Origin of the sequence: Microbacterium sp. MRS-1 (assembly GCF_000585455.1) — a bacterium.
Lineage (GTDB): Bacteria > Actinomycetota > Actinomycetes > Actinomycetales > Microbacteriaceae > Microbacterium > Microbacterium laevaniformans.
In genome coordinates, this window is sequence record NZ_JAUF01000010.1 from 1 (window position 1) to 56,952 (window position 56,952).

Annotated in this window: 51 protein-coding genes, 2 tRNA genes and 1 pseudogene (1 of these 54 only partly in view); 34 read left to right on the forward strand and 20 right to left on the reverse strand. The window is 70.0% G+C overall.

The features are described from left to right. Positions 1-52: 52 nt before the first annotated feature. Positions 53-595, reverse strand: a complete 543-nt coding sequence (locus AS96_RS02155) for a TetR/AcrR family transcriptional regulator (protein ID WP_036285198.1) — start codon at positions 593-595, stop codon at positions 53-55. A gap of 64 nt (positions 596-659) precedes the next feature. On the opposite strand from AS96_RS02155, the gene AS96_RS02160 reads away from it, so the two are divergent. The 5 genes from AS96_RS02160 to AS96_RS02180 all read left to right on the forward strand — a co-directional run bounded on the left by AS96_RS02160 (position 660) and on the right by AS96_RS02180 (position 6,507). Further along, positions 660-2,210 carry an MFS transporter gene (locus AS96_RS02160; RefSeq protein WP_081767949.1) on the forward strand — a complete coding sequence of 517 codons (1,551 nt, stop codon included), beginning with the start codon at positions 660-662 and terminating at the stop codon, positions 2,208-2,210. A 68-nt stretch (positions 2,211-2,278) separates the two neighbouring features. Continuing rightward, positions 2,279-3,331: a 3-isopropylmalate dehydrogenase gene (locus AS96_RS02165; RefSeq protein ID WP_005050131.1), complete on the forward strand. Its 1,053-nt coding sequence runs from the start codon at positions 2,279-2,281 to the stop codon at positions 3,329-3,331. Between the two features lie 49 nt (positions 3,332-3,380). Then, the gene (locus tag AS96_RS02170) at positions 3,381-4,511 is read left to right on the forward strand and encodes a branched-chain amino acid aminotransferase (RefSeq protein WP_016465001.1); all 1,131 of its coding nucleotides are present in this window, start codon (positions 3,381-3,383) and stop codon (positions 4,509-4,511) included. Beyond that, a complete protein-coding gene (locus tag AS96_RS02175; RefSeq protein ID WP_036285202.1) occupies positions 4,508-5,275 on the forward strand; it encodes a fumarylacetoacetate hydrolase family protein in 768 nt (255 codons plus the stop codon). The genes AS96_RS02170 and AS96_RS02175 overlap by 4 nt, the downstream gene beginning before the upstream one ends. A gap of 17 nt (positions 5,276-5,292) precedes the next feature. Then, on the forward strand, positions 5,293-6,507 hold the full coding sequence (locus tag AS96_RS02180) for an MFS transporter (protein ID WP_036285526.1): 1,215 nt from the start codon (positions 5,293-5,295) through the stop codon (positions 6,505-6,507). 361 nt (positions 6,508-6,868) lie between these two features. Here AS96_RS02180 and AS96_RS02185 read toward each other — a convergent pair whose 3' ends face one another. Further along, positions 6,869-7,930: an aminotransferase class V-fold PLP-dependent enzyme gene (locus AS96_RS02185; protein WP_005050140.1), complete on the reverse strand. Its 1,062-nt coding sequence runs from the start codon at positions 7,928-7,930 to the stop codon at positions 6,869-6,871. A gap of 48 nt (positions 7,931-7,978) precedes the next feature. Here AS96_RS02185 and AS96_RS02190 point away from each other — a divergent pair, with 48 nt between their 5' ends. Further along, positions 7,979-8,941: a LysR family transcriptional regulator gene (locus tag AS96_RS02190; RefSeq protein ID WP_005050142.1), complete on the forward strand. Its 963-nt coding sequence runs from the start codon at positions 7,979-7,981 to the stop codon at positions 8,939-8,941. A gap of 96 nt (positions 8,942-9,037) precedes the next feature. Then, complete coding sequence (gene gltX, locus AS96_RS02195; protein WP_005050143.1) at positions 9,038-10,552, forward strand: glutamate--tRNA ligase; 1,515 nt, start codon at positions 9,038-9,040, stop codon at positions 10,550-10,552. 18 nt (positions 10,553-10,570) lie between these two features. On the opposite strand, the gene AS96_RS02200 is transcribed toward gltX, so the two are convergent. Continuing rightward, complete coding sequence (locus AS96_RS02200; RefSeq protein WP_036285207.1) at positions 10,571-12,670, reverse strand: ArnT family glycosyltransferase; 2,100 nt, start codon at positions 12,668-12,670, stop codon at positions 10,571-10,573. Between the two features lie 125 nt (positions 12,671-12,795). On the opposite strand from AS96_RS02200, the gene AS96_RS02205 reads away from it, so the two are divergent. From AS96_RS02205 to AS96_RS02215, 3 genes are all read left to right on the forward strand, one after another. After that, positions 12,796-12,867, forward strand: a tRNA-Gln gene (locus AS96_RS02205). 245 nt (positions 12,868-13,112) lie between these two features. Next, positions 13,113-14,126 carry an aldo/keto reductase gene (locus AS96_RS02210; RefSeq protein WP_005050149.1) on the forward strand — a complete coding sequence of 338 codons (1,014 nt, stop codon included), beginning with the start codon at positions 13,113-13,115 and terminating at the stop codon, positions 14,124-14,126. Positions 14,127-14,200: 74 nt separating this feature from the next. Continuing rightward, complete coding sequence (locus AS96_RS02215; RefSeq protein ID WP_036285210.1) at positions 14,201-16,129, forward strand: ArnT family glycosyltransferase; 1,929 nt, start codon at positions 14,201-14,203, stop codon at positions 16,127-16,129. Here the strand turns inward: AS96_RS02215 and AS96_RS02220 are convergent. Together AS96_RS02220 and AS96_RS02225 are read right to left on the reverse strand one after the other, a co-directional pair. After that, positions 16,114-16,827 (reverse strand): HEAT repeat domain-containing protein, encoded by a 714-nt coding sequence (locus AS96_RS02220; protein ID WP_005050152.1) that lies wholly within the window; start codon positions 16,825-16,827, stop codon positions 16,114-16,116. The genes AS96_RS02215 and AS96_RS02220 overlap by 16 nt on opposite strands. A 74-nt stretch (positions 16,828-16,901) precedes the next feature. Continuing rightward, complete coding sequence (locus tag AS96_RS02225) at positions 16,902-18,437, reverse strand: serine hydrolase (protein ID WP_231477048.1); 1,536 nt, start codon at positions 18,435-18,437, stop codon at positions 16,902-16,904. Positions 18,438-18,698: 261 nt separating this feature from the next. On the opposite strand from AS96_RS02225, the gene AS96_RS02230 reads away from it, so the two are divergent. Both AS96_RS02230 and AS96_RS02235 read left to right on the forward strand, forming a co-directional pair. Further along, positions 18,699-20,426: a sensor histidine kinase gene (locus AS96_RS02230; protein ID WP_036285216.1), complete on the forward strand. Its 1,728-nt coding sequence runs from the start codon at positions 18,699-18,701 to the stop codon at positions 20,424-20,426. Further along, positions 20,417-21,097 (forward strand): response regulator transcription factor, encoded by a 681-nt coding sequence (locus AS96_RS02235; protein WP_036285218.1) that lies wholly within the window; start codon positions 20,417-20,419, stop codon positions 21,095-21,097. Before AS96_RS02230 ends, AS96_RS02235 begins: the two co-directional genes overlap by 10 nt. A gap of 1 nt (position 21,098) precedes the next feature. Here the strand turns inward: AS96_RS02235 and AS96_RS02240 are convergent, their stop codons facing one another. Beyond that, the gene (locus tag AS96_RS02240) at positions 21,099-22,634 is read right to left on the reverse strand and encodes a bifunctional phosphatase PAP2/diacylglycerol kinase family protein (protein WP_036285528.1); all 1,536 of its coding nucleotides are present in this window, start codon (positions 22,632-22,634) and stop codon (positions 21,099-21,101) included. A gap of 11 nt (positions 22,635-22,645) precedes the next feature. Then, positions 22,646-24,685, reverse strand: a complete 2,040-nt coding sequence (locus AS96_RS02245) for a DUF262 domain-containing protein (RefSeq protein ID WP_036285221.1) — start codon at positions 24,683-24,685, stop codon at positions 22,646-22,648. A 135-nt stretch (positions 24,686-24,820) separates the two neighbouring features. Between AS96_RS02245 and AS96_RS02250 the strand changes: the two genes are divergently transcribed. The 5 genes from AS96_RS02250 (at position 24,821) to AS96_RS02270 (ending at position 29,853) form a co-directional block, all read left to right on the forward strand. After that, positions 24,821-25,594, forward strand: coding sequence for a hypothetical protein (locus AS96_RS02250; RefSeq protein ID WP_005050163.1), 774 nt, complete (start codon positions 24,821-24,823; stop codon positions 25,592-25,594). Between the two features lie 146 nt (positions 25,595-25,740). Next, positions 25,741-26,523, forward strand: a complete 783-nt coding sequence (locus AS96_RS02255; protein ID WP_005050165.1) for a DeoR/GlpR family DNA-binding transcription regulator — start codon at positions 25,741-25,743, stop codon at positions 26,521-26,523. Next, entirely contained in the window at positions 26,520-27,467 is a 948-nt protein-coding gene (locus AS96_RS02260) for a 1-phosphofructokinase family hexose kinase (protein WP_005050166.1), read from the forward strand. Before AS96_RS02255 ends, AS96_RS02260 begins: the two co-directional genes overlap by 4 nt. Before the next feature lie 38 nt (positions 27,468-27,505). Then, entirely contained in the window at positions 27,506-29,539 is a 2,034-nt protein-coding gene (locus tag AS96_RS02265) for a PTS fructose transporter subunit IIABC (RefSeq protein ID WP_016465021.1), read from the forward strand. A 41-nt stretch (positions 29,540-29,580) separates the two neighbouring features. Next, positions 29,581-29,853, forward strand: coding sequence for an HPr family phosphocarrier protein (locus tag AS96_RS02270; protein ID WP_016465022.1), 273 nt, complete (start codon positions 29,581-29,583; stop codon positions 29,851-29,853). 71 nt (positions 29,854-29,924) lie between these two features. Here the strand turns inward: AS96_RS02270 and AS96_RS02275 are convergent, their stop codons facing one another. After that, complete coding sequence (locus tag AS96_RS02275) at positions 29,925-30,563, reverse strand: MBL fold metallo-hydrolase (protein ID WP_036285223.1); 639 nt, start codon at positions 30,561-30,563, stop codon at positions 29,925-29,927. 122 nt (positions 30,564-30,685) lie between these two features. Between AS96_RS02275 and AS96_RS02280 the strand changes: the two genes are divergently transcribed. After that, positions 30,686-30,761 (forward strand) — tRNA-Glu (locus tag AS96_RS02280). Between the two features lie 62 nt (positions 30,762-30,823). Here the strand turns inward: AS96_RS02280 and AS96_RS02285 are convergent. Then, positions 30,824-31,951: a site-specific integrase gene (locus AS96_RS02285; protein WP_036285226.1), complete on the reverse strand. Its 1,128-nt coding sequence runs from the start codon at positions 31,949-31,951 to the stop codon at positions 30,824-30,826. Positions 31,952-31,963: 12 nt separating this feature from the next. After that, entirely contained in the window at positions 31,964-32,176 is a 213-nt protein-coding gene (locus AS96_RS02290; RefSeq protein WP_036285229.1) for a helix-turn-helix transcriptional regulator, read from the reverse strand. Positions 32,177-32,294: 118 nt separating this feature from the next. Here AS96_RS02290 and AS96_RS02295 point away from each other — a divergent pair, with 118 nt between their 5' ends. Then, on the forward strand, positions 32,295-33,005 hold the full coding sequence (locus AS96_RS02295) for a hypothetical protein (protein ID WP_036285232.1): 711 nt from the start codon (positions 32,295-32,297) through the stop codon (positions 33,003-33,005). A gap of 39 nt (positions 33,006-33,044) precedes the next feature. On the opposite strand, the pseudogene AS96_RS02300 reads toward AS96_RS02295, so the two are convergent. Then, positions 33,045-33,251 (reverse strand): annotated as a pseudogene (locus AS96_RS02300) (transcriptional regulator); the annotation flags it as partial. A gap of 243 nt (positions 33,252-33,494) precedes the next feature. Here AS96_RS02300 and AS96_RS02305 point away from each other — a divergent pair. After that, positions 33,495-33,809 carry a hypothetical protein gene (locus tag AS96_RS02305; protein ID WP_036285235.1) on the forward strand — a complete coding sequence of 105 codons (315 nt, stop codon included), beginning with the start codon at positions 33,495-33,497 and terminating at the stop codon, positions 33,807-33,809. Beyond that, positions 33,806-34,498: a zeta toxin family protein gene (locus tag AS96_RS02310; protein WP_051498722.1), complete on the forward strand. Its 693-nt coding sequence runs from the start codon at positions 33,806-33,808 to the stop codon at positions 34,496-34,498. Before AS96_RS02305 ends, AS96_RS02310 begins: the two co-directional genes overlap by 4 nt. Here AS96_RS02310 and AS96_RS02315 read toward each other — a convergent pair. Together AS96_RS02315 and AS96_RS02320 are read right to left on the reverse strand one after the other, a co-directional pair. Next, entirely contained in the window at positions 34,465-35,763 is a 1,299-nt protein-coding gene (locus AS96_RS02315) for a glycosyltransferase (protein ID WP_036285237.1), read from the reverse strand. The genes AS96_RS02310 and AS96_RS02315 overlap by 34 nt on opposite strands. 14 nt (positions 35,764-35,777) lie before the next feature. Further along, positions 35,778-37,055, reverse strand: a complete 1,278-nt coding sequence (locus AS96_RS02320; protein WP_081767951.1) for a glycosyltransferase — start codon at positions 37,053-37,055, stop codon at positions 35,778-35,780. Positions 37,056-37,189: 134 nt separating this feature from the next. On the opposite strand from AS96_RS02320, the gene AS96_RS14855 reads away from it, so the two are divergent. After that, positions 37,190-37,498 carry a helix-turn-helix domain-containing protein gene (locus tag AS96_RS14855; protein ID WP_231477049.1) on the forward strand — a complete coding sequence of 103 codons (309 nt, stop codon included), beginning with the start codon at positions 37,190-37,192 and terminating at the stop codon, positions 37,496-37,498. 35 nt (positions 37,499-37,533) lie between these two features. Here AS96_RS14855 and AS96_RS02330 read toward each other — a convergent pair whose 3' ends face one another. Then, positions 37,534-38,703, reverse strand: coding sequence for an MFS transporter (locus AS96_RS02330; protein ID WP_231477050.1), 1,170 nt, complete (start codon positions 38,701-38,703; stop codon positions 37,534-37,536). Positions 38,704-39,135: 432 nt separating this feature from the next. Here AS96_RS02330 and AS96_RS02335 point away from each other — a divergent pair, with 432 nt between their 5' ends. From AS96_RS02335 to mobF, 10 genes are all read left to right on the forward strand, one after another. Continuing rightward, entirely contained in the window at positions 39,136-39,765 is a 630-nt protein-coding gene (locus tag AS96_RS02335) for an ABC transporter ATP-binding protein (protein WP_036285240.1), read from the forward strand. After that, positions 39,762-41,255: a hypothetical protein gene (locus AS96_RS02340; RefSeq protein WP_036285243.1), complete on the forward strand. Its 1,494-nt coding sequence runs from the start codon at positions 39,762-39,764 to the stop codon at positions 41,253-41,255. The genes AS96_RS02335 and AS96_RS02340 overlap by 4 nt, the downstream gene beginning before the upstream one ends. 227 nt (positions 41,256-41,482) lie before the next feature. Next, positions 41,483-42,388 carry an ATP-binding cassette domain-containing protein gene (locus AS96_RS02345; RefSeq protein WP_231477051.1) on the forward strand — a complete coding sequence of 302 codons (906 nt, stop codon included), beginning with the start codon at positions 41,483-41,485 and terminating at the stop codon, positions 42,386-42,388. Then, positions 42,369-42,848: a hypothetical protein gene (locus tag AS96_RS02350; RefSeq protein WP_155947510.1), complete on the forward strand. Its 480-nt coding sequence runs from the start codon at positions 42,369-42,371 to the stop codon at positions 42,846-42,848. Before AS96_RS02345 ends, AS96_RS02350 begins: the two co-directional genes overlap by 20 nt. 30 nt (positions 42,849-42,878) lie before the next feature. After that, positions 42,879-43,145: a hypothetical protein gene (locus tag AS96_RS02355; RefSeq protein ID WP_036285249.1), complete on the forward strand. Its 267-nt coding sequence runs from the start codon at positions 42,879-42,881 to the stop codon at positions 43,143-43,145. Between the two features lie 15 nt (positions 43,146-43,160). Further along, positions 43,161-43,979 carry an ABC transporter permease subunit gene (locus AS96_RS02360; RefSeq protein ID WP_036285261.1) on the forward strand — a complete coding sequence of 273 codons (819 nt, stop codon included), beginning with the start codon at positions 43,161-43,163 and terminating at the stop codon, positions 43,977-43,979. 21 nt (positions 43,980-44,000) lie between these two features. Then, positions 44,001-44,375: an SdpI family protein gene (locus AS96_RS02365; RefSeq protein ID WP_036285263.1), complete on the forward strand. Its 375-nt coding sequence runs from the start codon at positions 44,001-44,003 to the stop codon at positions 44,373-44,375. A gap of 56 nt (positions 44,376-44,431) precedes the next feature. Next, positions 44,432-45,619, forward strand: coding sequence for a sensor histidine kinase (locus AS96_RS14635; protein WP_051498724.1), 1,188 nt, complete (start codon positions 44,432-44,434; stop codon positions 45,617-45,619). After that, positions 45,612-46,289, forward strand: coding sequence for a response regulator (locus AS96_RS02375; RefSeq protein ID WP_036285264.1), 678 nt, complete (start codon positions 45,612-45,614; stop codon positions 46,287-46,289). Before AS96_RS14635 ends, AS96_RS02375 begins: the two co-directional genes overlap by 8 nt. A 120-nt stretch (positions 46,290-46,409) precedes the next feature. Beyond that, positions 46,410-49,856: a MobF family relaxase gene (gene mobF, locus AS96_RS02380; RefSeq protein ID WP_036285266.1), complete on the forward strand. Its 3,447-nt coding sequence runs from the start codon at positions 46,410-46,412 to the stop codon at positions 49,854-49,856. Positions 49,857-49,873: 17 nt separating this feature from the next. On the opposite strand, the gene AS96_RS02385 is transcribed toward mobF, so the two are convergent. From AS96_RS02385 to AS96_RS02410, 6 genes are all read right to left on the reverse strand, one after another. After that, positions 49,874-50,317 carry a hypothetical protein gene (locus AS96_RS02385; protein ID WP_231477053.1) on the reverse strand — a complete coding sequence of 148 codons (444 nt, stop codon included), beginning with the start codon at positions 50,315-50,317 and terminating at the stop codon, positions 49,874-49,876. 238 nt (positions 50,318-50,555) lie between these two features. Next, positions 50,556-50,930 (reverse strand): hypothetical protein, encoded by a 375-nt coding sequence (locus AS96_RS02390; protein ID WP_155947511.1) that lies wholly within the window; start codon positions 50,928-50,930, stop codon positions 50,556-50,558. 64 nt (positions 50,931-50,994) lie between these two features. Further along, positions 50,995-52,389, reverse strand: coding sequence for a hypothetical protein (locus tag AS96_RS02395; protein ID WP_036285270.1), 1,395 nt, complete (start codon positions 52,387-52,389; stop codon positions 50,995-50,997). After that, positions 52,386-52,742 carry a PadR family transcriptional regulator gene (locus AS96_RS02400; RefSeq protein WP_036285272.1) on the reverse strand — a complete coding sequence of 119 codons (357 nt, stop codon included), beginning with the start codon at positions 52,740-52,742 and terminating at the stop codon, positions 52,386-52,388. The genes AS96_RS02395 and AS96_RS02400 overlap by 4 nt, the downstream gene beginning before the upstream one ends. A 388-nt stretch (positions 52,743-53,130) precedes the next feature. Further along, entirely contained in the window at positions 53,131-54,243 is a 1,113-nt protein-coding gene (locus tag AS96_RS02405; protein ID WP_036285275.1) for a DUF4349 domain-containing protein, read from the reverse strand. Beyond that, entirely contained in the window at positions 54,240-54,803 is a 564-nt protein-coding gene (locus AS96_RS02410) for an RNA polymerase sigma factor (RefSeq protein WP_036285277.1), read from the reverse strand. The genes AS96_RS02405 and AS96_RS02410 overlap by 4 nt, the downstream gene beginning before the upstream one ends. A 221-nt stretch (positions 54,804-55,024) precedes the next feature. Here AS96_RS02410 and AS96_RS02415 point away from each other — a divergent pair, with 221 nt between their 5' ends. Beyond that, entirely contained in the window at positions 55,025-56,023 is a 999-nt protein-coding gene (locus tag AS96_RS02415; protein ID WP_036285280.1) for a TerC family protein, read from the forward strand. A 150-nt stretch (positions 56,024-56,173) separates the two neighbouring features. Continuing rightward, positions 56,174-56,952: the 5' portion of a 3-isopropylmalate dehydratase large subunit gene (gene leuC / locus AS96_RS02420; RefSeq protein ID WP_036285283.1), read on the forward strand. It continues 667 nt past the right edge of the window; 779 of the gene's 1,446 nt are visible here — the first part of the coding sequence; the start codon lies at positions 56,174-56,176; its stop codon lies off the right edge, out of view.

Here is a 56,952-nt window from a genome sequence, read left to right on the forward strand (position 1 = left end):
CCTCCACCCCCGGTCGTTGAGCGAGGAGCGCGGCGACGAGTCGAAACGGGGGTCAGCGGACGGCGCGCTCGACCAGGGCGACCAGCGCCTTCAGCGCGTCGCCGCGGGGGACCGGTCCGGGGATCGATCCGCCCGACAGGGCGTTGTTGAAGTACAGGCCGTCGCCGACGAGCATCACGAGATCGAGCGCCGCGCCCTCGGGGGCGTAGGGACGCAGCGCGTCAGCCCACTTCTCCCGCACCTCCCGCAATGCCTCGGCGGCGTGGCCGTTGCCGCCCTGCGCGAGGCGCGAGGTGGCGAGGATGACGCGGTCGATCGGGTCGTTCGACATGACGGATGAATGCAGATAGTGGGCGATGGGGCCGCCCGGGTAGCTCGACATCGCCGCGACGTCCTCGTCGACGAGGGCCTGGAGGCGTTCGATCAGGCCCGCCTCGAGCATCTCCTTCGAGGCGAAGTGGTAGAGCAGGCCACCTTTGGAGACCCCGGCTGCGCGCGCCGTGGCATCCATCGTCGCCGCGCGTTCACCCTCGTCCACGAGGATCGCCTCGAAGGCGTCGAGCACCTTCTCGCGGGCCAGGGGAGGGCGACTCATGGTGTCGATCGTATCGAGCGCTCGGTGTCCATGTCTGTTACTATACCGGCTGGACGGTTTATAAATGATGACACTGACTGAAGAGATCACCCTGGCCGAGTCGAACGGCAAGCGGGTCGGATGGCGCGGCTGGCTCGCACTGATCGTGCTGATGCTGCCGGTTCTGCTCGTTTCCGTGGACAACACGGTGCTGAGCTTCGCCCTGCCCGATATCGCTCTGAGCCTGAACCCCTCCAGCGCCCAGCAGCTGTGGATCATCGACGCCTACCCGCTTGTGCTGGCGGGGCTGCTGGTGACGATGGGCACGCTCGGCGACCGGTTCGGACGTCGACGGATGCTGCTGATCGGTGCGACGGGCTTCGCCGCCGTGTCCGTGCTGGCCGCCTTCGCTCCCAGCGCAGCCTGGCTGATCGCGGCTCGCGCGGGAATGGGCGTGTTCGGCGCGATGCTCATGCCGTCCACGCTGTCTCTGCTGCGCAGCATCTTCACCGACCGCGACCAACGCCGCATGGCGATCGCGGTGTGGGCGTCGATGTTCTCCGCCGGAGCGGCCCTCGGTCCGATCGTCGGCGGCATCCTGCTCGAGCACTTCGCCTGGGGCTCGGTGTTCCTCATGTCGGTTCCGGTGCTCGTCCCGCTGCTGATCCTTGCGCCGCTGCTGGTTCCCGAGAGTCGCGATCCGCGCCCGGGCCGCATCGACCCGGTCAGCATCGCCCTGTCGATGCTGACGATGGTGCCGATCGTCTACGCGATCAAGGAGGTCGCGGTGCACGGCTTCGGGGTGCTGCCGGTGGTGCTGACGGCAGCCGGACTCGGCTTCGGGGTCGCGTTCGTACGCCGCCAGCTCGCCTCGGAGCAGCCCATGCTCGACATGCGGCTGTTCGCGCGCGGCACCTTCAGCGGCGCGCTGCTGGTGAACCTCCTCAGCGTTGTGTCCCTCGTCGGCTTCCTGTACTTCGTCGCGCAGCATCTGCAGCTGATCGTCGGCCTGTCGCCGATGGACGCAGGATTCGCTTTGGTGCCCGGCATGGCTGCGATGATCGTCGCCGGTCTTCTCGTCGTCCCGATCGCGCGGCGCGTCTCGGCGCGCGTGGTCGTGCCGGTCGCGCTGACGTTCTCGGTCGTGGCCTACCTGCTCGTCCCCGGCGCGGTCGGCGACGGCGCCCTGGCCCTGCTGATCGCCGCCTTCGTCCTGCTCGGCATCGGCATCGGTGCCGCCGAGACGGTGTCGAACGAGCTCATTCTCGCCAGTGCACCTCCCGCCAAGGCCGGAGCGGCCAGCGCCGTGTCGGAGACGGCCTACGAGCTGGGCGCCGTCCTGGGCACGGCGGTGCTCGGCGGCATCCTGACGGCGGCCTATCGAACCGGCATGGTGCTTCCGGCGGGGGTCGAAGGGGCGGCAGCGGATGCCGCGCGCGAGACTCTGGCGGGGGCGATGACGGTCGCGGGCTCGCTCGACGGCGCCACCGCCGATGCGCTGCGCGCGGCGGCCGCACACGCCTTCGACGCGGGTGTCGGCATCACCGCGGTGATCGGAGCCGTGCTCGTCGCCATCGCCGCGGTCATCGCGGCCACTACGCTGAAAGGGTCCCGCAGCGCCCACGTCGATCACTGATCGTCCCGACGGACGTCGACACCGACGGCGCCGCGCATGCCCGAGTACGAGCAGTGTCGAGGAGTTCCATGTCGCGTGTCATCAAGCTGGCCGTCATTCCGGGTGACGGCATCGGTCCCGAGGTCGTCGCAGAGGCGGAAAAGGTGCTCGATGCCGTGACCGCGGCATCCGAGGTCACCTTCGACAAGACACGCTTCTCGCTCGGCGCCGCGCGCTACCTCGACACGGGCGACACGCTCACCGACGATGATCTCGCCGCCGTCGCGGCGCACGACGCGATCCTCCTCGGTGCCGTCGGAGGTGTGCCGGGCGATCCACGTCTGAAGGACGCGAACATCGAGCGCGGACTGCTCCTGAAGCTGCGCTTCTCGCTCGACCACTACGTCAACCTCCGCCCGTCCAAGCTGTATCCGGGTGCGCCCGGGCCGCTCGCCGATCCCGGGCAGATCGACTTCGTGGTCGTTCGGGAAGGTACGGAGGGCCCCTACGTCGGCAACGGCGGATCGATCCGCACCGGTACGCCGCACGAGGTGGCCAACGAGACCTCGGTCAACACGGCGTTCGGCATCGAGCGCGTCGTGCGCTACGCCTTCGCCCAGGCGGAGCGCCGACGCAAGAAGGTGACGCTCGTGCACAAGACGAACGTCCTCGTTCACGCCGGCGGCATGTGGAAACGGATCGTGGATGCCGTGGCCTCGGAGCACCCCGAGGTGACCGTAGACTATGTGCACATCGACGCGGCCACCATCTATCTGGTCACGAACCCGGGCCGCTTCGACGTGATCGTCACCGACAACCTCTTCGGAGACATCCTCACCGACTTGGCCGGCGCCGTCACCGGAGGCATCGGCCTCGCCGCTTCGGGGAACATCAACCCCGACGGCGCGTTCCCTTCGATGTTCGAGCCCGTGCACGGCTCGGCGCCGGACATCGCAGGACAGCAGAAGGCCGATCCCACGGCCGCGATCCTCTCCGTCGCCCTCATGCTCGACCATCTCGGGCTCGCCGACGAAGCCGCACGCGTCACCCGCGCCGTCGAGGAGGACATCGCCCACAGGGGCTCCGCACCCCGCACCACCACTCAGGTCGGCGACGCCATCGTCGCTGCAGTCCAGGCGTAGCCTGGAACTGCCGCACGCACGCCGACCGCTCACACCCTCAGGACACGACATGAGCCTCACCTACGAACCCGACGCCGGACTTGCCCCTCTGGAGTTCGCGGTCACCCGCAACCTCGCTGCGAAGTCGGCGGCGGAACGCGAGCAGCTGCTCGCCGACCCCGCCTTCGGCACGACCTTCACCGACCACATGGTCGACATCTGCTGGTCGGTGCGCGGCGGATGGCACCGCCCGCGCGTGCAGCCCTACGGTCCGTTGTCGCTCGACCCTGCCGCGGCGGTGCTGCATTACGGGCAGGAGATCTTCGAGGGCATCAAGGCGTATCGTCACGCCGACGGCTCGGTCTGGACCTTCCGACCCGATCAGAACGGCCGTCGCCTGCAGCGCAGCGCACGGCGTCTGGCGCTTCCCGAGCTGCCGGTGGAGTACTTCGTCGAGTCGCTCAAGGCTCTCATCGCCGTCGACGGCGCGTGGGTACCCGCCGGCGCCGACCAGAGCCTGTACCTGCGCCCGTTCATGTTCGCCAAGGAAGCGTTCCTGGGCGTGCGCCCGGCGAACAAGGTCGGCTACTACGTGATCGCCTCGCCGGTGGGCGCGTACTTCAAGGGCGGCGCGAAGCCGGTGTCGATCTGGCTCAGCGAGGACTACGCACGCGCGGGCAAGGGCGGCACGGGCGCGGCGAAGACGGGTGGAAACTACGCCGCCAGTCTGCTGCCGCAGGCGGAGGCCTACGAGCAGGGCTGCGACCAGGTCGTCTTCCTCGACCAGGACCGCAACGTGGAAGAGCTCGGCGGCATGAACGTCGTGTTCGTCTACAAGGACGGCACGATCGTCACGCCGCAGTCGGACTCGATCCTCGAGGGCATCACCCGTGACTCGATCCTGCAGCTGGCCGCCGACCGCGGTCACAAGATCGAGGGTCGTGCGGTGTCGATCGACGAGTGGCGTTCGGGCGTGGCCTCCGGCGACATCGTCGAGGTGTTCGCGTGCGGCACCGCCGCTGTGGTCGCTCCGATCGGTGTGCTGAAGGGGCGCGAGTTCGTCGACGAGCAGCCTCTCGGCCCGCTCGCACAGTCGCTGCGCGACGAGCTCACCGACATCCAGTACGGGCGCCGCGAAGACACGCACGGCTGGCTCGTGCGCCTCGACGCGCCGGAGAGCGACGCGGAGCCGGCGGCGTGAGGGTCGTCCGCTTCAGCCACAACGACGCGATCCGCTTCGGAATCGTCGACGAGACCGAGCTGGTCGTCTTGGCCGGAGACCCGCTGTTCGCGGGTTTCGAGACGACGGGGGAGCGTGTGTCCCTCGGTGAGGTCGCGCTGCTCGCACCGGTCATCCCGCGCTCGAAGATCGTGTGCGTCGGCAAGAACTACCGCGACCACGCCGCCGAGATGGGCGGCGAGGCGCCCGAGGCGCCCCTGCTGTTCCTCAAGCCCAACACCGCCGTCATCGGCCCCGGCGACGCGATCGTGCGGCCCCCGCAGTCCGAGCGCACGGACTTCGAGGGCGAGCTTGCGGTCGTCATCGGTCGTGTGGCCAAGAACGTCCCGGCATCCGCGGCGCTGGACTACGTGTTCGGCTACACCATCGGCAACGACGTGACGGCACGCGACCTGCAGAAGTCGGACGGCCAGTGGGCGCGGGCCAAGGGATTCGACACGTTCTGCCCGCTCGGACCGTCGATCGAGACCGACTTCGATCTGGACGCCGGTGCGCGCATCGTGACGCGGGTCGACGGGGAGGTGCGCCAGGACGGCCCGATCTCCGACATGGTGCATTCCGTCCCGGACATCATCGCGTACGCGTCGGCGGCCTTCACCCTGCTGCCGGGGGATGTGATCCTCACCGGGACACCTGCCGGCATCGGCCCGTTCGAAGCGGGCCAGACCGTCGAGGTCGAGATCACGGGACTCGGAACGCTCCGCAACACCGCGCGAAACGCGTGACCGACACGGCGCCGGCGATGGATGCTGCCGCGGTCGCGAGGATCCAGCGGCGCACCGTCACCGTCCTCGCCGCCGGGCAGGTGCTGGGCGGCATCGCGTTCGGCGCGACGGTTTCGCTCGGCGCGCTGCTGGCGGCGGATCTGTCGGGCAATGAGGCGCTGTCGGGGCTGGCGACGGCATCCGTGACCTTGGGTGCTGCCCTGTGCGCCATCCCGCTCGCGCGCCTGGCGGGGCGGCGGGGGCGGCGGGTGGCCCTGACGCTCGGCAACCTCTTGGCGCTGATCGGCATCGCGGTCGTGATCAGCGCCGCGGCCGCGCGCAGCTTTCCGCTGCTGATCGTGGGCGTGGTGCTCATCGGCGCCGGCAACGCGGGCAATCTGCAGTCGCGCTTCGCTGCGACGGACCTGGCACCGGCTGCGCGCCGGGGGCGCGACCTCGGCACGGTCGTCTGGGCGACGACCGTCGGCGGTGTACTGGGTCCGCTGCTCCTGACGCCGGGAGAGGCCGTCGGCGCCGCGCTGCGGATGCCGCCGCTCACCGGCTCCTACGCGTTCTCGATCGTGGCGCAGCTGATCGCTTTCGCGCTCTACCTCGCGGCACTGCGGCCCGACCCGCTGCTGCTGGCACAGCGTCTGGCGCGCAGCGGCGATGCGCAGCGTGAGCACATCGACGATCTCGACCGGCCGGTGGCCGCGCGCTACGCGATCTTCGCGGTGGCGGGATCGCACGTGGTGATGGCGTCGGTGATGGCGATGACGCCGATCCATCTGGCGCACCTGGCGCCCGAGCACGTCACCCTCGTGGTCGGAACCACGATCGCGCTGCATGTGTTCGGCATGTACGGCTTGTCACCATTGTTCGGCCTACTGGCTGACCGATGGGGACGCATCGCGACGATCCTGCTGGGTCAGGCGGTGCTGGCGGCATCCCTGATCGTGGCGACGACCATGCCCGATTCGCAGTGGGCGGTGCTGGTCGCGCTGTTCCTCCTCGGCGCGGGGTGGAGCGCCGCGACGGTCTCGGGCGCGGCTCTGCTCACCGAGAGTTCCCCGACGCGTCTCCGGCCGCGGCGACAGGGTCTGAGTGACACGATCATGACCTTCAGCGCCGCCGTCGGCGCCGTGCTCGCCGGCGTCGTCCTGAGCCAGATCGGCTACGGCGGGCTGGCGATGGTCGCCCTGGTGCTGGTGGTGGCAGTCACGGTGCTCTCCCCTTACGCGCGCCGCGGCTGACGCGCCCGGGGTGAAGCGGTTGCGGGGTTGTTCGGGTGGCTTGCGGTGCGGGGCATGCCGAGGAGATGGCGGATGCCGAGGACGATCTGACGCGGAGTGGTCCTCTGATCCCGACATCTCCGCGGAATCGGCGTCGTGCGCCCGCCCAGCGCAGCGCGCACGCCCAGCACGTCCAGCCGATGCCGGCGCCGACTCCCGTGCCAGCTGGTCCCGCCTGCGTGCCGTATTCAGTCTGGGCGGTGGCGGCGGGTCTCGGCATCCGCGTGATTCCGCGGGTGCAGGCGATCGGTCCTCGCGCGCAGACTGAATACGGCACGTCCACGCCGTGCGGCGGGGGAGAGACAGCGCCGTCGCTCGGAGGTCAGCGGCCGAGGGCGGTGACGGCTCGCTCGACGTCGTCGTCGTCGTTGAACACGTGGAACGCGACGCGGGCGCGTCCGTTGCGTCCGGATGCCGTGATGCCGGCCGCCTGAAGGCGAGCGAGGTCGGCGCCGTCGGGGTCGACCCAGGTGACGATCGCCGTGGGTGTCTCGGGGTCGTCGAGTCCGGTCTGCGAACGGAACGACGCGGCGAGACCCGTGACATACGCGTGCACCTGGTGCATGTCGACCCGTGCGAATGCGCGCAGCGCGGGCTCGGCGCCGACGAAGGCCTGCCACGCGGGCGAGACATCGAAGCGGCGAGCGGATGCGGCGAGTTCGGCATCGGCGCCGTAGCACGACGACCACGGGTCCTCCCCGGCGTACCACCCCGCCTGAACGGGCGTGAGGGAACGGGCATAGTCCGCGCTGAGCGCCATGAAGGCCACCCCGCGCGGGCAGCACAGCCACTTATAGGCGTGGCAGAGCAGGGCGTCGACGCGCGCGGCGTCGACCGGCATCCATCCGACGGCCTGCGTCGCATCGCACACGACGCGCGCACCGACCGCGCCGGCGGCGTCACAGATCGCATCGAGGTCGGCGACGTCGCCGCACGCCGACTGCACGAGCGAGAAGGCGACGAGGTCGATGTCGTCCGAGATCGCGTCGGCCAATCGCGACAGCGGGGCGGTGCGAACCCGGATGCCGCGGCCGGCGTGCACGAAGGGGAGGACCAGCGACGAGAACTCGTGCTCGGGCACGAGCACCGTTGCCTCGGCAGGCAATGCTGCGATCAGCAGAGACAGCTGCACCGACGTCTGCGAGCCGATCGCGACGCTCGCGGCATCGACGCCCACCAATGACGCGAATGATGCTCGCGATGCCTCGACCGCGCGGCTGTACCCGGCGATGTCGGGGTGCCCCTCGAGATCGGCGGTGACGGCGCGACGGGTGGCGCGCATCGGCAGACCCGCCGTGCACGCGGCGAGGTAGCCCGCGGCCGTGCCGAACTCGGCACGAAGCGCGGTGAGGGGGTCGGCGGGTGCGGCGAGGGCAGTGACCATGCGTCCAGCCTGCCGTCGAGCCATGCATAGATCTACGGCAGGTATTGGATGAAAAACATGCCGTGGGATGATGAATGGGTGAATGACGCCACCCCGGAGTTCGACGTGCAGAGCCTGCGGACCGTGCGGGCCATCGCCGACACCGGCTCCATCACAGCCGCTGCGGCCTCCCTGGGATACAGCCAGCCCGCGATCAGTCAGCATCTGCGCCGGTTGGAGGCTCGTCTGGGTGTCGCGATCGTCGAGAGGGTGGGGCGGGGCGTGCGGCTGACCGAGGCAGGGCGGGTGCTCGCCCGCCACGCGCCGGCCGTCACGCATGCGTTCGACGCGGTCGCGGAAGAACTCGCCGAGCTGAGGGGATTGCGCACCGGCGTCGTTCGTCTGGTCGCCTTCCCTTCGGCATCGCCCGTGCTGGTGCCGCGGTTGCTCGCTTCGCTTGCGGCATCCCATCCCGGTTTGACCCTGACCTACGTGGAGGCGGAGCCCCCGGAGGCGGTGGAGGCGATTCGCGAGGATCGTGCCGACATCGCGCTGACGTTCAGCTACCCCGGGGACCGCGACGATCCGCACGGGTCGAGCGCGCGCGGACTGACGGTGCGCAGTGCCGGGCGTGACGATCTGCTGCTCGTCCTGCCGGCAGGTCACTCCGGCGTCGAGAGCGTCTCCGAGCTGGCTGAGCAGACGTGGATCGCGGGGTGTCCGCGCTGTCGCGGGCACCTCTTGGAACTGTGCGATCGAGCGGGGTTCGACCCGCGCATAGGGTTCGAGACCGACAACGCCGTCGCCGTCGAAGGCCTCGTCGCGCAGGGGCTCGGTGTGGCGACGCTTCCGCGTATGGCGGTGGACTCTTTCCCGACCCTGCCCGGTGTGCAGACGTCGCCGCTCCCGTCGGCGGAGGCGCGCGGACTGCACATCGTCACGGCGCGCGACGCCGAGCGCGTGCCGTCGGTCAGCACGGTTCTCGCTGTGCTGGGTCGCGAACTGGCAGCGGTCGCGGGCGCGCGCTCGTGATGCGGGTCCGGGACGTGACGTCTTGTGGCACCGCGCGGTCGTCGTCACCCGACGGTGACCACAGGGCCACGTCGCCCGCGGCCTAGACTGGGATGGATGTCTGCCGCGATCCATCCCCGAACCACCGCCGCCACCGGAACCGACGTCCGAGTACGGTTCTGCCCTTCGCCGACGGGTCTGCCGCACGTCGGCATGGTCCGCACCGCGCTCTACAACTGGGCCTACGCGCGGCACACCGGCGGCAAGCTGATCTTCCGTGTCGAAGACACCGACGCCGCCCGTGACAGCGAAGAGAGCTACCGGCAGCTCGTCGACGCGCTCACCTGGTTGAAGATCGACTGGGACGAGGGTGTCGAGAAGGGCGGCCCGCATGAGCCTTACCGTCAGTCGCAGCGCCGCGAGATCTACGCCGGAGTTCTCGAGACGCTGATCGCCTCAGGCGCCGTCTACGAGTCGTACTCGACGGCGGAGGAGATCGACGCCCGCAACGAGGCCGCCGGTCGTGCCAAGCAGCTCGGTTACGACAACTTCGACCGTGAGCTCACCGAGGAGCAGAAGGCCGCCTTCCGCGCCGAGGGGCGCGAGCCCGCGTGGCGTCTGCGCGTGCCCGACGAAGACCTCACCTACGTCGACCTGATCCGCGGCGAGGTCACCTTCCCGGCCGGCTCCTTCCCCGACTTCGTCGTCGTCCGCGCCGGCGGCCAGGCGCTCTACACCTTCACGAACCCGGTCGACGACGCACTCATGGGCATCACCCACGTGATCCGCGGCGAAGACCTCATGCCCTCTACCGCGCGTCAGCTCGCGCTCTACGGAGCGCTCATCGACGCCGGCGTCACCGACTTCATGCCCCGATTCGGTCACATGCCCCTGGTCCTCGGCGAGACGGGCAACAAGAAGCTCTCCAAGCGCGACCCGCAGGCCGACCTGTTCCTGCACCGTGAACGCGGCTTCATCCACGAAGGCCTGCTGAACTACCTCGCGCTGCTCGGCTGGTCGATCGCGGCGGATCGGGATGTGTTCTCCCTCGACGAGTTCGTCGCCGCGTTCGACATCGTCGACGTGAACCCCAATCCCGCCCGCTTCGACCAGAAGAAGGCCGAGTCGATCAACGGCGACCATATCCGCATGCTGGATGCCGAGGACTTCGCCGACCGCCTCGTGCCGTATCTGCACGCCGCCGGTCTGATCGAGAACCCCCCGACGGCGGCCCAGCAGACCACCCTCGACGTCTCCGCACCTCTCGTGCAGGAGCGTATGCAGCTGCTCGGCGAGGCTCCGGGGCTGCTGGGGTTCCTGTTCCGTGATGACATCGCCTACGAGGAAGATGCGCTGAAGGGTCTGCCGGCCAATGCGGGGGAGGTGCTCGTGGCATCCGTGGGAGCACTCGAGCTGGTGCCCGAGCACGACTTCACCGCGGCGGCGGTGCAGGACGCGCTGTCGGAGGCACTGATCGACGGTCTCGGGCTGAAGCCGCGGATCGCCTACGGCCCCCTCCGGGTCGCTGTCAGTGGACGACGCGTGTCCCCGCCCCTGTTCGAGTCGATGGAGCTGCTGGGCAAGGCAGAGTCGGTGCGCCGCCTCGGCGCGCTGGTTCAGTACCTCGGCTGAGCCGGGAGCCGCGGCGCATCAGGCGCCGCAGGAGTAGAGGCCCGAAATCGGGGCGTCCATGACTTCGGTGCAGTTCGCCACGACCCACGTGCGGATCTGACCGGCCGCGGTGCTCGCGCTGTCGGTGCCGCCGAGCCCGCCCGACGGTCCTCCGCTGCCTCCGAATCCGCCAAAGCCACCGCCGTTGCCGGCGATCACGTATCGCAGTTCCCCGTCGGCTACGAGCGTCTGGAACGTCGCGAGCGTGGGGGCAGGATCGCGCTCGTCGAAGCCGCCGATGGGGAGGAACGAGCCGCCGTCCGAGGCGAGGATCAGCGACGCCGCGCTCTGCGCCCCGAAGGTCGCCGCCAGATACGCGGTGCCTTGCTGGTGCTCCTTCAACCAGGCGACGGTGCCGACGGTAGGCGTTTGCACCCCGCTCGGTGAGCCCGTGAAGCCGCCGGAGCCCCGGGTGAGCGCACCGCCGCCGTTCGCGCGCCCGCGCGTGCCGGCGTCGGAGGGTCCGCTCTCGCCGCCGGATCGGGAGAACCCGTCGCCACGGTGGCCCGCGCCGAATGGCGCCGAGCCGCCGGTGCCGGACACGCCGGGCCCGCCGGTGCCCGCCGATCCCGGGGCGCCGCCATGCGCACCGGCTCCGAAGCCGCCGGCGCCGCCGATACCGGACACGCTGGCCACTCCCGCGGCCGTCGGGTTCGTCGAGTTGGGTGACCACATCGTCACGACGGCCCAGCTCGCCGGCGTCAGCAGCAGGGCGATCACGCCGATCACGGCGGTCAGTCGCCGTGCGTGTGCGCGGCGGTGCTCCATGACGACGGCGATGACGGCGGCGACCGCGATGAGAGCCTGTGCCACCGCGACCGGCAGCGAGAACGCGGCTCCCGGATTCGATGCGACGCTCAGGCTGATGATCAGCGCCGTCGTCGCCGCCGCTGCCGGCAGCGCGATCTGCGCCCACAAGACGCGACGTTGCCGGGCCTTGGCGAACGCGGCGCCGATCAGCAGCGCCATGGGGATGGCCATCGACGCCGTATAGAACTGGTGCATGCCGGCGACAAGCGAGAACATCGCGGCGAACGTGACGAACCACACGGCTGCGAACACCAGCAGCGGCAGGCGCACGCGCAGTGCGAAGAGGATCACGATCGCGAGGACCGCGGTTGGGATCATCCAGCCAATCTGATCGGCGAGTGAGCTGTTCAGCAGTCGGACGGCCGACGGGTTCCCCGAGAACGGGGGAGTGAACGAGCGGTACGCCGTGGTGTCGGCGGTCGTGTCGCCGAACCTGCCGAGTCCGTTGTAGCCGAAGACCATCTCCCACGGGTTGTTCGTCAGCGTGCTGCCGACATAAGGACGGTCGGATGCCGGCACAAGCGAGACGGCGATGATCCAGCTGAGTGACAGCACCAGACTGAGCGTTCCGGACACGGCGAGGTGCCACACGCGGCGCCACCACTGCTGCCGCGTGCACAGGTAGGCAGCGGCGAGCGCGGGCCAGACGGCCCATGCCTCGAGCATGTAGGTCTGGAATCCGGCCGCGATGAACACGCCCGCAAGCATCAGCCATCCGAAGCTGGCCCGGCGCAGCGCATGCGTCGCCGCCCACGCCGTCAGAGCGAGCGCGAGCACGAAGAACGTCTCCGGCTGGTTGGAGCGCGCCACCGCGACCAGGATGGGAGTCGTGGCGACGACGGCCCCGGCGACCAGACCGGCGGTCACCCCCGCCCAGCGCCGAGCGGTGATCGCAGTGACCACGGCGGCAGTGGCGGCGGCCAGCGCGTTGGGGATGATGACCGCGGCAGGAGAGAAGCCGAAGATGCGGACGATGAGCGCGGGGATCCAGAACGATCCGGGGATCTTGTCGAGAGTGAGGGTGCCGGCGGGGTCGAAAGAGCCGAAGAAGAAGTTCGGCCAGCTCCGGCTCATCGACAGTGCGATGGACGCGTAGTAATCCGACATCGAGCCGCCGACGCCCCAGGTCGTCAGCACGGCCGCGAACGCGCCCAGGGTGAGGAGCGACCAGTGCCAGGGCGTGCCGAACCGTCGCCGGGCTGTCGCCTGGGCGCGGACGGACGGGAGCGGAGCGGCGGAAGAAGCGGGGAGCGCGGTCACAACGGTCACGGTAGGACCGCTTCACCTGCGGCGTCGTTGTGCCAGCTATGAGACTGCCCGGACGGCACTCGGTTTGGACTCGGTCGCGGCGTGGGCTAAGCTAGACCCTCGGTACGACTTCGGTCGTCACCCCCTGGGGTATGGTGTAATTGGCAACACGGCTGATTCTGGTTCAGTTGTTCTTGGTTCGAGTCCAGGTACCCCAGCAAGACAGATAGCCCCGGAAATCCGCATCACGGCGGATCACCGGGGCTCTTGCTTTTGGGGATGGAGATGCCCACCTTCTGTGCAGAGTGCGGAACGTCGCTCCCGCACCGACCCCTCGCGCGCGGCTGGGACGCTCTCGAGGCGGACTCCACGCGACGCACGAGCAGCTGCGCCGCGATGCGATGATCGGCGGGCTCGTCTGACGCCGCCTCGGCGGGGGCGTCCTCGCAGATAGGCTCGACGCATGGCTCCCGCACGCTCCTCCCTCCCGCATCGCGCACTCGGCCGCACCGGCCGCGACGTGTCCGTGATCGGTCTGGGCACGTGGCAGCTGGGCGCCGATTGGGGCGATGTCTCCGACGAAGACGCGGCGGCGGTGCTCGCGGCATCCGTCGACGCCGGCGTCACCCTCTTCGACACCGCAGACGTCTACGGGGACGGGCGCTCGGAGCAGATCATCGGCCGCTTCCTCGCGACGCACCCCGGTCACGGCATCACGGTCGCGACGAAGATGGGGCGTCGGCAGGAGCAGCGCGCCGAGAACTACACGGCGGACAACTTCCAGGTGTGGACGGACCGCTCTCGCCGCAACCTCGGCGTCGAGACACTCGACCTCGTTCAGCTGCACTGCCCGCCGACGGCCGTTCTCGACGACGAGCGCACCTTCGATGCCCTCGACGGTCTCGTCGATGCCGGAGCCATCGCGGCATACGGGGCATCGGTCGAGACGGTCGCCCAAGGCCTGCGTGTCCTCGGTCGACCCGGGCTGGCGAACGTGCAGATGATCATCAACCCGTTCCGCCTGAAGCCGCTGGACGAGTTCCTGCCCGCCGCGGCCGACGCGGGCGTGGCGGTCCTCGCCCGCGTGCCGCTGGCGAGCGGTCTGCTGTCGGGCCGTTACACCACCGCCACCACCTTCTCCGACGCCGATCACCGCTCCTACAACCGCGAGGGCCAGGCGTTCGATAAGGGAGAGACGTTCTCGGGGGTCGATTTCGAGACCGGCGTGGCGGCCGCGACGGAGCTGTCCGCGGCGCTTCCGGACGGCGTGAGCCTCCCGGCGGCCACACTCGCGTGGATCGTGGCGCAGCCCGGTGTGACCGCGGTGATCCCCGGAGCGCGCACTCCGGCACAGGCCACGGCGAATGCCGCCGCAGCGTCGGCCTTGGACGATCCAGTGGCGTACGCCGCTTTCGATGCGGCCGTGCACGAGGTCTACGATCGCCGCCTGCGCGGAGCCATCCACCCTCAGTGGTGAGATGCGCTCATAGGCTTCCCTCAGCCCCCGCCGAGCGGGCGCCGAAGCGCCGCGCCTAGCGTCGGCCCGTGCCGATGACACCCGCCCTCCCGCGGTGGTGGCGCGAGCCCTGGTGGGCGCGCGTCACCCTTGCCGCAATCCTGGTCGCTTTCGCCGTCCTTACGGCGTGGAATCTGGCCCGCGGCGGCGACTTCTCTTTCTACGAAGCATCCGCGCGTTCGATGTCGCAGTCCTGGCAGGCACTGCTGTTCGGTGCTTTCGATCCCGCCGCCACGGTCACCCTCGACAAGCTGAGCGGCTTCGCCGTCCCGCAGGCGTTGAGCGTTCGCCTGTTCGGCATGTCGACCTCCGCGCTGGCGCTTCCGCAGGTGATCGAGGGGCTGGTCACGGTGTTCGCCTGCGCGCTGATCGGTCTGCGGTGGCGCGGTCGTGCGGTCGGGCTCATGGCGGCGGCTGCCGCGGCATCCACGCCCATCTTCGTCTCGATGTTCGGTCATCCCATGGAAGACGGACTCCTCACGATGTCGCTCGCGGTGGCGGTGCTGTGGTGGCAGCGCGCCGTGCTGACGAAGCGATGGTGGCCGCTGTTATGGGCCGGGCTGTTCATCGGCGTCGGCTTCCAGGCGAAGATGATGCAGGCCTGGTTCGTGATGCCCGCCCTGCTCATCGGGACCCTGATCGCCGTCGGCGGCCGCTGGCCGCAGCGCGTGGCTCGAGTCGGTGCGCTGCTCGGGAGTGCGGTCCTGGCCTCGCTGTCATGGATGCTGATGATGCAGCTCGTTCCCGCAGCGTCGCGTCCGTTCGTCGACGGCTCGACCGACAACAACGTCTTCGCGATGGTCTTCGGCTACAACGGCATCGATCGTCTCTTCCCGAACGCGATCGACGGTGCCGTCCGCAGCGGCGGTGGGACGCAAACGGCGTCCGGCGCCGCGGCGGCGATGACGAAACTGATCGATCCGCTGTATCTCGGGCAGATCGGGTGGCTGTACCCGGCTGCGCTGTTCGGTGTCGGGCTGGGTGTGTGGTCGCTGGTGCGGACGTGGCGCGGTCGGAGCAGACCTCGGCCCGTGTCGCCGGCGACGGCGATGTTCGTCGTCCTGATCGTGTGGCTGGTCACGGGTGCCGCGATCCTCTCGGCGGCACGCATGCCCCACACGGCATATCTGTCTGCGATCGGGGTGCAGCTGGCGTTGCTCGCGGCCTTCGCGGTCGATGAGGCGGTTCGGCTCCGCCGTTCACCGGGCCGGGCCGGACGGCTCGTCCTGCCGATGCTGACCGTGGTGCAGCTCTCGTGGTGCGTGGTGCTGGCCGTCGTGACGGGGATGCCTCGTCCCCTGTGGATCGCGATGATCGCCGTCACTGCAGGAATGTGCGCGCTCGTCGTCGCGAGTGCTCTGCGGATACCGTGGCGCCGACGTCTCGGCCGGACGATCGCCCTCGCCGCGGCGGTCGCGGTTCTGGCAGGACCCGCGCTCTTCGCCGTGCAGGTGGTGGATGCCGCGCGCGACGGCAGCGGGGGAGACGCGTACGTCGGCGTGAAGCACGACGACCCGCGCGCCGCCGTGACGGCCTCGTTCCGCCCGTCACCACCGCAGATCTGGGGCGGTGCGCCGGGGATCACGCCGCCGCTGCTGGAGCTCGTCGCCGCCGCCCGTGCGGCGGGAGGAGGGCGCGATGGCGCGCCGCTGTTCCTGACGGACTCGTGGAGCATCGCGGCTCCGGTCATCGACGCGACCGGCGATGAGGTGCTCACCGATGGCGGCTACTCCGGTCAGGCGGTCGTCTTCACTGCGGCCGAGATCACCGCGAAGATCCGCGCCGGGGTGCACCTGATCGTCGTCAGGGATCACGCCCCCAAGGGGGATCAGGTCGCCAACGCCGTGCGCGCCGCGTCTTGTCGGACGCGGCACACCTGGCCTTCCGCACCGGCCGGCTCCCACACGAAGTCGACCTCGTCCGGCGGCGGAGCGGGCGGGTTCACGCTCTACTCCTGCTCCTGATGCGGCGTCACCGCCTCCAGAGAGAGCAGGCGCTTCTTGCGACGGTTCTCGCGAATGATCCAGGCGACGTCGGGGTCATCGCTGGACAGCGCGTGAAACGCGCGGAGTCCGGGGGCCGGGTCCGCGGCCACGGCGACGCTCCAGGCATAGCCCAAACACTGGCGGAGAGTCCGCACATCGGGGTCCCGTCGCCCCGGGGTGGGCAGCGCGCGGAGTGTGTCGGTGGCCTGCCTGCAGATCTCCACGGCGCGCGCGGCGGCGGATGACGATCGCAGCAGACGTGGCTCGCAGATCGCCGCGACCGCTGCGCGTCGGACGAGCGGGCTCGCCGCCGTCGCCCACGCGGCGACGAGCTCCGCCATCGCCGCGGGGTCGACGTCGCCCCAGAGCTGAAGGCCGATCACGACGCCTTCGCGCACACGCCACCGCGGATCCTGTGCGAGGCGACGCGCTCGCTTCTCGCTGTCGGGCGCGCCCGCATCGCGCCCGATCGCGGCGGCCGCGCACATGGTCGCGAACTCGCCGCCCGCGCGCACGAGCGCATCGATCTCCGACGCTCCGGCGATCCGCGCGGCCGCGACCACGAGGTCGAGGTTGGCGCGAGGTCCGGGCAGCCCCGACGCGCCCTCCAGCGTGGAGGCCCAGTCGTCGGCGTCGAGACGGCGCAGTCTCGCCGACCAGTCGATCGTGCTCGCCATGGCGCGAGACTAGCGCGCCACACGACGCGCCCACGTCGGTCGACACCGTGTCTATCCGGTGGGCGATGCCGCCCTCAGCGCTGACGCGTGAACACACCCAGGCCCGAGGGCTCCGCGATGTGCGGGTAGCGGTTGAGGTAGGTGAACGTCGCGGTCGTCACCGCGCCGCCGGAACGTGCGAACACCACCGAGGACAGCGATCCCGGCAGCGCGTTCTCACCCGTGGGGACGTACGCCATGGTGTCGCCGTTCCATGGCGTGATGTCGAAGGTCGTCGCCCCCGTCGGCCCCAGCGCTCCTCGTAGTCGACCGCCGGCCTCGGTGACCGTGAGCGTGCCGAAATACGCACTGGTATAGGTGCCGACATAGTCCGATGCGGGAGCGGATGCCGCGGCATCCGTCGGCGGGCTCTGGCCGGCGAGGTCGCCGGACGGCGCGTTGAAACCGGCGAAGAAGCCGTGCATCGTGTCGACCCAGTCCCGGGACTGGTGCCCGTACATCACCTCGTCGAGGAAGATCTGCACCACGGCTTCGGGCAGGCCGACCGGTGCACCGTTCGTCAGGACGACGATGCCGAGGTCGAGGTCGGGTACGAGAGTGGCGGCGGTGGCCGCGCCGAGGCCGAACGCGCCGGAATGGCTGAGCGTGACGCGGCCGCCCGCGGCGGATCCGACGTTGATGCCGAACCCGTAATGCCCCGGGCGCTGATCGAGGTCGCCGGCATGGGAGCTGACGATCTGGGCCGAGAGCGCCTGGTTCAGCGGGTCCGAGTTGATGAACGCCGACCCGTCTCGCGAGCCGTCGCTGAGGAGCAGCTGCATCCACGTCGCGAGATCGCGCACGTTCGAGGACACGCCGCCCGCGGGAGCTTCCGCGTCGGGGTCGCGATCGAACAGCGGTTGGAAGTCGTCCTCCCCGATGCGGGCGTGCAGCACCGCGTGATTCGGGGCGGAGAGGAAGTCGGCGTGGCTCGTGCTCGTCGAGGTCATTCCCAACGGGCTGAAGAGCAGTTCCTTCGACATCTGCTCCCAGCTCTGGCCCCGGGATGCGGCCACCGCCTCCGCGCCCGTCGTCAAACCGAAGTTCGAGTACTGGTAAGTGGTCCGAAACGGTTGCAGGGGGATCTCGCTGAGGTGGGAGAGGATGTAGTTCCGGTCGAAGCCGAGATCCTCCAGATCATCGCCGCCTCCCGTCGGGATGCCGCTGCGGTGTGCGAAGAAGTCGCCGACGGTGATGTTCTGGGTCACGTAGGGGTCGGCGAGTGCGAGGCCCGGCATGAGCGTGTGCGCCGGTGTCGACCAGGTCAGCGACGGATCCTGGGTCATCGCCTTGGCGAGGATGGTGGCGGAGATCGGTTTGGACAGCGACGCGATCTGGAAGACCGTGTCGGCATCGACCTTCGCGCCGGTGGACTCATCGCGAACGCCGAAGCCGTTCGTGTACAGCACCGCGTCGTGAGATACGACCGCCACCGCCAGCCCCGGAACCTTCGACCGGCGCAAGGCATCGTCGATTTGTGACGGCAGCAGAGTGAGCGCCGCATCGACCGCTGCGGCGCGGTCCGTGTACAGCGCCACCACGTCCTGGTTGGGCCGGGTCCCGGTGTCCACGGCGACGGTCGACGATGGCGCAGGCCCTCCGCTGCAACTGCTCAGCGCGCAGGCGGCGAACCCCGCCGCTACGACGATGGCTGTCGCGCGCGTGACGCGGCGTCTCATCGTGCCGATCTGTCCCATGAGCTTCCCCCTGCCGTGCGGCGACGATCCGTGTGCGAAGGCGTTCCGCTGGATCGACCATAGGGGAGAGCGCCGCCGGGAGGCCATGGACCTGGGTCCCGTTCGCGCAGACGTCGCCGGGAGTACGGTCGACGCATGGTGACACCGCGTACGCGTGGAGCGGAGCCTCGACGCGCCGGGCGAGGACATCGGCGACAGGTCCTGCCGCTCGAGCTCGCACTGTGGGTCATCGTGGCGTTCGCGGTGATCGTCGGGGTGGTGCAGCTGGCCGCAAGCGCGGCGCACCCCGACATGGCGAATGCCCTCGTCGCGTTCACCGTCGTCTTGTGGATCTGGGTGGTCGCCGGTGTGCTCGCGTGGTGGCGCCGCCCCGCCAACGGCACCGGACCCCTGATCCTGCTCGGAGCCGTCGCCCTGTGCCTCGGCGGGCTCGGCAACCTTCAGCTACCGCTGTCCGACGTGGTGTCCGCGTTGTTCGCGACCTCCGTGTTCGCCGTGACGGTTCACCTGTTGCACGCCTTTCCATCCGGCCGACTGCGGGGTCGCCTGTCCGTGGGCGTCGTCATAGCCGGCTACGCAGCGGCGACGGGACTGGACGCGCTGCGCGTGGTCGCACCGCGCGCCGGGGCGCTGATCAGCGTGGTGCAGCCCGTCCTCGGCGCCCTGGTGATGACGGCGACGGCGGCGATTCTCACGATCCGCCTCGTTATCAGCGACCGTCGCCATCGTCGCATCCTGCTGCCACTGTCGGCATACGGCATCGTCGCCGTGCTCGGCATCGTCGCGGCGCCCCGATTGCTGACCGGCACGGCGGCATCCATGGTCGGAGTCGTCCAGCTCGCTCTCATGGCCGGGCTGCCGGTGGCCTTCCTCCTCGGCGTCGTGGCCGGCTCGTTCGCTCGCACCACGGCGCTGGAGTCGCTGAGCGCGTGGCTCGCGGTCGGGGGCCCCGACAAGCCGGCCGTCGAGCGGGCGCTGCGAGCCAGCCTGGGCGATGACAGTCTCCAGGTCGTGTACTGGTCGGCGCAGAGTGGAAGCTTCGTGGATGCCGACGGTGTCGCGTTCCTGCCCGCGGCGCCGGCCGGCGGGAGGGCGCACGTGCCGGTGCGCGTCGACGGTCGCCTGGTCGGGGCCATCGACTACGACACCCGCGTCACGGACGATCCTCTGACGGTGAGGCGAGCGGGGGAGATCCTTGCGATCGCGATCGACCGTGAGCGTCTCACCGCGGAGCTCACCCTCTCGAACGAGGAGCTCATCCAGTCTCGGCGTCGGTTGATGGAGGCTGCGTACGCCGAACGGGCACGCATCGCGCGCGATCTTCATGACGGACTCCAGGTGCAGCTGGTGCTGCTGGCGCTGGAGGCTCAGTCGATGGCCGACGTCGTCGCCGAGGACACCCCCGCGGCCGCGGAGCACTTGCGGGCCGGCATCGACGAGGCGGCGACGGAGCTGCGCCGACTCGTGCACAACGTCATGCCGGCGCCGCTGCGCGAGAGGGGGCTGGTGGCCGCGGTCGAGGAACTCGTCGATCGCGCGGAGGTGCCGGCTCTGTTGAGTGCCGACGTCGACGAGTCCCGTGTGTCGTCGGCGGCGGCGCACACGGCGTACTTCGTGATCGCAGAGCTGCTCACCAACGCCGTCAAGCACGCGGGCGCTACGGCCTTGCGGGTGAGCGTCGCCCTCCGCGAGGACCGCCTGACGGTCATCGTGGAGGACGACGGCGTCGGTGATGCACGCATCGGAGTCGGTGCGGGCCTGCGTGGTCTGCACGACCGGGTCGCTGCCCTCGAAGGCGCCGTCGAGATCGTGTCGCCGCGCGGCGGCGGCACCCGAGTGGGAGTCGAGCTGCCGTGCGTGTGATCATCGCCGAGGACGAGGTGCTGCTGCGCGAAGGGCTGACGCACGTTCTCGAGAAGGAGGGATTCAGCGTCATCGGTGCGGTCGGCACCGCGGCGGACTGGGAACAGGCCGTCGACGCGCGCGTGCCGGATCTGGCCATCACCGACATCCGGATGCCGCCGAGCCACACCGACGAGGGCCTCGCGGCGGCCGTGCGGGTCCGTCGCGCTCACCCGCAGATCGGTGTGGTCGTTCTTTCGCAGCACGTGCAGCGCCGGTACGCCACGGAGCTGCTGGGGGCCCAGGCTGGGGGAGTCGGCTATCTGCTGAAGCAGCGCATCGCCGATGTGCGCACGTTCACCGCCGACCTTCGCCGGGTCGCGGCGGGCGGATCCGCGCTCGACCCGGAGGTCGTCGAGTTGATGCTCGCCCGGGCCGGTCGCTTCGGCGGTGCGGTGGGTGGGCTCACCCCGCGGCAGTTGGAGGTGCTCGCTCTCATGGCACAGGGACGCAGCAACGCCGGGATCGCGGCAGCCCTGGTGCTGACCGAGAAGGCGATCGTCCAGCACACCTCGAACATCTATGACGCACTGGGCCTTCCCGTGGATGCTGACGACCACCGCCGCGTGCTCGCGGTCGTCCGCTACCTGGATGCGGCGGCCGCCGGCGCTCTGCGCCCTCCCGCAACCTGAGTCAGCGCGCGGACGCGGCGGGCGCGATCACGGTGAGGGCGCGCGCAAGCACGCGCGCGCGGAGATGATCGACCTCTTCGCCCACTTCGCCGTCACGGGCGATGCGATACGGACCGTCGAGCAGTTCGAGGTCGAACTCGGCATCCGAGAACTCCTGATACCGACGGTTGCGGGAGATCCGCCCGGTGAACAGGTCGACGAAGACGCGCGCGCGGGACCCCAGGCGTGAGACGCCCAGTACACGCAGATCCAGTCGCGCGTCGTCGAGGGTCGCGCGGTGCACCGGAGCGAATCCCCGTGGTTCATACCGCCCGTTGCCGAGGAAGAGGAGGCTGAAGCGGGCGTCGACCGTCTCGCCGTCGAGATCGCGCACCCGGACGCGGACCGCGCGGGCGGTGCCCAGGGTCTTCACCGCGGCGACGACCGCGGCCAGCGGCTTGCCGATGCGGTGTTCGTAGCGTTCCCGGATCGTCACGAAGTCCGTGTACGCGCCGACGCTGGCCGTGTTCACGAAGATTTTGTCGTTGACCTCACCGAGGTCGACCTTGGCCACCGTCCCGGCGCGGATCGCCGCGATCGCCGTCGACAGCGGGTACATGCCGAGGTCCTTGGCGAAGTGGTTGAACGTTCCCGCCGGCAGCACGGCCAGCGGGATGCCGTGCTCGCGGGCGGCGGCCGCGGCCTGTTGGACGGTGCCGTCCCCGCCGGCGACGGCAAGCACCTCGCAGTCGGCTGCCGTCGCGCGGATGACGGCCGCGTAGTCGTCGTCCGCGTCCAGCTCGACGACCCGCAGGCGGGGGAGGGCCCGCCGCACGGTCGGAAGGATGCGCGCCGCGCGCCCGGAGCCGGAGCGCGGATTGATCACCAGTGCGATTCCCGCGCCGTCGGGCCGGGGCGTGCCGGCATGCACGGCGAGAGCATCCTGCAGCGGGTCCACGCGTTCGACCGGGACGACGCGGGTCGTCAGCCAGGCGATCGCTTCGCCCAGGGCGAAGCCTGCCGCCACATCGGACGGGTAGTGGGCGCCGGTGGCGACGCGAGAGAACCCGACGAGCCCGGCGAGGGCGCGCAGCGGAACGGTCAGCGTGGGCATCTCGGCGGATGCGGCGGCGGCGAAGGCCATGGCGCTGGCCGAGTGACCGCTCGGGAACGACGTCGAGTCGGGAATCCGCCGGGCCAGCCGCTGCGTCGGCACTTGCGTGATGGACGGTCGAGGGCGGCGGTGCAGCCGCTTGGAAACCTGGTTCGCGAGGAGACTCGTGACCCCGATGGCCGCCAGCCCGCGCGCCGCAGCACGCCGGCCGCGTGGGCGGGCGGTGAGCGCGAGCAGACCCGCGATCGCCATCCACAGCACCGAACGGTCGGCGGCACGCGTCAGCGCCGGCATCGTCGCGTCCAGCAACGGGCTGTGCGTGCGCGCCACCGCGGCGAAGGTCGCGACGTCGAGGGCGTCGACCTGCCGCCGCACGTCGCGCCAGCGCCGCGCTGAGCCGCGCTCGGTACGGGAGCGGCGAGGCGTGGCCGATCGACGAGGCATGACGGCGCCGATCACTTCATCGCGTTACCGATGTAGGAGTACTTGACGAACACCTCCGAGGCCCACCCCGCCTCGTCGAGCACGCCCTGAACCGCAGTGAGCATGTACTTCGAGTCCCAGCCCATGTAGAGGTAGCGGCCGTCGCCCAGCTCGTCCCACTGGCCGTTCCACGCCTTCGCGGGATAGACCGGTCCGCCGCGCCGCGCGCTGAAATCGATGACGCTCTGGCGGGAGTCGGCCCAGAGACGCTTGAAGATGCGGTTGAAGAGGTAGCGGATGTCCGTCACCTCCCAGTGCTCGCCGCGGAACTCGACGTAGTCGAACTCGCGCTGCCATCCGCGCGGCCAGCCGCGCCGCTTCACGGCATCCAGGATCGGCGTCAGATTGTCGTCGTCGATGCTGACGACGGCGGGGCGGCGCCACACCTGGAGGAACAGCTCGGTCAGCGCCTGCGTGCGCGCGGCGATGGCTGCCGTGCTCCACGACTCGGTGCGGGCGATCGCGCGGGTGATCTCGACGGCGCTCTCGTCGTACACCGCACGCTTCGGGGGGAACGAGGCGTCGAACGCCCGCTCGAAAAGATGCTCTTCCAGCAGCGTCAGGTTGCCGAGTGTGGGTGCCAGCGCACGGAAGCTGTTCTGCTCGTCGTCGGTGAGGTCGGCCCATCGGCGGATGCCGTCGGGCGACCAGTCGTCGGAGGGCGCAGCGGGTGCGACGTGCTCCAGGTCGATGCCGGGAAGATCGATGTCGCCCGCCAGACGCTTCAACACGTAGGAGGGGTGCGGAAGTGCCGTGTACTTGAGCCCCACCCGGGTCCGTTCGTCAGACGGTGTGATGCGGGCGATCGCCTGCACCAGGGCGTCGCTCGACACCGCAGCGGCACGGCACAGGCGTGCGACGAGGCGGTCGGTGGTCACGCCCACGACGGTGCGTCGCAGCAGCAGCGACTGCACGTGCTCGAGCGAGACACGCAGCTCGGCAGCGCTGAGGTCGCCCTCGATGTGCTCGTGAAGCAGTCGAAGCGCCAGGGGGTACATGCCGCGTCCGAAGGTGTTGAGGTAGGCCAGCTGTCGTGCGATCACGGGGTCGTCGGCGCGCGCCGGATCGAGGAGGATCCGGTAGATGCCCGCGTAGCGACGCCACTGCGCGGCGCGCTCCCGCAGCGTCGCGAGGTCGAGGCGTGGGAACTGGGAACGGAAGGTGTCGTAGACGCCCCGCTCACCGGCGACCGTGACCTCGCGCCCGGTGAGCATGACCAGGTAGTGGCGCCAGAAGTCGCCGATCTGCTCGCCGGTGTCGTGCTCGATCGGCATCCAATACTCGTCTTCGATCTCGCCCTGCTCGGCGTGCGAGAGTCCCATCAGGACGTAGTTGTGGATCAGCTCATGATCACGCAGCGGCTCGCCGGTGGAGTTGAGGCTCTCGAAGGTCTGCTGGGCGTTCGCGTCTGCGCCCAGGGTGATCGACACGTGTTCGAGGCGCTCCAGGCCCCGCCAGATGTGGGCGGCCTCGTCGGGGCGGATCTGACTGCGGAAGAACGCATAGTTGTCGTCGAACCGTGATTCGCGCATCTGCTCGCCCGCCTCTCGGCGACCGAGCACGACGCTCTCGAAGACATCGGCCCACGCCCGGTGCGGACGCAGCTTGGTGCGCGTCGGATCGTCGCTGCGCACCAGGACGCGCTCGAGTTCGGCCGCGAGTGCGGGGTCGTCGTCGCGCAGCGTGTGATGCAGGGCGGCGACCAGCAGCATCAGAGTGGTGATGCGCTGCTGTCCGTCGATGAGCACCAGGTGCGCATCGTCGTCGGAGGAGGCCGACGCCGTCGACAGGATCGAACCGATGAAGTGTGTCTGTCCGGCGCCGGCATCGGCGACAGCGCGCACGTCGGCGAGCAGTTGCTCGCACCCGCCGATGTCCCATCGGTACTGGCGCTGATACACCGGGACGACGATGGTCGTGTCGGATGCCGAGAGCCAGCGGATCGTCGCGACAGCGGTGGCCGAGACGTGTGCCGCCGCGACCGAGGGGGCGAGATGCGTACCGCTGTTCATACTGTCCGTGTCGCCTCCGCGCTCGCTCTCGATGACCGCCGTCGAGTCTAATCGCGTTCACATGGGCGCTCTGTAGGCTTGCCTCGGCCGGGCCTGTAAAAACTTCGCTTGTCCGGCAGAAAGGTTGAATCCGTCATGGGTTACATCAAGAGCGCGGCTCTCGAGGAGACCGGTTACGTCGTCCTCGACCGCTACAACAACGAGATCGATCCGAAGGAATGGCTCGACGTCGAATACGTCGACTGGAAGTCTTCGGGCGACACTCGTTTCGCACCGCTGGCCTCGGCCAAGGGTGAGATCGAGTGCAACGGCTTCTGGAACCACAAGCCGCCGCGCACCGACAAGGACGGCGTCTGGATCGACTCGCAGACCGCCATCGCACCGACGCTGACAGCGCGCGCGATGGAGCCGGGTGCGAACGTCGGACGTTGCCGGATCATCGAGCTGCAGCCCAACACGTACGCGGACTGCCTCTACAACCTGCACCAGGACGACAACAACCGTCTGAACCCGGATGGCACGGGTTGGGTGGTGCGCGGGTTCTTCAACCTCACGGACGACACCACGAGCTACTTCGTGCTGCGTGAGAACCGCACCGATCCGAGCGAGGAGACGCGTATCGCGCTGCCGGCCGGCGCGCAGCTGATCGTCGACACGCAGCGGCTGTGGCACGCCGCCGCCCACTACGGAACCGAGCCGCGCTACTGCCTCATCACCTCGTGGGAGTCCGGCCCGGAGCTGGACGCCTACATCGCCAAGTACAACGGTGTGAACAAGGTGGACAGCTACCCCGTCGACCAGGAGACGCTGGATGCCGGTCAGATCGAACAGGAGCGTCGCATCGCCGCTCGCGCCGCCGCTCTGGCCGCACGCGGTCAGCAGGAAGTCACGGTGATGAGCGAGGCCTGAGCCTCGGCATCCCTCCGCGCGCCGCGCGGCAGAAGGGCCCCGGTCTTCGGATCGGGGCCCTTCTGCGCGTGATGTGGTTTTTCCCGGGCTGGTGTGTTGATGCGGCTGTGTTTGTGTTGTAACGTGTGGCTATTCAAGGAGGAACCGTGTACGCAACGGAGCGACAGCAGCTCATCGAGCAGCTGATCACCACTGAGGGTCGGGTCGTTGTCATCGATCTCGCCCGCCGCTTCGGCGTGACGACCGAGACGGTTCGCCGCGACCTCGATCAGCTCGAGTCGGCGGGCCTCGTGCGTCGCGTGCACGGGGGAGCCGTCGCCCGCACCCGCGTCAGTACCGCGGAGACCTCCTTCGTCGAGCGCACTCAGCGTCGCACCGATGCGAAGCTCGCCATCGCGGCGCGCGCGCTGGACGCCATCGGCACCCACGGTGACGGCTCGGTATACATCGACGCGGGCACCACCACGGCCGCGCTGGCGGGACTCTTGGCTCAGCGCGCCACGACGGCGCACCCGCTCGAGGTCGTCACGCACTCGATGACGGTCGCGCACCTGCTCGCCGGAGCGCCGGCGCTGAACCTCACGGCGATCGGCGGCCGCGTTCGCGGTCTGACGGCCGCCGCGGTGGGGGCGCAGACCGTCGATGCGATCTCGCGCCTTCGTCCCGACCTCGCCTTCATCGGCACGAACGGGCTGTCGGCCGCATTCGGGCTGAGCACTCCCGACCCCGACGAGGCGGCCGTCAAGCGTGCCGTCATCGCTTCGGCCCGCCGGATCGTGGTCCTCGCCGACGCGGAGAAGTTCGACGGCGAACTGCTCGTCTCCTTCGGCCGTCTGGCCGACCTCGACATCCTCGTCACCGACGCCGAGCCCCCTGCCGACCTCGTCGCCGCCCTCGGCGACGCCGATGTGGAGGTGTGGATCGCATGATCGTCACCCTGACCGCCAATCCGTCTCTCGATCGCACCGTGACGCTGTCCGACGCGCTGCGCGTGGGCGAAGTGCAGTCTGCACTCTCGGTCCGCGAGGATGCCGGGGGCAAGGGCATCAACGTGACCCGCGTGCTCGCCGGCTCCGGCGTCGCGACGCGCGCCGTTCTCCCGCTGGATGCCGACGACCCGTTCGCCGCCGTGCTGCGTTCCGCGCACGTGCCGGTTCTCGCGGTGCCGCTGCCGGGCACCGCCCGCGCGAACCTGACGCTCACCGACAGCGACGGCGTGACGACCAAGATCAACCTTCCGGGCGTCACGCGCACCGCGCAGGATGCGGCGACGCTCATCGATGCGACCGTGCGCGCGTCGGCAGATGCCGACTGGCTCGTGCTGGCGGGCTCGCTTCCGCCGGGCCTTTCGGAGGACTTCTACGTCGACGTGATCACCGCCGTTCGCGCCGCCGGAGCATCCGCTCCCCGCATCGCGGTCGACACGTCCGGCCCCGCATTGCGCGCGGTCGTCGAGCGCGGACGCCCCGACCTCATCAAGCCCAACGATGAGGAGCTGGTGGAGCTGGCCGGCGTCGCTCTGGACGCGGAGCTGCCGCTGCCCGAGGCGGTGCTCGCCGTCGCGCGCCAGCTCGTACCGACCCGCGTCGGGGCCGCCTTCGTCACGCTCGGCGGCGACGGCGCCGTGCTCGTCGACCCCGACGGCGCCTGGTTCGGTACCCCTCCGCCCACGCGTGTGCGCAGCACCGTGGGCGCGGGGGACAGCTCGCTGGCCGGGTTCCTGCTCGCCGACGTCGCCGGCGCTGCTCCCGACGAGCGGGTGCGCAGCGGCATCCGCTACGGGTCGGCGGCGGCCGCCCTGCCGGGAACACAGGCCCCCACCCCCACCGACCTCCTCCCCGGCGACGTGCCGGTGAGGCCTCTCGCCCTCTGAAAACCCACCCTGTACCCAAACGACCACTGGAGGTCACCGTGTCAGAGATCATCACGCCGGCGCTCGTCAGCCTTGACGAGTCGCTCGGCACCGACAAGCGGGCCGTCATCGACGCCCTCGCCGCCCGCGTGGCGGCGACGGGACGGGCGACGGATGCCGCAGCCCTCGCCGCCGACGCCTGGAAGCGCGAGCAGACCGACGAGACCGGCCTTCCGGGCGGCATCGCGATCCCGCACGCCAAGAGCGCAGCGGTGCGCGAGGCGACGCTGGCGTTCGCGCGGCTGAAGCCCGGCATCGACTTCGGCGCCGACGACGGCCCCGCCGACCTCGTCTTCCTCATCGCGGCCCCCGACACCGCCGCCGAGGAGCACCTGGCCGTGCTGTCCCAGCTGGCCCGCAGCTTCATGCGCGAGGACTTCACCGCGGGTCTTCGTTCGGCCGCGACGGCCGAGGACGTCGTCGCCCTCGTGACGGCCGCCGTCTCCGGCACCGCGGCACCGGCCGCGGCGCCCGCCGCCGCCGCAGCCGCGGACAGCGCGCACCTCATCGACGGGCGCCCCGCGCGCATCGTCGCGGTCACCGCCTGCGCCACCGGCATCGCGCACACCTTCATGGCCGCCGACGCGCTCACCGCGCAGGGCGGCAAGGACGGCATCGACCTCATCGTCGAGCCGCAGGGCTCGAGCGGATACAAGGCGCTCGACCCGAAGATCATCGAGGCGGCGGATGCCGTCATCTTCGCCGTCGACGTCGACGTGCGTGAGCCGCAGCGCTTCGCGGGCAAGCCCGTCGTGCGCGCGAGCGTCAAGCGCGGCATCGAAGCGCCGGCTCAGCTGGTCGCCGAGGCGATCGCCGCCGCGAAGAACCCGAACGCCGCGCGCGTGAGCGGTTCGGCGGCAGCGGCATCCACCGCGACGTCGGGTGCGGGGGAGTCGTACGGCGCGAGCATCAAGCGGGCGCTGCTCACCGGCGTCAGCTACATGATCCCGTTCGTCGCGGGCGGTGGTCTGCTGATCGCGCTCGGCTTCCTGCTCGGCGGCTACACGATCGCGTTCGACGCCGACAAGATCCTCGGCGCCTCCACCCTGTGGAACCTCGGTGACACCTCGCTCATCGTGTACCTCGGCGCCGTGCTGTTCAAGATCGGTGCGCTCTCGTTCGGCTTCCTCGTGCCGGCACTGGCCGGCTACATCGCGTACGGCATGGCCGACCGCCCCGGTATCGCCCCCGGGTTCGTGGCGGGTGCCGTCGCGGGCTTCATGGGCGCCGGCTTCCTCGGCGGCATCGTCGGTGGTCTGCTCGCCGGTGTCGCCGCACGTTGGCTGAACGGTCTGGACGTGCCGCGCTGGCTGCGCGGTCTCATGCCCGTCGTGATCATCCCGCTGCTCGGCTCGATCTTCGCCTCCGGGCTCATGCTGCTGGTCCTCGGCGGACCGATCGCGTGGCTGACCAAGGCGCTCAACGACTGGCTGTCGGGCCTGTCCGGCGCCGGCGTGATCATCCTCGGCATCATCCTCGGCCTCATGATGTGCTTCGACCTCGGTGGCCCCGTCAACAAGGTCGCCTACGCGTTCGCGACGGGCAACCTCGCCGCCGGCATCGCCGGTGACGAGCGTTACCTGCAGATCATGGCCGCCGTCATGGCCGCCGGCATGGTGCCGCCGCTCGCGATGGCCCTCGCCTCGACCGTCATCGACCGCAAGCTCTTCACCGAGCCGGAGCGCGAGAACGGCAAGGCGGCCTGGCTGCTGGGCGCGGCGTTCATCTCCGAGGGCGCGATCCCGTTCGCCGCGGCCGACATCTTCCGGGTCATCCCCTCCATGATGCTCGGCGGCGCGGTCACCGGTGCCCTCTCGATGGCGTTCGCCGTCACGAGCAAGGCGCCTCACGGCGGCGTGTTCGTCTTCTTCGCGATCGACAACTTCTGGCTGTGGCTCGTCGCCATCGCCGCGGGTACGGTCGTCGCGGCCTTCTCGGTCGTCGCTCTCAAGCGCTTCGCGCGCCGCGGATCGGCCGCCAACGAGGGTATGTCCGGCGCCAACGCGGTTTCTCCCGAAGCCGTCAGCGCCTAGGCTCGAAGACAGAAGAAAACGACCGATCCAAGGAGGATCCCATGGCAGAACGCCAGGCCACCGTCGCCAGCAGCTCGGGTCTGCACGCGCGCCCCGCGAAGCTCTTCGTGCAGGCCGTTCAGCAGACCGGCGTCCCCGTGACGATCGCGGTCGAGGGCGGTCCTGACCTCAACGCCGGCAGCATCCTCACGCTGATGGGACTCGGCGCCACGCAGGGCACCGTCGTCACGCTCAAGGCCGAGGGCGAGGGTGCGGATGCCGCGCTCGACTCGCTCGTCGCGTTCCTGGAGACCGACCACGACGCCGAGGCCTGATCGGCTCATACGAACGGATGCCGCGACTCCCGGAGTGACCGGGGGTCGCGGCATCCGTCGTCGTCGGGGTGTCAGAGATCGATCGCGTCGCCCGGATCGAGGGGACTGAACCGTCCGCCGCCCTGTTCGGTGGCCCAGTGCAGACGCCCGCGGTGCATGTCGAGCCCGATGCGGGACAGTGTCATGTCGTGCGTCGCGAACGAGTGCTCCGGCTTCACGGCGAGGACGAAGTCCATGGCCTCGCCGATCTTCAGCCACGGAGCGCCGACGGGGGCGGCGAGCAGCCGGACGTCCGCGCCCGCGGGGACGGCGTAGGAGTCGCCGGGGTAGTAGAACTCCTCGTCGACCAGCACGCCCACGTTGTCGACCACAGGGATCGACTCGTGGATGACGGCGTGGCGCCCGCCGAAGAAGCGGAGCGAGAAGGGGCCGACCGTCACGGCGTCCCCGGGAGCGACGACGGTGAGGCCGAACTCGGCGGCCGCGTCTGCGACGCCCTGGGGGCCGTAGATCGGCACGTCGGACGCGTGCTCCCGGATGCGGCGGAGATGCTCGGGCGTCCAGTGGTCGGGGTGTTCGTGGGTGAGCACGACTCCGACGGTCCCGGCGAGATCCTGCAGCGGAAGCGTGAAGCTTCCCGGATCGATGAGCAGCTGGCTGCCCTCGCGCTCCAGACGCAGGCAGGCGTGTTCGTGTTTGGTGACGCGCATGTCGCTCAGTCAACGCCTGTCGTGCGATCGGGGCAAGCCGGGCGCCCCGTCCGGTCTCGATTTGGTGAGGCGTCGATCGTCATGGCATAATCGAACGGTTGCTTACGCAGCGAAAAAGGTACGGCCCCATCGTATAGCGGCCTAGTACGCCGCCCTCTCACGGCGGTAACGCGGGTTCGAATCCCGCTGGGGTCACCAACAGGAAAACCCCCGGTCATCCGGGGGTTTTCGCGTTTCCGCCGTAGGGGTCCGAGAGGGCTCTATGCGGCCTTTGGCAACAGATTGGCAACATCTGATTGCATCGCGGCCGCGTTGAGCGCCGTGGCAACACTGTCCAGGTCGTCATCGAACAGGTCGGCGTACACGTCGAGCGTCACGGCGGCCGAGGCGTGCCCGAGCATCCGCTGCACGGCCTTCACGTTCGCCCCCGCGCTGACGGCCAGCGACGCGGCGGTGTGCCGCAGCTCGTGCGGCGTGAGGCCCTTGATCCCGACCGCAGCCGCCGCGTCATCGAACCAGCCGACCCGGTAGACGTGGTTCCGAAGCCAGGTGCCGGTGCGGATGCCGTAGAACACCGGGGCGTCGGCGGGGCGCCCGGCGATCTGCGCGCGCAGCAGCCCGACGAGGAACGCCGGGATCGGGATGCTCCGGTGCTCGTAGTCCTTCGGCGGTTCGATCCGCTGGTAGCCCTTGTCGGCCACGACGGTCTGCTCGACCGTCAGCCGCGGGTTCTTCGCGTCGAGGTCGAGGTCGCCGATCCGCAGCCCCGACAGCTCGCCCCACCGCAGCCCGCAGTAGGCGAGCACGAGCACGACGAGGCCGTAGCCGTACTCGCGGCCGTCCTTCGCCTGGTCGATCGCCTGGGCGAGCGCGGCGACCTGATCGTGGGACAGGTACCGCTTGCGCGCCTTCGTCGGCTTCGGGAGCTTGAGCCGCTGCGCCGGGTTGGAGGGCAGCCGCCCGTCCTCGACCGCGAACCGCAGGGCACCCGAGAGCACGTTCACGATCTTCCGCACCGTCGCGGGAGCGCCGGGCAGCGCCGAGGCCCACTCCTGCACTCGCAGGCGGGCGAGGTTGCCGATCGGGATGGTACCGAGTTCGGGAACGATGTGCTTCTTGATGATGTTCTCGACCCGGCTGCGGGTCGTCGCCCGCAGGTCGCCCCTGGCTGCCAGCCAGGTCTGGAGCCAGTCGGCCACGGTCACCCGCGCCAGGGACGGGTCGAGGTAGCGGCCCTGGGCGATGTCGACCTCTGTGGTCGCCAGGAACAGCTCTGCGGCCTTCTTGGTGGTGAAGCCGCGCTTCTGCGTCTGCTTCTTGTCGGGTCGCCGGTACAGCGCCCGATAGCGACGGCCCTTGGCCGTCTCGTAGGACTCGATGCTTCCCATGTCCGCCCCGTCCTACTGCCGCAGCCCGGCAAGGCGCTCGACGTCGACGCGGCGGTAGACGCGCTTGTGCTGGGTGAGCCGAATCGGCTCCACCGGGGCGCGGCCGTCCAGGGCGAGGGTGCGAAGGGTTGTGCGGTGGATGCCGAGCAGCGCGGCCGTCTCCTCCTCGGAGTAGAACAGCGGCGCCGGCCCGGTCTGCACGACGGCCTCGGCATCCTCGCCCATCGCGGCCTCCTTCCGACACCAAACCCGCTGAGACTCTTGCGGGTATCTCAGATTACATCACACACCAGGGATAGCCGCAAGTACCTTAGATAACTCTCAGACTCGCTACACTCGGAATATGCCCGCACCCCCGCGTCGCCCCGGCGATCAGTCCTACGACGGCCTGATCGTCCGCGCTGATCTGCCCGACGGGTGGCACCTGGCGTCCCGATTCCCCGGCGAGCGGGACGACGACGCGAGCGAGCAGATCGACGCGATCTTGGGCTACAACGACCAGGCTGTGACGGACGCCGACCGGCAGGCGCAGCTCGACTCCGAGGCGAACGAGACGATCGACGGGCGCTGGCGCTACATCGAGCACACCGCCACAGCGACCCGCGTGCTCATCCGCCTCCAGAGACAGATGTTCGCCGTGCCCGAGGAGGTACGGATCACCGGCGTCATCTACCTCCCGTGGCGACCGGGCGACCCGATCACCAGCCAACTGCTGCGCGAGCTGCCGACCGCGCGGATCGAGGCGGCGATCAACAAGCGGCTGTTCGCCATGACGCGCACCGAGACGATCACCGGCGGCAAGATCGTCCTCCCGTCTGGCCGCAAGGTGTCCGAGCGCGACCTGCTCAACGCGCTGGGCGACCCGAAGAAGACCCCCGACTTCTACGAGCTGGTCGCCCTCCAGCATGGCCGGCTCGCCGGCCGGGGCGACCCCAACCCGTCAGCGACGATGGCCGACATCAGCGGCGTTCCCCTCAAGACCGTGCAGGGCTGGGTCACCCGCGCCCGCGCCCGCGGACTGCTCCCACCCGGACGCCAAGGCCGAGCCGGATAGCTTCTGACGGCCACGGCTCGAGTTCTGGCGCCGACACGATTACATCGGGTCTTCGAGAAGTGCTCGGAGGTTCTTCTTGTAGACGCGGAAAGCGGTGCGTCCGTCCTCGGTCAGTCCGATGTAGGTGACAGGGCTACGTCCTTCGAGGACTTTGCGAACACGGATGTACCCACTGTCTTCGAGCTTGCGCAGATGCGTGGCGAGGTTCCCTGATGTCACGCCCAGGAGCTTCTGAAGGCGAGGGAAGGAGAGCGAGTCACCAGGGTCGTGTTCCCGCCAAGAGAATGATCAGTTGTACTTCTCGGGCCGGTATCACGGTCCAGACCACCCACACCCGCTCTTTCAGCGTGCGGGATCGTGCCGGCTGCTGCAAGCCGCTCGCTGCGCTCGGGCATTGCGGCCTCCGTCCCGACCCCGCAAACGGCAGGGAGCGGGTCCGGGCGAGGGGGTCCACGGTAGGATGAGACAAGACGAAGCGGAGGTGACCTGATGAGCGTGACGATCCCCGGAACCATCCCGGCCGAGTCGCTGCGCGCCTGGTACGACGCCCGCCACGTCGATGACGTGGTGCTCTACGACATCACCGCGCAGACCGCCACGAGCCTGTCGGCCGTCCTGATCGAACGCCAGCTCGCCGCCACCGACGAGGCCGAGCGCGAGCATTGGGCCGCGCGGGTCCGCCTGGTCGACCAGCAGCAGGCCGCCCTGAACCCCGAGGACCGCGCCGGCCTGATCGCGCAGCAGCAGGCGTGGCTGGACGAGGCGCACGTCCTCACCGGGCAGGACGAAGCCCGGATCGCGTGACCGAACCGGAAGCCGCGTCCGAGGCGCGGTTGCGGCAGGTGTTCGACCTCGCCGTGCGTGCGGCGATCTTCCCGCCCATCCCGACCGGCGCACCGATGCTGGTGTTGCTGGGCGGGCAGCCGGCGGCGGGCAAGACCCGCGGGCAGGCCGCGATCCGCGCCGAGCACCCCGAACTCGTCTCGATCACCGGCGACGACCTGCGCCGCTACCACCCCGGCTACCGGAGCCTGGTCGCTGACGACCCGCTGGGGATGCCCGCGGCGACCGCGCCCACCTCGGCCGGGCTGATCCGCCTCGCCCTCGACCATGCGATCGAGCACCGCTATCCCGTGCTGCTGGAGGGCACCTTCCGCGATCCGGCGATGGTCACCGGCACCGCGGCCCGGTTCGCCGAGGCCGGCTACCGGGTCGAGGTCGTCACCGTCGGCACGCCCGCCTCGGTGTCGCGGCTGGCCGCCGAGCAACGCTTCCTCGCCGCGAAGAACCCGCTGTCGGCACGGTGGACCCCGCCCGAGGCGCACGAGACGGCCCTGGCCGGCTCGCCCGAGGTCGTCGCCGCGCTCGAAGCCCTCCCCGCGATCGTCCGCGTCCGCGTCTACTGCCGCGACCGGCTGCTCTATGACAACGAGCGCCGGAGTGAAATCTCCGACCGGAGTTACGGCTTGCGCGCCGCGCGGGCCCGCTCGTAGACCTCCAGCAGCCGCTCCGACTGCGCCGACTGCAGAAACTCTCGCGCCTGCGCGAACGGCACCCGCAGCTCGCCGGGCGCCGCGGCGAGCGACGTCACCGACTCGGCCAGGGTCGCGGCCAAAGACTCCACCGATGAGTCAGCCACGAGCCACGACGGGGTGACCGCGACATCGGCAGCGATCGCGGGGTCACAGAAGATGGTCGGGGTGCCCACGAGCGCCGCCTCAAATGGGGTGAGCCCCTGCGTCTCGAACCCGATCGAGGTCTGCACGAGTGCGTCCGCATCGCGGATCGCGGCGAGCGCTGCCTCGTGCGGCACGGGGCCCGCGAGCGTGACGCGATCCCAGAGACCCAGCGATTCCACGCGCGCCCGAACCTGCGGCAGCAGCAGCCCGGCCCCGTACAGCGTGACGTCGGCATCCACGCGCGACAGCGCCAGCGCATCGATAAACTCCAGCACCCGCTTCTCGTGGCTCATGCGGCCCAACCAGACGAGCCTCGGGCGGCTGCGCTCCGCGCGGGGCGCCCCTCGGACCGCGGCGATGAGCTCGTCGTCAACCCCGTTGCGGGTCACGAGCACCTCGCGCGCCACCCCGCGCCGCATCAGCTGATCGGCGAAGTGCTTCGACGGGGCTGACACAACCGTCGCCTCTGCGGCGAGTTCAGCCAGGTACCGCCACGCCCCTCGGGCATCGCGATCCACTGCCCCACGCGGCCTGCCCAGGGCCAGCGCGCGCCACAGGCGCAGCCCCTGAAACACGATCGGCGCGAGTGGGGTCACCGCACGGGTTCCCTCGTCGACGTTGTTGTGCAGCGTGTGCAGCACGGGCACGCGCAGCCCACGCGCCGCGCGCAGCCCGATCAGCGCCCCCCAGAAGTCACCCTCGAGGTGCACCAGGTCCACCGGAGGCAGACCTCGCAGCACCGCGGCAAGCGCCCGGTCGGTGCGGGCGCCGGGCCAGCTCATCGCGTACTCGCGGTCGCGGGTGATGGGGAGCGAGGGGATCGCAATAATCGAACCCGCGGGGAGCTTGTCGACTGCCGGGCGTACCGGATCCACCGCTGTTTCGCGAACCGGAGCACCCGCGTCTGTCGACTCGGCCCCCTGCCGGGCGGTGCCCCGACGAGGCGTGGTTGGCGCGGCAGGCGCGACGATCGTGACGAGATGCCCAGCATGCTCGAGCGCGCACCTCTGCGCGCGAATGGCGACCTGCGCCCCGCCGAGCGAGTCGGGATGCTGGTCGGTGACGATGAGGATGTGCACGACGCGCTGCCCGGTCAGGCCGTTGCGGCTTCGCCGCGATACAACCGCTCGAAGGTGTCGAGGGTGCGATCGAGGTCGTGCACCTTCACCGCATCGAGCGAGGCCTGCTGCATACGCAGGTACTCCTCGTCGCTAAAGCCGAGCACGTGTGTGATCTTCGCCGCAAGTTCCTCCACGTTGCCGGGCTGGAAGAGAAACCCGTTCTCGCCGTCGGTCACGAGGTGCGGCAGGGCCACCGCGTCAGCGGCGAGGATCGGCAGGCCCGATGCCATCGCCTCCATCGTGGCGATCGACTGCAACTCGGCGATCGACGCGATCACGAAGATGCTCGCTTCGGTGAGGTGACGGCGCAGTTCCTCGTCGCTGACCCGGCCGGTGAAGTGCACACGGCCGGCCAACCCGAGCTCAATCACCAGCTTCTCGAGGCTCTTACGCTGATCGCCATCGCCGACAATCGTGAGCGTCACACCCAGGTCGGGGTCGAGACGCGCGAGGGCGCGCAGGATCACGTCGATCTCTTTTTCGAGGGTGACCCGCCCCACAAAGACGAGCCGATTTCGCGCGCGCGGGCTGAGGTCTGCCGTGTAGTTGGACGCACGGAGACCGCAACTGACCGCGAGCACGTCGCGCTGACTCGTGTTCTGCTCGAGGAAAGCCGCGGCCCGGCGGGTGGGCGTGGTGAGCGCACTCGCCCGGTTCAGCACGCGGTCGGCATCGCGCCAGGCCCAACGCACGAAGGAGCGCTCGGCCCACTTTGGCAGCAGGGTGAAGTCAAGCACGTTCTCTGGCATCACGTGGTTGGTGGCGACGATGCGGATGCCGCGCCTCTGCGCCTCCTTCGAGAGCGCCCGGCCAATCACAATGTGAGATTGAATGTGCACGACATTCGGCCGAACCTGATCGAGCACCTGCCTGGCATAGTGCCGCGCGCGCCACGGCAGCACGTAGCGCAGCCAATCGTGCGGGTACCAGCGCAGGGCGGGCGGGCGGTGCAGCATCATGGGCACGCCCTCGATCGACTCCACGCGAGGGGTGGATCGGCGCCACCGAAACCCGGGGGCAATCACGTGCACCTCGTGGCCGCGCTCGACGAGGCCGGCGGCAAGGCGCTCGGCGAAGCGGGCGGCTCCGTTGACATCTGGCGCAAAGGTGTCGCAACCAATGACGATGCGCAGACGCTCGGAACGATCGTTAGTGCTCACGGTCGACGGGGCCCCTCGCTGGAAATCTCGGCTGTTCAGTGCTTCGCCGCTGCTCTGCTGATGCTGCTGAGCGATGCGTCCGCGATACATTCATGCGGGATTCCAGTCTATGGGAGCGAAACCCCACGCGGCGAGGTCTCCCCCTGCAAGACTCACAGGTGGGTCACATTTTTTTGTACTGTGTGCATCTCCGCACTAGATTTTTTCGTTCGAGGCGAGCACGCTTGAGCCGTGCCCACCTCTCACTCCCACGCCGCCGTGGAACTCGCCGCCGCCTTCGGGCCGCGCGACACGAACTCGGCATCTCGCTTGAAGATCTGGGCGAGCTCTCCTTGATCAACTGGACGACGATTGGCAAGATCGAGCGCGGGGTGTCGAGCCCCACGGTGGAGTCGCTGATCCGCATCGCCACCGCGCTCGAGATCGATCCGGGGGTGTTCGTATCGGGGCTCACCGCCGATCACTATGGCAAACGTGAGCATCAGCTCACCGCCCGCGACCTGATCAGGGCCAGACTCGGGGAGCGCGAGTAGGCGCCCCGATCCACCCCTGTCGCTCGAAATTCCGGCTACTTCGCGGGCGGCCGCTTGATGTAGCGCGGCACCCAGCGCAGGAAACCGAGCGCGCCGACGAGACCAATCACGCCCATGGCTGCGGTCGCGACCCCGAGCGTCGAGATCGCGGCGATGCCCGAGAAGAGCACCGGAGCCGTCGCCCCGCCCGCGTCGGTAAGCGTGCGCCACGAGCCGAGGAACGGGGCCGGGTCGCCCTTCGGCGCCACGTCTGCGCCGAGGGTGAGGAGAATGCCGCTGGAAAGCCCGTTGCCGACCCCGATCACCGCGGCGAACATCGCAAACCACATCGTCGCCTGCGGCACGTCGTGCGTGAACGCGAGCACGATGAAGCCGTTACCCATGAGGAGCATTGCGGGCAACGCCGCCCACAGCCTGCCGAAGCGATCCATCACCTGCCCACTCGCGTAGAACAGCGCGAAGTCGATGGCGCCCGCGATGCCCACCACGAGCGAGATGGTCTGCGCGTCAAGCGCGAGCGACACGCCCCACAGCGGCAGCACCACCTGCCGCGCCGACCGCACCGCCGAGAGCGAGGCGGCGGCGAGGCCGAGGCGCGAGAGCACCCCGCGATGCTGCACCATCGTGCGAAACACCCCGGGCCTGCCATCCGCGGGCAGGGTGATGCCGCCGGTCACCGCCTCACCGGTGTCGGCGGTTTCGCTGGTGGATCGCGGCTCGCCGCGCGGGGTGCCGCCGCGGGGCACTGTTTGCTCCTGCAGCTTGGTCTCGGGGTCGGGGCCGAGGCCCACGAGCAGCACCGAGGCGACCAGGCAGGCCGCGAAGAGCCAGGATGCCGAGGCCTCCGTGCCGGTGAGACCGAGGAGCAGCGCGCCCAGAAATGGGCCGACGAACATGCCCAGGCGGAAGGATCCACCGAGCAGCGAGAGCGCGCGGGCTCGGTAGTGCTGCGGCACTCGGGTGGTCATGAAGGCGTGCCGGGCGAGACCGAACGCGGCCGCGCACATGCCGATGAGGAAGACCGACGCGGCGAGCACACCCACGACCGGGCCGTGTTCGACGCCGCCCGCGCCCGGCCCGGCTATCTGAGCCCGGCCACCGCGCCCGCCTACCGGCGTTTGCAGGACGACGCGGCCGGCATGATCGAGGCCGCAGCCGGTCATCCGAGCGCCGACGCGACGGCGCTGGCCGACGAGCAGCGGCACCGCCGGGTGATCCTCGACACGCTCGCCCCGCCACCGCGACAGGGCATCCTCCGAAGCCTGCGCGACCGCGCGACCAGGCTACGACCTTTCCGGCCGGCCTCCACCGACCCGCCGCGCCGCGACCCGCCCGGCCTGGGACGCTGAGGCCGGCGTCACGCCCGGTCGTGGTCGGAGCGTCTCGACCCCGCAATAGGCGGGCTCTCGCTGATGAATCGACGCTAACGGCGGCCTAGCTTTCTTACGCCGCGCCGGAGGTGCGGTGGCGGCCGCATCCGATTCGAGATTGTGCGTCCCGGTGCCCGTGTCCGCAAGCCGCAAGGGCATTGCGGACCCGGGCCCCGCGACGCTTGTAGCAGGTATCGGATGGGCGGATAGCTGGGCCGATAGCCCATCCAGTTCGGTCGAGATTCCCTGGCCTGAGAGGATGGTCACATGATCGAGGTGAACGAGGTAGGCGTGACTGCGGGTGATGTGACGCTCCTCGCGCCCGTCTCGGTGATGGCACAGCGGGGTGAGGCGCTGGTCGTGCGCGGCAGGAACGGCACAGGTAAATCGACGTTGCTGCGCGTGTTGTCCGGTGCCCAGAAGCCGTCGAGCGGGGCGGTTCGGATCGACGGCGGAGCCGTGGTCGAGCGTGACCGTGGTTTCCGTCGCCGGGTCGCCGCGATGAGCGGGCTGCCGCCGATGGCTCCTGACCTCACGGTGTTCGATCACGTCCTGTTGGTCGCAACGACGTGGCTGGATGACCCGGACTCGGCGGCGGAGCTTGCGCGCGGCGTGGTCGCAGAGCTGGGCCTGACCTCGCTGGGACGGCGGTTCCCGCACGAGCTGTCGAGTGGGCAGACGCAGTTGTTCGGCATCGCACTGGTGCTGGCCCGGCCGTTCGAGGTGCTGATCCTCGATGAGCCGGAGCAACGGCTGGACCCGGAGCATGTCGAGTCGGTGATCCGTGTGCTGCGTGCCAGGCGCGACGACGGTGCGACCCTCGTGATCGCCACACACAGTCCGGTCCTCGCGGACGGGCTGGCCGACCGCACGCTCTGGCTGGATGCGGCGGCATGACCAGCCGCGCATCAGCGGCGATCGGGATCTGGCGTGCGCGCAACGTCCGCACGAGCGGCGATCGTGCGTTCCTGGTCTACATGGCCGTCATGGTCGCCCTGGTGACCGTGGCGCCGGTCGCGCGGGCCGTGTGGTTGAGCGTATCCAGCGCGGAAGGGATTGCGGTGTTCGCCTCGGCCGCCGCGCCGGGCGTCACGGTGCTCGCCGCCGCGGGCCTGTGGGCGGGCGCGCTGCTGTTGGGCCGGGACCGCGGCCCAGCGTTGCTGCCCCCGTTCCCGACCCACGCTCTCGCCACCAGCGACCTGCCCCGGTCTGACACGTTCCGCGGGCCGGTGCTGCGCGCCGGCGCGCTTGTGACCGCGCTGACCACACTCGCCGCCGGGCTGATCGGCGGCAGCCTGACAAGCAGCGGACTGGCGGACCCGCTCGGTGCCGCGATGTTCATCGCGGCCGGTGCGCTCGTCGGCATCATCGCCACCGTCGTCTGGCTCGCCGGACAGGTGTTCCCGCGCGCTGCGGTGCCGGTTGCGCTCGGCGTCCTCGCGCTGGGGGCGGTCACCGCCGCCGTCCCGGTCATGCAGCCGTTCACCCCCTGGGGGTGGGTCGGGCTCGCATATCCCGGCAGCGGCTCGCCGCACACCCTCGTCGCGCTGACGGCGCTGACCGCCGCACTCGTCGCCGCGGTGCCCGTGCTGATGAACCGGCTCGGCCTCGTGGAGCTGACGGCCCAGGCCGCGCGCTGGGACTCAGCGACCACCCACGCGACCGGCATGGACTTCGGCGCTGCCGCGACGATCTACCAGGGACGGCCCCACCTGGGTCGCCGCCTCCGCGCCGTGCGACCGATCCGGCATCGGTCAGCGGTGTTCCTGATCCGCGACGCGATCGGGGCTGTCCGAACACCGGGCCGGCTCATCGTCGGCATCCTCGCCCTCGCCACAGCCGGAACGCTCATCACGCTCGCCTTCGCGCCCGCCACGCCGGGCTGGGCGCTGGGAGCCGCAGCCGGCCTGATCCTGTTCGCCGGCCTCGGCCCGCTCACCGACGGCATCCGGCACGCCGCAAGCGTCGCGGCAGACTTCCCCCTGTACGGGATCAGCGACGAACATCTGCTCGCCAGCCACACGCTCTTTCCGCTGGCCGTCACCGTCGTCGTGCTGCTCGCGGTCGTCGTCGTGTGCTCGATCGTCGCCGGCATCGGAGCCGCCGCGCCGATCGTCAGCTCGCTCGCGCTCGGGCTGCTCGCCCTCATCGCCCGTGTCGGCAACGCCCTGAAAGGCCCACTCCCGCCCGCGCTGCTCACCCCGATCCCGACACCAATGGGCGACCTCGGCGCAGCCGTGAGAATGACCTGGGCGTTGGACGGCGTGCTGCTCGCAGCCTTGGCCGGCGCAGCGGCAGCCCTCGCGTTCGAGTCACCAGTCCTGCTCATCGGCGTCGCCGTCACCCTCATCGGAGTCGGCATCAACCGCTGGCGACACCGAGGATAACCCGCGCCTCAACAATCGAGCGCACGAACGCCAGGCGTCTGCGCCCTCAGCCCGACTGAACTGCCATCAAGGGCATTGTGGACCCGAGCCCCGCGACGCTTGCAGCGGGGTATCGGATAGGGCCGGTAGAAGATCAACCCGTGGTTGGCAGTTGGCAGCATCCCGTCGTCCTTAGCGTCGAGTGACAGGCGATTGAGGAGGCTTCTGTGGCGATCGAGGTTCGCTCTTTGAGCAAGAGGTACGGCGGCAAGCTGGCCGTCGATGACGTGTCGTTCGAGGTGCCAGCGGGTCGGGTGACCGGGTTCCTGGGGCCGAACGGCGCGGGGAAGTCCACGACGATGCGGGTGATCGTCGGCCTGGACCGGCCTTCGTCGGGTGAGGCGCTGATCGACGGGCAGCGGTACGCGCAGTTGCGGTTGCCGCTTCGTCAGGTCGGGGCGCTGCTGGATGCGAAGTCCGCGCACCGTTCGCGCACGGCCGTCGATCATCTGCGTGCGGTCGCCGCGACGCACGGCATCGGGCGGGCGCGGGTGGACGAGGTGATCGACCTCGCCGGACTGGGCTCAGTCGCCCGCAAGCGAGTGGGCGGGTTCTCCCTCGGGATGTCGCAGCGGCTCGGGATCGCGGTCGCGCTGCTGGGCGATCCGGGCACGCTGATCTTGGATGAGCCGGTGAACGGTCTGGACCCGGACGGGGTGACCTGGATGCGGGAGCTGCTGCGCGGCCTTGCCGCCGAGGGTCGGACGGTGTTCCTGTCCTCGCATCTGCTGACCGAGCTGGCGCTGGTCGCCTCGCACGTCATCGTAATCGGGCGGGGCCGCATCCTCGCCGATACTCCGGTGGACGCGCTGACCCACGGCAAGTCGGTGCGGGTGCGCACGGCCGGGCTGAACGATCTGAAACTTCTCCTGACGCGCGCGGGCGGCACGTTCACCGTCCGCGGCGAGGACACGATGGACATCGGCGAGCTGGAGGCGGAGGACATCGCCCGGATCGCGGCGGAGAACGACATTGTGCTGTTCGAGGTGACGCCGGTGGGCCGCACACTCGAGGAGGCGTACATCGAGCTCACCCGCGGCGCGGTGGAGTACGAGGCGACGGGCACGAGCAGCCGTGACGATCACGATTCCTGACATGGCGGCCGGGCGGGTGAGCTTCGGCCGGGTGCTGCACGGCGAGTGGATCAAGTTCGTCACGCTGCGCTCGAACCTCCCGGTGTTCGGCGCGGTCGTGGCCGGCCTTGGTGTGATGGGGATGCTGCCGGCGATCGCCGCCCGCGCCGACTCGGGCCTGTCTGCCGGCGTCGCGGCCCAGGACGTGCTGGGGAGCATGTCGTGGGCGCAACTACTGGTGGCGATCCCCGCCGTGGTGTTCCTGGCCTCGGAATACACCTCCGGGTCGGCTCGGGTGACGTTCCTGGCCGTGCCGACCCGCATCCCGGTCCTACTCGGTAAGCAGCTCGCCGTCGCCATGCCCGCCGCCGTCGCCGGGGTCGCGGGCGCGGCGGTCGCGTTCGGTGGGAACGCGCTGCTGCTGGATGCACCCCCGGAGGCGTGGGTCGCGGTGCGGGCTGTGGCCGGCGCGGGGCTCTAGCTCGCGGCGATCGCCGCGCTGTCGGTCGCGGTGGCCGCGATCATCCGCAATCTCGTCGGCGCGACGCTGACCGTCGCGGCGCTGTTCACGGTGGCGCCGCTGATGGTGAGCCTGATCCCGATCGAATGGGTGCAGCGCACCGCGGCGTGGCTGCCGACCCCGGCGGGACAGCTCGTGTTCCTCCCCGACAATCCCGACGCCTCGCTGTCCTGGTGGGGCGGGTATCTCGTACTGCTGGCTTGGATGGCCGGCGCGACCATCATCGCGGGCGTCCTGCTGCGCGCCCGCGACGTGTGACGAAAGGAAACCTCCATGTCTGTTCTCAGCACCTCCGCCCCGTCCCTGGGTCGTGGCCGGCCCGTCCTCGCGGGTGCGATGGCCTCCGAGACGGTGAAGCTGACCACGCTGCGCTCGAACTGGATTCTTGTCGCCGTGGCGTTCGTCATGATCGTCGGTTCCGGGCTGCTGCAAGGGTTGTCGCTGGTGTCCCGGCTGACCGACCCGAGGTTCGCCGGGCAGCTAATCGAGGCACGCCCGATGCAGTTCGTGGATAGCGTGCTGTGGGCTCAGGTGCTCATCGCCGTCATCGCTGTGCTCGCGGCCACCGGCGAGTACGGGTCGGGACAGATCAAACTCTCCCTGCTGGCCGCCCCGACCCGGCTGCCGGTGCTGGCAGCCAAGACGGTCGCGGTCGCGGTCCTCGGTTTCGGGCTCGGCACGGTCGGCGCGGGCCTGGCGTTGAGCATCCCGCTCACGTTCCTGCCCGCTGCCGGGATCGACTACCCGATCGACCTGTCCACCGGGGCGGTCCTGGCGCTCGGGTCGGGCGCGTACCTCGCCGCGATCGCCGCGCTGGGCACCGCGATCGGGATGCTGCTGCGCAACGTGATCGCCGGGCTCGCCGTCACGCTGCCGCTGGTCACGATCCTGCCCTCTGTGGTGTCTTCCATCCCCGTCCAGTTCATCCGCGACACAGCCGCGTACTTCCCGACCACCGCAGGCCGGATGCTCATCTCCGACCTGGAAACCACCGCGCCGCTGGAGCCCTGGCAGGGCTACCTCGTGCTGCTGGCCTGGGTCGTCGCGCTGTGGGCGGCGGCCGCGGTCACGCTCCGCGCGCGGGACGCCTGAACCAACGAACAGGAGAACGTTGTGTCAGCATCCATCGTCGAACTCCTCGGCCCGGCGATCGCGCTGCTCACCGGCATCGCTACTGCCTGGTGGGGCCTCGCCTGTCTTGCCGGGCGGTTTCCCCGCAACCTCGTCCTCGGCTACCGCACCCGCGCGGCGCTAAGCAGCAGAGACGCCTGGGACGCCGCGCACCGCGGCTACGCTCCCTTCCTGATCGGCGGCGGCCTCCTGCTGGCGGCGTCCGGTGTGGCGGCGATCATCATGGTTCTCACGGACGCCACCGGACTCATCGGACCGGCGATCGCGGCCGGGATCATCGCGCTCCTGGCGGCGCTGGTCGTCGGTGGGATCTTCGCGCACAGGGCGCTTCGCCGTCATCTCACGCAGACTGGATAGACAAGACGGGTCGAGCACGGCGATCGACACGTCGCGGGCGCGAGAGGAGGCCGGGCATGACCGAGAGCCTGCGCGTGCGCCTCGCCGACTTGCAGCGCCCGCCTTGGCCGCCGTTGGCCTGGCTGCGACGGCACCCGATCGTGGTCGATGTCGTCGTGGTGCTGGCCGCGTGCGTCCCGCATCTGATCGCGATGATCTACCGGGCAGGCGATGTCGGCTGGTGGGGATACCCGCTGCTGGCGATCACCGCCGCCGCGCTGCTGATGCGCCGCCGATGGCCGCTCACGATGCTCGTCGTCGTCGCCGTGTCGTGCGCCGCCAGTCCGCTCGCGCAGCCGGGATTCGGCTATCCGATGATCCCGTTCGCCTTCGCCCTCTACACCGTCGCCTCGCTCCAGCCCCCGACTCGCGCCTTCATCGGGTACGGCGTCGGCGTCGCCTCGACCGTGCTGGCGACGATCCCGTACTCACTGAGCGGCACAACCCCGCCCCTGGTCGGGTTCCTTGACCCGTTCACGCTCATCGCCCTGGTCATCGGGCTCGTCGTGCGGGGCCGCCGTGAACGCCGCGTGGCACTCGCCCAGCTCGTGAACGAGCGCATCGAGAACGCCGCCAGCGTGGAACGGGCGCGGATCGCCGCCGAGATGCACGACGTGGTGGCGCACTCCATCTCGGTCATGATCGCCCTCGCCAACGGCGCCGACGCCGGGTGGAGCGCCCACCCCGAGCGGGCGCGCGCCGCGGTCGGCAAGATCACCGTCGTCGGCCGGGACGCCCTGACCGACATCCACCGTGTCCTGCACATCCTCCGAGGCGCAGACGCCGACCTCGACGGCAGCCTGCACGAGTCCGGGCCGAACCTGCCGACCCTCGAAGAACTCGCCGTCACCTACCGCGACGCCGGCCTGCACGTCGAGCTGGCCCAACACGGTCGCCCGCTGCCCGACGACCCGGCGTTGCGGATCGCGGTCTACCGCATCGTGCAGGAAGCCCTCACCAACACGCTCCGCCACGCAACCGGCGCAACAGGAGCTGCCGTCACCGTCACCGCGACCGAGCATGAGGTCGCGGTCGAGGTCACCGACGACGGGCTCCACTCCCGCGCCGAGCCGGAGGTCGGGCACGGACTGACCGGCATCCGCGAGCGGGCGCGTCGCCACGGCGGGGACAGCACAGCCGGCCCGCTGCCGGGTCGCGGCTGGCGCACCCACGCCACACTCCGTATCGGAGCGGCGGATGCCTGAACCATCCGACATCACCGTGCTCGTCGTGGACGACCAACCGCTCGCCCGCGAGGGCAACGCGCTCGTGCTCGACTCCGCACCCGGAATCCGCATCATCGGCGAAGCCGCCGACGGGCACGAGGCGATCCAGCAGGCCGTCCAGCTCGAACCCGACATCGTTCTGATGGACGTGCGGATGCCTGGCATGGACGGCATCCAGGCCACCCGCGGCATCATCGACCGCGGGCTGGAAAGCCGCGTGATCGTGCTGACCATCTTCGACCTGGACGAGTACGCCTTCGGCGCGCTCCGTGCCGGAGCCAGCGCCTTCCTCGTCAAGACCGCCACGCATCAAGAACTCGTGGACGCCGTGCGCGTCGTCGCCCGCGGCGACGCGATCGTGACCCCGCGGATCACCCGCCAGCTCATCGACGCTTACACCGGCCGCGACCAGCCAGCCGCAGTCGATCAACCCCTGTCGGTCCTGTCCCCCCGAGAGCGCGACGTGTTTGACGCGATCGCGCTCGGGCTCTCCAACGGCGAAATCAGCACGAGGCTGCACCTGTCACCTGCGACGGTCAAGACGCACATCAACCGCATCTTCGCCAAGCTCGACCTCCGCGACCGCATCCAAGCCGTCATCCTCGCCTACCAACTCGGACTCCCCATCGGCCCCGCAACCGACTCATAACGCTGACCCGCACTCGCACCCTCACAGTCACGCCAAACTCTCGCCTTCCCCGCTTCCCTCCTGAATGCACGAATGCTACCGTAGGTAGTTGCAAGAATCTCAGATGAGAGTGAGGCAGCCATGAAGGGCGGCGTGATCCTGTTCCGGGGCACTGGCGCGGCCGCGCTGCGCTACCTGGAGTCCGACCGCTCCCGTGCCGACGACTACTACCTGGAGGGCGGCACGGCGATCGCGGAGTTCGCCGTGGTTGACGGGAAGGGCCTTGTAATCGGGGAGGGCGCGCTGACCCCGGACGAATACGCGGCCTGGGTGGACTGGACGAACCCGCTCACCGGGGAGTCGATGGGAACGCCACGCAAGGCGGGGGAGGGCAAGCAGGGCAGCCCGCGGTTCGCGGAGATGGTCGTGAACGCCCCGAAGTCGCTGTCGATCGCCGCCGCCCTGCACCCGGAGGTGTCGGCGGCGCTGGACGTGGCGCAGCAGGACGCGGTGGCCGAGATCCGACGCTGGCTCGGGGAGCACAGCGTCACCCGGATTGGCCCGCGCGGGAAGCAGGAAGTCGTGCCGGTCCAGCAGCTCGAAACCGTCTCCGTCGTGCATCACACGTCGCGGGCCGGCGACCCGCACCGGCATATCCACTTCCAGATCGGCACCCGCGTATGGGCCGCAGGCGGCTGGCGCGGGCTGGACACCGCGGCGCTGTTCCGGCAGCAGGGCGCGATCCGCGCCCTAGGCACCGCAGTCATCGCCGCGCACCCCCAGCTCGCGCAGGTGCTCGATGCGCACGGGCTGACGCTGGACCCGGTGACCGGCGAGGTTGCGGAACTGGAGCCCTACAACGCCGTGATGAGCAAGCGGTCGACGCAGGTGCAGCGCAACCTTGCCCGGTTCCGCGCCGAGTGGGAGGCGGCGCATCCGGGGCAGGAGCCCGGCCCGGTCGTCCGTGGCCGGCTGGAGGCGATGGCCTGGGATCACGAGCGGCCGGCCAAGAAGCCGGCCACCCTCAAGGACGAGGCCGCCTGGCGCATCGAGCTCGCGGAGGCCGGCTACACGCCGGACCCGCCGAGGGTGCGCCCCAACGCGCCGGTGGCGCTGGACGAGCTGCGCGTGCAACAGGTCGCATTGCGTGCACTCGACCGTTGCGCGGCCAGCGCATCGACGTGGACGATGCACGACGTTCAGGAGCACGTCACCAGGATCATCACCGAGGCTGGAGTGCGCGCAACCCCCGAGGCGCTGCGCGACTTCGTTGCGATCACAACCCGGCTCGCGGCCGAGGATTGCCTGTCGGTGCTGCCGCCCGACATGGTGCAGCCCGAGCACGTCGCGCACCTCACGACGTTGCACGTCGTCGCGGTCGAGACGAACCTGCGCGACAGGCTGACCGCCCGCGCAACGGCCAGCAACGGGCAGACGCCTGACGTGACCAGCCTGGCGCGCGACGCCGGCCTGGACCCGGAGCAGGCGCAGGCCGCCGCTGCGGTCGCCGGGACCGACCCGCTCGTGGTGGTCGAGGGCGCGGCCGGCGCGGGCAAGACCACGATGCTCGGCGTGGCGATCGAAGCGGCCACGGGCCAGGGCCGGCGCACGCGGGTCGTGACCCCGACGAAGAAGGCCGCGGACGTGGCCGCCCAGGAACTCGGTGTGCCCACTGACAGCGTGGCGAAGCTCGTCCACGAGCACGGCTGGCGCTGGAACCAGGACGGCGCATGGACCCGCCTGGCGGCGGGCGACACCGACCCGGAGACAGGCGCGACCTACACCGGCCCGACCGCAGCCGCTCGACTGACCCGTGGTGAGCGGATCGTGGTGGACGAGGCGGGGATGCTCGACCAGGACACCGCACTCGCGCTGCTGACCGTGGCGGACGAGCAGGGTGCGACCCTCGCGCTCGTGGGCGACCGGGCGCAGCTCCCAGCGGTCGGGCGCGGCGGCGTGCTCGACATGGCCGCGCAGCTCGCCGGGCGCACGTTCGACATGACGACCGTGCATCGCTTCGCCGACCCGGAGTACGCGGTGCTGACCGTGCAGATGCGCCGGGGCGAGAATCCGGCGCTACTGTTCGACCGATTGCACGCCCTCGGCCTGGTCGTCCTGCACGAGAGCACCGAGGCCGTACAGGAGGCAATCGCCCGCGACGCACACGACGGCGACGCGATCACAACCGCGACGAACGACGAGGCGCGCGAGCTGAACGAGCGCATCCGCGACGAGCGGGCGCGCACCGGACTGGTCGACGGCCGCAGCACGACGACCGGCAGCGATGGCCTAAGCATCGGCCGAGGCGATGTGATCCAGACACGCCAGAACGACTCCGACGTGCAGGTGGCGAACCGTCAAACCTGGACCGTTCAGGCTGTCGAGAGCGACGGGACGGTGTGGGCGAAGGAGAACGGCACCGGGCGGAAGCGGCAGCGTACGGTCAGGCTCCCGCCCGAGTACGTCGCCGAGCACACGCACCTCGCCTACGCCTCCACCGCCTACGGGGTCCAGGGCGCGACCGTCCCGGCGTCGCACACAGTCCTCTCCGACGCGCTCGACGCGGCCGGCGTCTACGTCGGCATGACGCGCGGCCAGGAGAAGAACCGGCTCCATGTCGTCGCCGCGGACGTGGACGACGCGCGGGAGCAGTTCGTGGGCGCGCTCGAGCGGGATCGTGCCGACCGGGGACTGGTCGCCGCGACTCAGGCGGCGCGCGAGGCCGTGGCCGGGCTCGCGGCCGATGGGCCGGTGCGTCTCGTGAACGCCGAGCGCGCCCGCCTGACCCAGCAGATCGAGCGCGCCAGCCGGCAGACGGAGAAGTGGGAGCAGGTCTTGACGGTGCTCGACCGGCAGCGCCAGGCGCACCGGGCCGATTCCGACGAACAGCAGGAGGCCGTCACAGCCGCGGACGCTCGCGCCGTCCAGGTGCGTGCCGAGGTCGCGGCACCGCTGATCGAGCAGGCCACCGCGGACGGTGCTGCCTACCTCACCAGCCGTGAGCGGATGTGGGAGGCGCAGACAGCGCGAGGCCAGGCCGGGCGGCTGCGGAAGCGCGCCGCTGGCCGCGCGGCGACGGAGGCCGCAGACACGCATCGCGCGACGGAGGACGCGGTGCGGCGGCGCTGGGGCGGCCTGCCTACCGGCGCGGGTGGCGTGGAGTCGTGGGCTGAGACGGTCGCCGGGAAGCAGGCCGACGCCGACCCGCGCGTGACCGAGACGCGGCAGGAGGCGGAGCAGACCCACCGAGAACAGAGCCGCCTCGCCGAGCGGCACCTGCGCGAGTCCACCGGCCTGCGCCGGACGGTGCTCGGGTCCGTCACCCCGAGCACCATCAGCACCCGCGCTGCCGGCTGGCGCGCTCGGGCGGAGCAGGCCAGACACGACCTCGCGCAGATCGAGGCGCTGCCCGTCACCGAGGCCGCGCAGTTCGTCCGCGAACTTGCTGCTCGTGCCGAGGCCAAGCGGGAAGCCGCCGAGCGCGCCCAGGCCGCACGCGACGCGCGAGCCGCTCAACTCGGCGAGTACCGGCCGTCAACCGACCACGGCAGGACGGGACCGGAGCGCGACTTCGGGCCGAGCCTGTAGCCAGCGCGATCGGCGGCTCACTCCTGGCTGTTACCGCGCCTGCTGACCCCGATAGTGGCGGGTCCGTACCATGCCGTCAGAATCAGGACGAGGGCGCTCCCGGAGAGCAGACCGTCGAGGATTCCCGCGGGGAGCATGAAGATCATGAGAGCGAGCGTCACACCGCAGTTGATGACGGACAGTGCCAGACCCCACATGCGGTCCCTCAGCAGGCCGATCGCTCCCGCCACGCGCAGTGCGGCGAAGACGCCGCTGATCGCCATCATCAGGTAGAGGTTGTCCTGTAGGTACGGCAACGCGAAGACGCGAGCGCGTTCCGTCACCGTCGACTGGTCCACGCCGAGCACCAGCAGCACCAGGAGTCCGAGGAACGGGAGCCCTTCCATGAGCGCACCCTGGACGAGCTGGAGCACCGCGGCGACGCGCAGCCGCCTCGTTCCGGTGGTGCGTGGTGGACTCACCCGACCAGCGTAGCCACGACTTGGACCGGGCCTCAGCCGGTCACGGTGCCAGGTTGAGCCTATAGTCGCCGGTGCCTCTACTCCGAGGTGGAGCGGAACCACCGCCACGGCGCGGGGGCGGTGGCGAGCAGGAAGCCGGATGGGCCGGAGCGCGATGCTCCCGGCCTCTAACCGGCGCAGAGGAACGAAGCGGCGAGGATGAGGACCGAGCGTCCTCCGAAGGACTCGGATTCGCCCGCTATTCAGAGCACGCGATGTCGGAGTAGACCTCGATGACTCGGTTGGTGTCGGGGTATCCGGCTTCCTCCAGAGCCGCTCGGACATCCGCTCGCACCGCCTCCAGGTAGGCGTGCCCCTGTAGCAGACCCTCAGAAGTCCAGTTGATGTCCGGGTCCGATTCGAGGATCGTGCGCCACTGGTCCCAGCGGCTTTGGCTCACCTCTGCAACTGCGAGACGCTCTTCGGCAATCCGCCAGGCGTCGTCGGGGACGTCATCGGCGAGAGGACTCAGCCACCACGAGAGTTCGCACTCACCGCCGACAACAGGAATCGTGTCTGCCCTGTCCGGCTCGCCCGAATGCAGCGGAACACCCCGGCACCCCGCGACGCTCAACGCCAGGACGCCTGCCGCAACTACGCTTGCCACCCACCGTCGCCCGACCGGAGACTGCCCGTACTCAGGCCTGCGGAACGGTCCCATAGCCGGTACCCCCTCCCTGGGTGACGATGCGGGCGCGCCCACCCTTGTTGCGCGGCCCCCAGATGGCGAACGCGGCTGCGACCAGCGGCAGGGTGAAGGACAGCAGAGGTGCGATGAGCATGCCCTGGAGCGCCGCGTAGCCGATGCCAACGGCGACGGCGATCACGATGCGGGCGGCGACTGGCCCGCGCAGGCGGGTCGCGGCCCACCACGCGATCGCTGCACCGCCCAGGGTCGAGCCGGCGGCGAATCCGAGGGCCATCCGGTCCCAGCTCGGCGCGCCGACGTAAGCGAGAGCGACGGCGAGGAACGACAGCGCGAGTAGCAGCAGCGGACCCCAGGTATGGGCGGGGGGCCGGCGAGAGCGAGCCGCGAGCACGATGCCGACCGCGGCGAGCAGCGGCAGCGAAGACACCAACGAGATCGTGATGCCCTGCCCCATCGCAACCGTCGAGTCCACCGCGCCGCTCGACCAACGCGATCCGGTGAGCGCATAGATGACGCCGACCGCGCCGCCCGCGGTGGCGAGCCAGGCCAGGGCGCGCGACAAGCTCCGATTGCCCGCGGCCACGTTCCCCCTCGTGAGCGGAGCAGCTGCGGCCTGCGGCGTGACGCGCTCTGATCGCAGCGGCAGGAGGGCGAGGACCGCGATGCTCGCGGCAGCGACCGCCGCCGGATACGGGGTCAGCAGGCTCGCACCGATGAGCGGCGCCGCGACCACCCCGGCGAGCAGTCCGATCCCGACCCCGGCCGCGGGGTGCAGTCGGGTCCGACCGAGGACCGCCGCGAGGAACACGGTGATCGCCGCCGCACCCAGCGTCAAGCCCGTGGCGACCAGCCACGCCCAGGCACCGGCGAACCAGCCGCCGGGCACGTCGCGGTTCGCCGCGTCGAAGCCGACCGACCACGACACCGCCGCCAGTGCAGCGAGCACGAAGCTCGGCACCGCCAAGACCAGCACGAGCAGGGCACGTGGCTCCGAGAGCCAGCCCCGGTGCCGCGCCAACGACACCGCCGCGACTGCGACGAGCGTCGGACAGATCGCCGCACTCACCACCGGAAGCCCTCGACGCACCCCATCGTCAGACAGAACGGGACGTAACCACTCCAGCACCGGACTCGCCGAGACGATGCCGGCCAGCGCCGCGAACAACAACGCGGCGACAGCGCAAGCCAACGCGAGCCTCCGGTCCAGCCAGGTTCCGAGGCCATGCGCGACCGCCGACCACCACTCGGCGTGGGTAGGCCGGCTACGGCCTTGCCGATCGGCCTCGTCGAGCATCGCGCCGAGCAGCACGTCGCCGTTGCGGTCCCGCCAGCCCTTCGGATACCAGCGCAACAGCCGTGCGAACCGAGCCCGCTCCGCGGTCATCGTGCCTCCGCCAGCGTCGGCATCAGTGTGGCGATCCGAACCTGAGCCAGCCGTTCGCTCGCGGCGCGCACCGACCGCGCCAGCACGTCGATCTCCCGCGTCAGCCGGCCCGATCCCGCATCGGTGATCCGGTAGTAGCGGCGCGCCCGCCCATTCACGACCTCCTCGCCGTCGGCGACGATCAGCCCCTCACGCTCCAGTCGCTCCAGCGCCGCATACAGGGTCGTGACCTTCAGCTCCACCCGACCCTCGGACGCTTCCGACGCCTCCCGCATGATTTCGTACCCGTGCCGCCGACCGGCGGCCAGCACCGTCAGAATCCAGAACGCGGGCTGCGGCAGTTGCGCTGTCATGTGGCCCACTATATTCCCGGTTCGGAAATATAGCCAGACCTGCGCGATGAGGGCTTTCCGGCGTAGGCTAGGAGCACAAAGGAGTCGCGGCATGGCACGGTCTCGCGTGAGGCAGGCACGGTTCGCCCTCGGACAGCCGCCTCCTGACGGCGGCAACGTGGCAACATCTTGGCAACGAACGCTGACGACAGGAACTCGTCGGACGCACTCGACGCACTCGAAACCCCCGGAAACACAGGCCAGCGAGGGGTCCGCAACGCAGTTCCGGGGGAACCGATTCCCCTCTCACGGCGGTAACGCGGGTTCGAATCCCGCTGGGGTCACCACGACGGAAGCCCGGTCCAGACGGACCGGGCTTCTGTCGTCACCGCCGTCGTCGTGGAACCGATCACCCCTCCGCGGAAGCGTTCCGTCGGCTGTGACGGCGTCGACGCGCTCGCACGACGAGCACCACGACGGCCGTGACGACGAGCCCCACGCCGAGCCACGGGAGCAGGAACCCGACCGCGACGACCAGGGCGTTGAGCGTGGCGACGAGGCCGTTCCACCCGGCGGCGACGCCATCGCCGAAGCCGGCCGGGTCGGCGGTCACGGCGGGGGACGGCTCCAGCAGAGAGACCGTGAGCGTCGACATGGCGACCTGCGACTCGGTCCAGGTCAACTGCTGACGCAGGGAGTCGAGCTCCGATTGGCGTTCGGAGAGCGCGGACTCGGCGGCGATGAGGTCGGCCGTGGAGCTCGACTGCTTCATGAGGTCGGTCAGGCGTGCGACGGAGGTCTCCAGTGCGCTGACACGAGCCCGAAGATCGAGGGTCTCGGTCGTCACGTCCCGCCGGTCGGTCTGCGATGCGGTGACGGTGCCGAGCGTGGACAGTCCGTTCACGACCTGCGACAGCGCATCGGCGGGGACCCGAACCGTGATCCAGGCGCTCGCCGGAGCGGGCATCATCTTGCCCATGTCGGGCAGCGGAGCGGCCGGTTGCCCGGGCGAGGTCCCCGTGCTCTGAGATTCGACGTATCCGCCCGCATCAGCTGCCGCCGTCGCGATCGCCTGCGCCGCGGATGCCGCGTTCTGCACGTCCACGGTGGCGGACGCGCTCACGGCGATCTGCCGGTCCGCGGTGTTCACCGCAGCAGTACCAGCGGAGGCTGCCGCGCCGCCTGAGGAGTCTGCGCCGCTCATGCCCTCGGCGCGGGTGTCCGGGGCGGTGGCGATCGCGCTGCCACCCTCCAGCGAGACGGACGTCAGGGACGACGCTCCCGACGAGCCGGAGACTCCGTGCAGCACGGACGGAGCGATGATCGCGGACACCGCGACGAGCGCCGCTGCGGCGGCACCGCCCATCCAGAGACGTCCGCGGCGCACAGCGCGCGCACGCTCCCTCTCCGCCTTCTGCCACTGGGCGCTGCGTTCCTCCGCGATCTGGGCGAAGAGTCGCTGCTCAATGACTTCGACACGGTCGTCGGCGAGCTCGGGCAGTGCGTTGTCTTCCGTGGTCATGACCCCTCCGAGGTGATGGTGGTGCGCAGCGAGCTGCGGATGCGGGAGAGGCGGTTTCGGACCGCACCATGACTGACGCCGAGTCGGTCGGCGGCTTCGCGGTAGCCGTAGCCCTCGGCCGCGCACAGGCGGAAGATCTCCTGATCCAGTTCGCCGAGCGTCGACAGCTGAGCCGCGATCCGATCGGCGAGGTCGGCGTCGATGACCGCACGCTCGACATCGATCGTCGCCGGAAGGGTCTCGTCGACTCCTGTCGCCAGGTGCTCGCGGTCGCGCTTCTGACGCCGGACGCGGTTCGCGGCCTGGAAGCGGCAGATGGTGACGAGCCACGGCAGGAGGGATTCGCTCTCCAGCTGCAGCCCACCGATCTTGCGCCACGCCACGAGGAACGTCTCCTGCGTGACGTCCTCGGCATCGGTCGCCGTGCCCACCAGCGCGTGCGCCACGGCGTAGACGGCGCGCACGTAGGAGCGATAGAGCGTACGGAAGGCGAGGTCGCTGCCCGCGGCCGCGGCCGCGACCAGCTCCGCGTCGGTGCGCAGGCCGGAGTGGTCGGTCATGGTGTCCTCATCGTCTCTCACTGGATGAGTGTCCGCGAGCGGCGAATCGTCTCAGAGAACTCGGCATCCTCGAAGCCGGTATCCTGGTCGCAGCGAGAGGGAGTATCCCGTTCTCGCGCGCCCGTCACCACGGGCCCGACGTCGGGTTCCCGGGCGCGCGCCGCAGCACCGCTGACGGGGGAGAGACTTTCGACGTTTCGTCATCCCCTCGAAAGGCCTGCATGGACCTCCCCGTCTGGTTCGAGATCGGTTCGCTGATCGTTCTGGTGCTGATCCTCGTCGCCGATCTCGCCCTCATCGCACAGCGGCCGCACATTCCGACGCCCAAGGAGTCGAGCCTCTGGGTCGTCTTCTACGTCACTCTCGCGCTGATCTTCGCGGGACTGATGTGGCTGTTCGCCGGCGGGGAGTACGCCGGCCAGTTCGTCGCCGGCTGGCTCACCGAGTACAGCCTGTCGATCGACAACCTCTTCGTCTTCGTGCTCATCATGAGCCAGTTCTCCGTGCCGCGGCGCTACCAGCAGAAGGTGCTGATGGTGGGCATCATCATCGCGCTGGTCCTCCGCGGACTGTTCATCCTGGCCGGGGCCGCCATCATCGAGCAGTTCAGCTGGGTGTTCTACATCTTCGGCGCCTTCCTCATCTACACCGCGTGGAGGCAGGCGTTCCCGGGCGGCGACCACGACGAGGAGATCAAGAAGGAGTCCGTCGTCGTGCGGCTGCTGCGTCGTACGATCGACATCAGCGAGGACTACGACGGTCCGAAGGTGCGCACGCTCGTCGACGGCAAGCGCATGTTCACCCCGATGATCATCGTGTTCGTCGCGATCGGCATGACCGACCTGCTGTTCGCGCTCGACTCGATCCCCGCGATCTTCGGCATCACGCAGAGCCCCTTCATCGTCTTCACGGCGAACATCTTCGCGCTGATGGGCCTGCGCCAGCTCTACTTCCTGCTCGGCGACCTTCTCGACCGTCTGAAGTACCTGCACTACGGCATCGCCTTCATCCTCGCGTTCATCGGTGTCAAGCTCATCGCGCACGCGATGCGCGAGAATGAGCTGCCGTTCATCAACGGCGGCGAGAACATCGCGTGGGCGCCCGACATCTCGACGTGGATGTCGCTCGGCGTCATCGTCGTCTCGATGGTCGTCGCGACGGGGGCGAGCCTCATCGCGGCGCGGAGGGAAGGGCGCGACGTCACGCTCGACGAGCGGTGACGATCCGGCGCCGATCGCCGCGGTGGTAGTCTGAGCCGGTGCGGATCGCTCGCCTTCTCCTTAGCCGCCGCGACGAGACCTCGTTCTGAGCCCTCTCTCGTCGCGGAGTCCGTCGCGGGCTTGATCCCCTTATCTGGAGAACGAGACAGCATGAGCACAACGATTCCCGACCGCCCGCGGACCCTCGCCGAGAAGGTCTGGGACGACCACCTCGTGGTGAAGGGCGAAGACGGGCAGCCCGACCTCATCTACATCGACCTGCACCTCGTCCACGAGGTGACCAGCCCCCAGGCATTTGATGGTCTGCGCGCCGAGGGTCGTCCGGTGCGGCGGCTCGATCTGACGATCGCGACCGAGGACCACAACACGCCCACGCTCGAGATCGACAAGCCGATCGCCGATCTCACCAGTCGTACGCAGATCGAGACGCTGCGACGCAACGCCGACGAGTTCGGCGTGCGGCTGCACTCGCTGGGTGACAAGGAGCAGGGCATCGTCCACGTCGTCGGCCCTCAGCTGGGTCTGACGATGCCGGGAATCACGGTCGTCTGCGGCGACAGCCACACCTCGACGCACGGCGCCTTCGGAGCGATGGCGTTCGGTATCGGTACGAGCGAGGTGGAGCACGTTCTGGCGACGCAGACGCTGCCGCTGAAGCCCTTCAAGACGATGGCCATCACGGTCGAGGGAGAGCTGAAGCCGGGAGTGACCGCGAAGGACATCATCCTCGCCATCATCGCCAAGATCGGCGCGAACGGTGGCCAAGGCTATGTGCTCGAGTTCCGCGGCAGCGCCATCCGGTCGCTGTCGATGGAGGGCCGGATGACGATGTGCAACATGTCGATCGAGGCCGGGGCCCGCGCCGGCATGATCGCCCCGGACGAGACCACGTTCGCCTACGTCAAGGACAAGCCGCACGCTCCGCAGGG

What these genes read in the sequence shown, in the direction of transcription:
- AS96_RS02335 (WP_036285240.1), top strand. Translation starts at nt 39,136, where the DNA reads ATGATCGAGGTGAACGAGGTAGGCGTGACTGCGGGTGATGTGACGCTC.
- AS96_RS02285 (WP_036285226.1), bottom strand. Translation starts at nt 31,951, where the DNA reads ATGGGAAGCATCGAGTCCTACGAGACGGCCAAGGGCCGTCGCTATCGG.
- AS96_RS02180 (WP_036285526.1), top strand. Translation starts at nt 5,293, where the DNA reads ATGGATGCTGCCGCGGTCGCGAGGATCCAGCGGCGCACCGTCACCGTC.
- AS96_RS02275 (WP_036285223.1), bottom strand. Translation starts at nt 30,563, where the DNA reads ATGCGCGTCACCAAACACGAACACGCCTGCCTGCGTCTGGAGCGCGAG.
- AS96_RS02155 (WP_036285198.1), bottom strand. Translation starts at nt 595, where the DNA reads ATGAGTCGCCCTCCCCTGGCCCGCGAGAAGGTGCTCGACGCCTTCGAG.
- AS96_RS02305 (WP_036285235.1), top strand. Translation starts at nt 33,495, where the DNA reads ATGAGCGTGACGATCCCCGGAACCATCCCGGCCGAGTCGCTGCGCGCC.
- AS96_RS02170 (WP_016465001.1), top strand. Translation starts at nt 3,381, where the DNA reads ATGAGCCTCACCTACGAACCCGACGCCGGACTTGCCCCTCTGGAGTTC.
- AS96_RS02220 (WP_005050152.1), bottom strand. Translation starts at nt 16,827, where the DNA reads ATGGCGAGCACGATCGACTGGTCGGCGAGACTGCGCCGTCTCGACGCC.
- mobF (WP_036285266.1), top strand. Translation starts at nt 46,410, where the DNA reads ATGAAGGGCGGCGTGATCCTGTTCCGGGGCACTGGCGCGGCCGCGCTG.
- AS96_RS02165 (WP_005050131.1), top strand. Translation starts at nt 2,279, where the DNA reads ATGTCGCGTGTCATCAAGCTGGCCGTCATTCCGGGTGACGGCATCGGT.
- AS96_RS02260 (WP_005050166.1), top strand. Translation starts at nt 26,520, where the DNA reads ATGATCGTCACCCTGACCGCCAATCCGTCTCTCGATCGCACCGTGACG.
- AS96_RS02415 (WP_036285280.1), top strand. Translation starts at nt 55,025, where the DNA reads ATGGACCTCCCCGTCTGGTTCGAGATCGGTTCGCTGATCGTTCTGGTG.
- gltX (WP_005050143.1), top strand. Translation starts at nt 9,038, where the DNA reads ATGTCTGCCGCGATCCATCCCCGAACCACCGCCGCCACCGGAACCGAC.
- AS96_RS02375 (WP_036285264.1), top strand. Translation starts at nt 45,612, where the DNA reads ATGCCTGAACCATCCGACATCACCGTGCTCGTCGTGGACGACCAACCG.
- AS96_RS02295 (WP_036285232.1), top strand. Translation starts at nt 32,295, where the DNA reads ATGCCCGCACCCCCGCGTCGCCCCGGCGATCAGTCCTACGACGGCCTG.
- AS96_RS02405 (WP_036285275.1), bottom strand. Translation starts at nt 54,243, where the DNA reads ATGACCACGGAAGACAACGCACTGCCCGAGCTCGCCGACGACCGTGTC.
- AS96_RS02360 (WP_036285261.1), top strand. Translation starts at nt 43,161, where the DNA reads ATGTCTGTTCTCAGCACCTCCGCCCCGTCCCTGGGTCGTGGCCGGCCC.
- AS96_RS14635 (WP_051498724.1), top strand. Translation starts at nt 44,432, where the DNA reads ATGACCGAGAGCCTGCGCGTGCGCCTCGCCGACTTGCAGCGCCCGCCT.
- AS96_RS02230 (WP_036285216.1), top strand. Translation starts at nt 18,699, where the DNA reads ATGGTGACACCGCGTACGCGTGGAGCGGAGCCTCGACGCGCCGGGCGA.
- AS96_RS02270 (WP_016465022.1), top strand. Translation starts at nt 29,581, where the DNA reads ATGGCAGAACGCCAGGCCACCGTCGCCAGCAGCTCGGGTCTGCACGCG.
- AS96_RS02320 (WP_081767951.1), bottom strand. Translation starts at nt 37,055, where the DNA reads ATGTATCGCGGACGCATCGCTCAGCAGCATCAGCAGAGCAGCGGCGAA.
- AS96_RS02190 (WP_005050142.1), top strand. Translation starts at nt 7,979, where the DNA reads ATGAAAAACATGCCGTGGGATGATGAATGGGTGAATGACGCCACCCCG.
- AS96_RS02250 (WP_005050163.1), top strand. Translation starts at nt 24,821, where the DNA reads ATGGGTTACATCAAGAGCGCGGCTCTCGAGGAGACCGGTTACGTCGTC.
- AS96_RS02240 (WP_036285528.1), bottom strand. Translation starts at nt 22,634, where the DNA reads ATGCCTCGTCGATCGGCCACGCCTCGCCGCTCCCGTACCGAGCGCGGC.
- AS96_RS02290 (WP_036285229.1), bottom strand. Translation starts at nt 32,176, where the DNA reads ATGGGCGAGGATGCCGAGGCCGTCGTGCAGACCGGGCCGGCGCCGCTG.
- AS96_RS02210 (WP_005050149.1), top strand. Translation starts at nt 13,113, where the DNA reads ATGGCTCCCGCACGCTCCTCCCTCCCGCATCGCGCACTCGGCCGCACC.
- AS96_RS02410 (WP_036285277.1), bottom strand. Translation starts at nt 54,803, where the DNA reads ATGACCGACCACTCCGGCCTGCGCACCGACGCGGAGCTGGTCGCGGCC.
- AS96_RS02160 (WP_081767949.1), top strand. Translation starts at nt 660, where the DNA reads ATGATGACACTGACTGAAGAGATCACCCTGGCCGAGTCGAACGGCAAG.
- AS96_RS02340 (WP_036285243.1), top strand. Translation starts at nt 39,762, where the DNA reads ATGACCAGCCGCGCATCAGCGGCGATCGGGATCTGGCGTGCGCGCAAC.
- AS96_RS02215 (WP_036285210.1), top strand. Translation starts at nt 14,201, where the DNA reads ATGACACCCGCCCTCCCGCGGTGGTGGCGCGAGCCCTGGTGGGCGCGC.
- AS96_RS02400 (WP_036285272.1), bottom strand. Translation starts at nt 52,742, where the DNA reads ATGACAGCGCAACTGCCGCAGCCCGCGTTCTGGATTCTGACGGTGCTG.
- AS96_RS02245 (WP_036285221.1), bottom strand. Translation starts at nt 24,685, where the DNA reads ATGAACAGCGGTACGCATCTCGCCCCCTCGGTCGCGGCGGCACACGTC.
- AS96_RS02185 (WP_005050140.1), bottom strand. Translation starts at nt 7,930, where the DNA reads ATGGTCACTGCCCTCGCCGCACCCGCCGACCCCCTCACCGCGCTTCGT.
- AS96_RS02395 (WP_036285270.1), bottom strand. Translation starts at nt 52,389, where the DNA reads ATGACCGCGGAGCGGGCTCGGTTCGCACGGCTGTTGCGCTGGTATCCG.